Annotated in this window: 49 protein-coding genes and 1 riboswitch (2 of these 50 running past the window's edge); of the genes, 41 read left to right on the top strand and 8 right to left on the bottom strand. The window is 41.1% G+C overall.

Features of this window, described 5'->3' with window-relative positions; translation table 11 throughout:
* The 10 genes from ACQV1I_RS15415 to ACQV1I_RS15370 form a co-directional block, all read left to right on the top strand.
* Positions 1-981: the 3' portion of an ABC-F family ATP-binding cassette domain-containing protein gene (locus ACQV1I_RS15415; protein ID WP_094699678.1), read on the top strand. 639 nt of this gene lie to the left of the window's left edge; 981 of the gene's 1,620 nt are visible here — the last part of the coding sequence; its start codon lies off the left edge, out of view; the stop codon is at positions 979-981.
* Between the two features lie 63 nt (positions 982-1,044).
* A complete protein-coding gene (locus ACQV1I_RS15410) occupies positions 1,045-4,134 on the top strand; it encodes a DEAD/DEAH box helicase (protein ID WP_116334063.1) in 3,090 nt (1,029 codons plus the stop codon).
* Positions 4,131-5,006 carry an SWIM zinc finger family protein gene (locus ACQV1I_RS15405; protein WP_116334062.1) on the top strand — a complete coding sequence of 292 codons (876 nt, stop codon included), beginning with the start codon at positions 4,131-4,133 and terminating at the stop codon, positions 5,004-5,006. The genes ACQV1I_RS15410 and ACQV1I_RS15405 overlap by 4 nt, the downstream gene beginning before the upstream one ends.
* A complete protein-coding gene (locus tag ACQV1I_RS15400) occupies positions 5,003-5,695 on the top strand; it encodes a 4'-phosphopantetheinyl transferase family protein (RefSeq protein WP_116334061.1) in 693 nt (230 codons plus the stop codon). The genes ACQV1I_RS15405 and ACQV1I_RS15400 overlap by 4 nt, the downstream gene beginning before the upstream one ends.
* Before the next feature lie 179 nt (positions 5,696-5,874).
* Positions 5,875-7,395, top strand: coding sequence for an aldehyde dehydrogenase (adh, locus tag ACQV1I_RS15395; RefSeq protein WP_094699682.1), 1,521 nt, complete (start codon positions 5,875-5,877; stop codon positions 7,393-7,395).
* Between the two features lie 38 nt (positions 7,396-7,433).
* Positions 7,434-7,775 carry a DUF779 domain-containing protein gene (locus tag ACQV1I_RS15390; protein ID WP_094699683.1) on the top strand — a complete coding sequence of 114 codons (342 nt, stop codon included), beginning with the start codon at positions 7,434-7,436 and terminating at the stop codon, positions 7,773-7,775.
* A 328-nt stretch (positions 7,776-8,103) separates the two neighbouring features.
* On the top strand, positions 8,104-9,162 hold the full coding sequence (locus ACQV1I_RS15385) for a FecCD family ABC transporter permease (protein ID WP_116334060.1): 1,059 nt from the start codon (positions 8,104-8,106) through the stop codon (positions 9,160-9,162).
* Positions 9,163-9,165: 3 nt separating this feature from the next.
* On the top strand, positions 9,166-10,200 hold the full coding sequence (locus tag ACQV1I_RS15380) for a FecCD family ABC transporter permease (protein WP_094699684.1): 1,035 nt from the start codon (positions 9,166-9,168) through the stop codon (positions 10,198-10,200).
* Between the two features lie 57 nt (positions 10,201-10,257).
* Complete coding sequence (locus tag ACQV1I_RS15375; protein WP_116334144.1) at positions 10,258-11,973, top strand: ABC transporter ATP-binding protein; 1,716 nt, start codon at positions 10,258-10,260, stop codon at positions 11,971-11,973.
* A 78-nt stretch (positions 11,974-12,051) separates the two neighbouring features.
* Positions 12,052-13,101: an NAD(P)/FAD-dependent oxidoreductase gene (locus ACQV1I_RS15370; protein WP_116334059.1), complete on the top strand. Its 1,050-nt coding sequence runs from the start codon at positions 12,052-12,054 to the stop codon at positions 13,099-13,101.
* Between the two features lie 196 nt (positions 13,102-13,297).
* Here ACQV1I_RS15370 and ACQV1I_RS15365 read toward each other — a convergent pair whose 3' ends face one another.
* Both ACQV1I_RS15365 and ACQV1I_RS15360 read right to left on the bottom strand, forming a co-directional pair.
* Complete coding sequence (locus ACQV1I_RS15365) at positions 13,298-14,950, bottom strand: ABC transporter substrate-binding protein (protein ID WP_116334058.1); 1,653 nt, start codon at positions 14,948-14,950, stop codon at positions 13,298-13,300.
* 131 nt (positions 14,951-15,081) lie between these two features.
* Positions 15,082-16,104: an ABC transporter substrate-binding protein gene (locus tag ACQV1I_RS15360; protein WP_116334057.1), complete on the bottom strand. Its 1,023-nt coding sequence runs from the start codon at positions 16,102-16,104 to the stop codon at positions 15,082-15,084.
* A 302-nt stretch (positions 16,105-16,406) separates the two neighbouring features.
* Between ACQV1I_RS15360 and ACQV1I_RS15355 the strand changes: the two genes are divergently transcribed.
* Together ACQV1I_RS15355 and ACQV1I_RS15350 are read left to right on the top strand one after the other, a co-directional pair.
* Positions 16,407-17,096, top strand: a complete 690-nt coding sequence (locus ACQV1I_RS15355) for a helix-turn-helix transcriptional regulator (RefSeq protein ID WP_116334056.1) — start codon at positions 16,407-16,409, stop codon at positions 17,094-17,096.
* A 17-nt stretch (positions 17,097-17,113) separates the two neighbouring features.
* Positions 17,114-18,409 carry an L-cysteine desulfidase family protein gene (locus ACQV1I_RS15350; protein WP_116334055.1) on the top strand — a complete coding sequence of 432 codons (1,296 nt, stop codon included), beginning with the start codon at positions 17,114-17,116 and terminating at the stop codon, positions 18,407-18,409.
* A 99-nt stretch (positions 18,410-18,508) separates the two neighbouring features.
* On the opposite strand, the gene ACQV1I_RS15345 is transcribed toward ACQV1I_RS15350, so the two are convergent.
* Positions 18,509-19,213, bottom strand: a complete 705-nt coding sequence (locus ACQV1I_RS15345) for a YjjG family noncanonical pyrimidine nucleotidase (RefSeq protein ID WP_116334054.1) — start codon at positions 19,211-19,213, stop codon at positions 18,509-18,511.
* Positions 19,214-19,477: 264 nt separating this feature from the next.
* Between ACQV1I_RS15345 and ACQV1I_RS15340 the strand changes: the two genes are divergently transcribed.
* From ACQV1I_RS15340 to ACQV1I_RS15330, 3 genes are all read left to right on the top strand, one after another.
* Positions 19,478-20,812 carry a CoA-disulfide reductase gene (locus ACQV1I_RS15340; protein WP_116334053.1) on the top strand — a complete coding sequence of 445 codons (1,335 nt, stop codon included), beginning with the start codon at positions 19,478-19,480 and terminating at the stop codon, positions 20,810-20,812.
* 33 nt (positions 20,813-20,845) lie between these two features.
* Positions 20,846-21,226: a RidA family protein gene (locus ACQV1I_RS15335; RefSeq protein ID WP_094699692.1), complete on the top strand. Its 381-nt coding sequence runs from the start codon at positions 20,846-20,848 to the stop codon at positions 21,224-21,226.
* A 164-nt stretch (positions 21,227-21,390) separates the two neighbouring features.
* Positions 21,391-21,963 (top strand): DNA-3-methyladenine glycosylase I, encoded by a 573-nt coding sequence (locus tag ACQV1I_RS15330; protein WP_438769486.1) that lies wholly within the window; start codon positions 21,391-21,393, stop codon positions 21,961-21,963.
* A 113-nt stretch (positions 21,964-22,076) separates the two neighbouring features.
* Here the strand turns inward: ACQV1I_RS15330 and ACQV1I_RS15325 are convergent, their stop codons facing one another.
* Positions 22,077-23,240: an MFS transporter gene (locus tag ACQV1I_RS15325; RefSeq protein ID WP_116334051.1), complete on the bottom strand. Its 1,164-nt coding sequence runs from the start codon at positions 23,238-23,240 to the stop codon at positions 22,077-22,079.
* Between the two features lie 163 nt (positions 23,241-23,403).
* Between ACQV1I_RS15325 and ACQV1I_RS15320 the strand changes: the two genes are divergently transcribed.
* The 5 genes from ACQV1I_RS15320 to ACQV1I_RS15300 all read left to right on the top strand — a co-directional run bounded on the left by ACQV1I_RS15320 (position 23,404) and on the right by ACQV1I_RS15300 (position 27,162).
* Positions 23,404-23,538 carry a 3-hydroxyacyl-CoA dehydrogenase NAD-binding domain-containing protein gene (locus ACQV1I_RS15320; RefSeq protein ID WP_018670571.1) on the top strand — a complete coding sequence of 45 codons (135 nt, stop codon included), beginning with the start codon at positions 23,404-23,406 and terminating at the stop codon, positions 23,536-23,538.
* 210 nt (positions 23,539-23,748) lie between these two features.
* The gene (locus ACQV1I_RS15315) at positions 23,749-24,939 is read left to right on the top strand and encodes a hypothetical protein (protein ID WP_236645786.1); all 1,191 of its coding nucleotides are present in this window, start codon (positions 23,749-23,751) and stop codon (positions 24,937-24,939) included.
* 328 nt (positions 24,940-25,267) lie between these two features.
* Positions 25,268-25,480, top strand: a complete 213-nt coding sequence (gene tlp, locus ACQV1I_RS15310) for a small acid-soluble spore protein Tlp (RefSeq protein WP_094699697.1) — start codon at positions 25,268-25,270, stop codon at positions 25,478-25,480.
* Positions 25,481-25,678: 198 nt separating this feature from the next.
* Entirely contained in the window at positions 25,679-26,809 is a 1,131-nt protein-coding gene (gene mnmA / locus ACQV1I_RS15305) for a tRNA 2-thiouridine(34) synthase MnmA (protein ID WP_116334050.1), read from the top strand.
* A 17-nt stretch (positions 26,810-26,826) separates the two neighbouring features.
* Positions 26,827-27,162 carry a hypothetical protein gene (locus ACQV1I_RS15300; RefSeq protein ID WP_018670575.1) on the top strand — a complete coding sequence of 112 codons (336 nt, stop codon included), beginning with the start codon at positions 26,827-26,829 and terminating at the stop codon, positions 27,160-27,162.
* 128 nt (positions 27,163-27,290) lie between these two features.
* Here ACQV1I_RS15300 and ACQV1I_RS15295 read toward each other — a convergent pair whose 3' ends face one another.
* The gene (locus ACQV1I_RS15295; protein WP_116334049.1) at positions 27,291-28,688 is read right to left on the bottom strand and encodes an amino acid permease; all 1,398 of its coding nucleotides are present in this window, start codon (positions 28,686-28,688) and stop codon (positions 27,291-27,293) included.
* 164 nt (positions 28,689-28,852) lie between these two features.
* Here ACQV1I_RS15295 and ACQV1I_RS15290 point away from each other — a divergent pair, with 164 nt between their 5' ends.
* Complete coding sequence (locus ACQV1I_RS15290; protein WP_094699700.1) at positions 28,853-30,463, top strand: acyl-CoA synthetase; 1,611 nt, start codon at positions 28,853-28,855, stop codon at positions 30,461-30,463.
* A 195-nt stretch (positions 30,464-30,658) separates the two neighbouring features.
* On the opposite strand, the gene ACQV1I_RS15285 is transcribed toward ACQV1I_RS15290, so the two are convergent.
* Positions 30,659-30,772, bottom strand: coding sequence for a YjcZ family sporulation protein (locus tag ACQV1I_RS15285; protein WP_099327300.1), 114 nt, complete (start codon positions 30,770-30,772; stop codon positions 30,659-30,661).
* A 156-nt stretch (positions 30,773-30,928) separates the two neighbouring features.
* On the opposite strand from ACQV1I_RS15285, the gene ACQV1I_RS15280 reads away from it, so the two are divergent.
* From ACQV1I_RS15280 to ACQV1I_RS15230, 11 genes are all read left to right on the top strand, one after another.
* A complete protein-coding gene (locus ACQV1I_RS15280; RefSeq protein WP_116334048.1) occupies positions 30,929-31,162 on the top strand; it encodes a group-specific protein in 234 nt (77 codons plus the stop codon).
* A gap of 358 nt (positions 31,163-31,520) precedes the next feature.
* Positions 31,521-31,844 carry a thioredoxin family protein gene (locus ACQV1I_RS15275; protein WP_116334047.1) on the top strand — a complete coding sequence of 108 codons (324 nt, stop codon included), beginning with the start codon at positions 31,521-31,523 and terminating at the stop codon, positions 31,842-31,844.
* A 111-nt stretch (positions 31,845-31,955) separates the two neighbouring features.
* Positions 31,956-33,008 carry an ABC transporter substrate-binding protein gene (locus tag ACQV1I_RS15270; protein WP_094699703.1) on the top strand — a complete coding sequence of 351 codons (1,053 nt, stop codon included), beginning with the start codon at positions 31,956-31,958 and terminating at the stop codon, positions 33,006-33,008.
* Between the two features lie 33 nt (positions 33,009-33,041).
* On the top strand, positions 33,042-33,965 hold the full coding sequence (locus ACQV1I_RS15265; protein WP_018670582.1) for an ABC transporter permease: 924 nt from the start codon (positions 33,042-33,044) through the stop codon (positions 33,963-33,965).
* Positions 33,959-34,756 (top strand): ABC transporter ATP-binding protein, encoded by a 798-nt coding sequence (locus ACQV1I_RS15260; protein ID WP_094699705.1) that lies wholly within the window; start codon positions 33,959-33,961, stop codon positions 34,754-34,756. The genes ACQV1I_RS15265 and ACQV1I_RS15260 overlap by 7 nt, the downstream gene beginning before the upstream one ends.
* A gap of 65 nt (positions 34,757-34,821) precedes the next feature.
* Positions 34,822-36,042: a branched-chain amino acid ABC transporter substrate-binding protein gene (locus ACQV1I_RS15255; RefSeq protein ID WP_116334046.1), complete on the top strand. Its 1,221-nt coding sequence runs from the start codon at positions 34,822-34,824 to the stop codon at positions 36,040-36,042.
* Between the two features lie 70 nt (positions 36,043-36,112).
* Positions 36,113-36,222: riboswitch (SAM riboswitch) on the top strand.
* 147 nt (positions 36,223-36,369) lie between these two features.
* Positions 36,370-37,455, top strand: a complete 1,086-nt coding sequence (locus ACQV1I_RS15250; RefSeq protein WP_236645785.1) for a sugar ABC transporter substrate-binding protein — start codon at positions 36,370-36,372, stop codon at positions 37,453-37,455.
* Between the two features lie 80 nt (positions 37,456-37,535).
* Positions 37,536-39,029, top strand: a complete 1,494-nt coding sequence (locus tag ACQV1I_RS15245) for a sugar ABC transporter ATP-binding protein (RefSeq protein WP_116334045.1) — start codon at positions 37,536-37,538, stop codon at positions 39,027-39,029.
* Position 39,030: 1 nt separating this feature from the next.
* Positions 39,031-40,032, top strand: a complete 1,002-nt coding sequence (locus tag ACQV1I_RS15240) for an ABC transporter permease (RefSeq protein WP_094699708.1) — start codon at positions 39,031-39,033, stop codon at positions 40,030-40,032.
* A gap of 102 nt (positions 40,033-40,134) precedes the next feature.
* Entirely contained in the window at positions 40,135-41,226 is a 1,092-nt protein-coding gene (locus ACQV1I_RS15235; RefSeq protein WP_116334044.1) for a mandelate racemase/muconate lactonizing enzyme family protein, read from the top strand.
* Entirely contained in the window at positions 41,223-42,224 is a 1,002-nt protein-coding gene (locus tag ACQV1I_RS15230) for a C40 family peptidase (protein WP_116334043.1), read from the top strand. Before ACQV1I_RS15235 ends, ACQV1I_RS15230 begins: the two co-directional genes overlap by 4 nt.
* Before the next feature lie 753 nt (positions 42,225-42,977).
* Here the strand turns inward: ACQV1I_RS15230 and ACQV1I_RS15225 are convergent.
* On the bottom strand, positions 42,978-44,483 hold the full coding sequence (locus ACQV1I_RS15225) for a class I adenylate-forming enzyme family protein (protein ID WP_116334042.1): 1,506 nt from the start codon (positions 44,481-44,483) through the stop codon (positions 42,978-42,980).
* Between the two features lie 320 nt (positions 44,484-44,803).
* Between ACQV1I_RS15225 and ACQV1I_RS15220 the strand changes: the two genes are divergently transcribed.
* From ACQV1I_RS15220 to dacB, 9 genes are all read left to right on the top strand, one after another.
* Complete coding sequence (locus ACQV1I_RS15220) at positions 44,804-46,027, top strand: alanyl-tRNA editing protein (protein ID WP_116334041.1); 1,224 nt, start codon at positions 44,804-44,806, stop codon at positions 46,025-46,027.
* A 67-nt stretch (positions 46,028-46,094) separates the two neighbouring features.
* Positions 46,095-46,277 (top strand): hypothetical protein, encoded by a 183-nt coding sequence (locus ACQV1I_RS15215; protein ID WP_094699713.1) that lies wholly within the window; start codon positions 46,095-46,097, stop codon positions 46,275-46,277.
* 275 nt (positions 46,278-46,552) lie between these two features.
* A complete protein-coding gene (locus tag ACQV1I_RS15210; protein ID WP_094699714.1) occupies positions 46,553-47,527 on the top strand; it encodes a PfkB family carbohydrate kinase in 975 nt (324 codons plus the stop codon).
* Between the two features lie 219 nt (positions 47,528-47,746).
* The gene (locus tag ACQV1I_RS15205; RefSeq protein ID WP_094699715.1) at positions 47,747-47,950 is read left to right on the top strand and encodes a hypothetical protein; all 204 of its coding nucleotides are present in this window, start codon (positions 47,747-47,749) and stop codon (positions 47,948-47,950) included.
* 382 nt (positions 47,951-48,332) lie between these two features.
* Complete coding sequence (locus ACQV1I_RS15200; protein WP_116334040.1) at positions 48,333-50,150, top strand: SpoIID/LytB domain-containing protein; 1,818 nt, start codon at positions 48,333-48,335, stop codon at positions 50,148-50,150.
* A 249-nt stretch (positions 50,151-50,399) separates the two neighbouring features.
* The gene (locus tag ACQV1I_RS15195) at positions 50,400-52,244 is read left to right on the top strand and encodes an LTA synthase family protein (RefSeq protein WP_094699717.1); all 1,845 of its coding nucleotides are present in this window, start codon (positions 50,400-50,402) and stop codon (positions 52,242-52,244) included.
* Positions 52,245-52,376: 132 nt separating this feature from the next.
* A complete protein-coding gene (locus ACQV1I_RS15190; RefSeq protein ID WP_018670600.1) occupies positions 52,377-53,066 on the top strand; it encodes a metal-dependent hydrolase in 690 nt (229 codons plus the stop codon).
* Entirely contained in the window at positions 53,066-53,710 is a 645-nt protein-coding gene (locus tag ACQV1I_RS15185; RefSeq protein WP_116334039.1) for an NUDIX hydrolase, read from the top strand. The genes ACQV1I_RS15190 and ACQV1I_RS15185 overlap by 1 nt, the downstream gene beginning before the upstream one ends.
* A gap of 291 nt (positions 53,711-54,001) precedes the next feature.
* Positions 54,002-56,887: a D-alanyl-D-alanine carboxypeptidase/D-alanyl-D-alanine endopeptidase gene (dacB, locus tag ACQV1I_RS15180; protein ID WP_116334038.1), complete on the top strand. Its 2,886-nt coding sequence runs from the start codon at positions 54,002-54,004 to the stop codon at positions 56,885-56,887.
* Between the two features lie 85 nt (positions 56,888-56,972).
* Here dacB and ACQV1I_RS15175 read toward each other — a convergent pair whose 3' ends face one another.
* Positions 56,973-57,671: the 3' portion of a phosphotransferase gene (locus tag ACQV1I_RS15175; protein WP_094699720.1), read on the bottom strand. 291 nt of this gene lie beyond the right edge of the window; the window shows 699 of its 990 coding nt (coding positions 292-990); the start codon falls outside the window, past its right edge; it ends in the stop codon at positions 56,973-56,975.

Genomic DNA, 57,671 nt, shown 5'->3' with positions numbered 1-57,671 from the left:
TTCCTGAACCAAGTATGTACGCACATTGCTGACATCGACTTTGGTAAGATTCAAATGTATGTGGGGAACTACGATTTCTGGTATGAATCAAGTCAGCTGGCTCTTAAATTAATGAGAGAGCAAAACAAGAAAAAAGAAGAGAAAATTAAAGAATTGGAAAGCTTTATTGCACGTTTTAGCGCCAATGCTTCTAAATCAAAACAAGCAACTTCTCGTAAGAAGATGTTGGATAAAATTTCGTTGGATGATATTAAGCCTTCCAGCCGTCGTTATCCATTTATTAACTTCAAGCCTGAGCGAGAAGCGGGTAAAAACATTTTGGAAATTGAAGGCTTATCCAAGACCCTTGAAGGTGAAAAACTTTTCGACAATCTTCACCTCATTATTAATAAGGGTGATAAGATTGCGCTTGTTGGGCCAAATGGCCACGTCAAAACAGCCCTGTTCCAAATTTTAATGGGCGAAATGGAAGCGGACAGTGGCACATTTTCTTGGGGTGTTACAACTTCTCAAGCATACTTCCCTAAAGATAACTCTGAGTACTTTGATGGATGCGATTTATCGTTGGTTGACTGGTTGCGTCAATACTCAAAAAATCAAGACGAAACATTCTTGCGCGGCTTCTTAGGCAGAATGCTGTTCTCTGGCGAGGAAGCATTAAAAAAAGCCAATGTTTTGTCTGGTGGTGAGAAAGTACGTTGTATGTTGTCCAAAATGATGATGGTGGGTGCAAATGTTATCATGTTAGATGAGCCTACTAACCACTTGGATCTGGAATCTATTACAGCATTAAATAATGGTTTAATTGAATATGATGGTACAATGGTATTTGTTTCACATGACCATCAGTTTGTTCAAACCATTGCCAACCGGATAATTGAGATTACACCAAATGGTATCATTGATAAAATGATGACATACGATGAATATCTGGAAAGCGAAGAGATCAAACAACTTCGCGAAAAATTGTACAGCGAGTAATGAAAAAGAAAAGAGGGTTAACCGGTTAAGGTTAACCCTTTTACTAAAAGCTGGAGGGCATCAATGACGACGTTGCACGGTATCTGGTTACCAGATGCTTTTTTTCTTTTCTGTTTGCGCGGCGGCGAGATTGTACCCGTCAGTAATTGGATGGAACAATTGTCGACCGAACAACAGATGAAATTGATGAAGTCTGGAAAAGTGGGCATCCGTACTTTTCAAGTTCCATATTGGTTTGATCAAGGTGAGTATTACCCGTCCAATAAACCAAAATTGATGGTACAACAGATTAATGGACTAAGTATTACCATGAAGGAAGCTTTACCATTCCTGTGGCAGACGGATGAAGCAATGTTACAGCATAGCGGTTTTATGCTAGGTGATAGCCTGCGCTACTACCAAAAAGTAGCTCAATTTGCCCTACATATGCTATGGCATGCAAATATTCGACCAGGTGTACAGGTACGTAAAGGAAAACGGTACGGCTATGCAGTGGCAGACGCCAGTTGGGATATAGACCTGACCAAGGAAGAAGTGCGCACATTTTCGCATACTTTGGCGCTTACTATGCCTGCCATCTGTCGAGCGTATGACCCACAAAAGACAGGTGGAAGCGACATCATGACAGATCCGCACCACATACAATCGGATTTTTTACAAAATGCAATACAAACTACCGTACTTGACTGGCTGGATTTGGAAAGCGAAGAGTTACGTCAACAGCTCAGCAAAGGTAAGGGAGATTTCTCCTTACAGTGGCTACGAGGATTACTCACTCGGGCTATGGAACCCATTGAGGGAACAACGAAAGAGCTGCAAACCTTCAAGCAGCAAGTAGATATGTGGACAAAAGGAGAAGGACGGAATAAACGGGATTGTGTGGGGCAGTATGCAATGCGTCTGTACTTACGTCTGGAACCTCCTCAACAGTTCGAATTAGAAGTAGGAGAGTCTATTTTTACATTGCATGTGTATCTACAACCTGTGACAGAACCTTCTCGTCTTATTTCAGTTAAGGATATCTGGCTGGGATCTGGTGAGGCTGTAGCCTTTTTTGGAAAGTGGTTAGGTAGAGCCCAAGAATTTTTGTTGGAACAATTGGGATGTGCGTCTTTACACATGCCAGCGTTAGCAACAGTGCTGCGCCAAGGATTGGTGGAACAAATACAGTTGCCTGTACACGAGGCTTTTCATTTTCTACAAGAGATAGCTCCACGCCTGCAAGCAGAAGGAGTTGGTGTTCAATTACCTTCTTGGTGGTTAAAGCGTGGACGCAAACGGTTAGGCTTAAAGCTTAGAGTCATGCAGGATCACTCCCTCTACGCAGCGGATTCATCAGCTGTAATTCATCGTTTAGGTTTACATGAAATCATCCGTTTTGATGCCAAAGCAGCTTTGGGGGACCAAGAAATAAGCTTGGCCGAGTTAGAAAAAATTGCAGATTCTAAACTCCCTTTTATCCAATTAAGAGGGGAATGGACAGAAGTAAATCAAGAATCAGTTAAGCGGATGTTGCAATATTTAAAACGAGCAGAGCAAGATGAAATCACGCTTCACGATATGCTCTACTTGATGGCCGAGATGGAAGCAAGTGATGAATGGCAAGATATTCCCGTTGTTGATTTCGAACTTCCTATAGCGCTTGATGATTTATTACATGGACGACTAGAACAGAATTTAGACCATATTGACACCCCACAGGGTCTGCAAGGAGTGTTGCGCCCCTATCAAAAACGTGGGTATGCATGGCTACAGCTCATGTCAAAATTAGGCTTTGGAGTCTGTTTGGCAGATGATATGGGGCTGGGAAAAACGATACAGATGATTACAGTTTTAATGGCAGAGAAGCTATCAGCACCGGCTATAATCGTGTGCCCGACCTCATTGATGAATAATTGGAGTAAAGAAATTGAAAGATTTGCCCCAACACTACGGGTGTATACGCACCATGGACCAGAACGCTTGCATCAAAAAGACCTGCAAGCAAAAGCAGCTGAACATGATGTTGTGATTACTTCTTATTCCTTAGTCAATCGTGATTTAGATGATTTAATGGAAATCAAATGGTCCTATTTGGTGTTAGATGAGGCTCAGAATATCAAAAACAGTAAAAGTAAACAGGCGAGAAGCGCCATGAAAATACATGCTCAACATCGAATTGCGATGACAGGTACACCAATTGAAAATCGGCTAAGTGAACTTTGGTCGATCTTCCATTTTTTAAACCCGGGTTACTTAGGAACTTTAACGCAATTTCGCACTCAATTCACGTTACCTATTGAAAGATATCGTGAGCAGGAACGTATGGAATCTCTACGGAAATTGGTAAAACCATTTATCTTGCGGCGTTTAAAAACAGATCCTAGCATTATTGTGGATTTACCAGAAAAAATCGAAAGCAAAACATATTGCACACTGTCAGAGGAACAGGCTACCTTATATCAAGCAGCCGTTAATCATATGATGCAAAAAATCAATTCGGTAGAAGGAATGCAACGTCGTGGGTATGTCCTTGCTACTTTAACTCATCTTAAACAAATTTGTGACCATCCAGCCCTTTATTTACACCAGTCTGCCGATCATTTAGATCGTCGTTCTGGTAAAGTACGGCGTGTGACTGAACTTGTTCACGATATAATGGAGCAACAAGAGGCTGTGTTACTATTTACGCAATATGTAGACATGGGAAACATGCTTGCCAAGCATTTTCGTGAGGTTTTACAAGAGGAAGTTCTCTTCTTGCATGGAGGGGTCAGTAAACAAGAGCGTGATGATATGATAGATCGCTTCCAGTCTGGTATGGGACCGCGTATCTTTATTTTGTCACTAAAAGCTGGTGGTGTCGGTCTGAACTTAACCAGAGCAAATCACGTTATTCATTTTGATCGTTGGTGGAACCCTGCCGTCGAAAATCAGGCGACCGATCGGGCATATCGCATCGGTCAAAAGAAAAATGTGCATGTGCACAGGTTAATTTGTCAGGGAACGCTAGAGGAGCGCATTGATCAACTGATGGAATCGAAACGGGAATTGGCAGAACAGGTCATTCATTCTGGGGAACAGTGGATTACCGAGTTATCTGCAAATGAACTACACTCCTTATTTGAGCTACGTGAGGATTTGATCTGCCAAGAGGAGGATGATTTGTTGTGAAACCGCAAAAATCGAGCGTACAGATTGAGTGGGTCGCCCGCTTAAAAGAATTGATTCGAAAGGCGGGTGGGGCACAGCGGAATCAGCGTGGACGTACAAAAGCAAAAGAAGGCGGAGTACTAGAATGGGAAGCCTTTGATGCTGGCATAAAAGCAAAGGTAACAGGGGCGAATCAGGCACATTACACGGTCTCACTTAGCCCCAAAAAATCGATGCATGTAAGCCGCGATAAAGCATTATATATGATTAAACAATCTCCTCTTTTTACAGCTCAGTTATTAGGCGGGACATTTTCCGAAGAACTCGCTACTACTCTAGTTGATCAAGGATTAGAAGTTCTTCCAGATTCGCTAGAGGAATGGAATGCTCATTGTAGTTGCCCCGATATGGCTGGTTATTGCAAACATGTATACGCGTTGTATTATCAACTGCTAGCGGAAGCGGAAGATGACCCATTTGTATTTTTAGCATTTCTTGGGCTACAGCGTTCTGATATTATAGGTGGTTTTCGGGAGCAGTGGTTGCCAGAAAGCGTACCCTTTGCGGGAGAAGGCGTGATACACCAAGAAAAATCGAGCCTACTAGAGCAATCCCCTTTACCTGAACTATTGGATACAGGTATCGATGAGGAAGTGGGCGCAGTGTTCTTGCGTAGAGCGGTTGACCACGGCTCCTTTTTTCAGACAGCCCCTCATTTTTCAGCGATGACTATTTCTTTTGCGCAAGAGAATATTCTACCTGAGCAATTGCTTTTAATCTGGGGACCACCTGCATTTGCTGTCCGAAAAGAAGCTGCGATGATTGGAGTCCTACAAGAAGTGTATCGGATTGTAAGTAAGAAAGCTGGAGAGGAGATAGCTACATTGCCATGAAAGTGTTTGCGATAAAAGTACCCGATACGTATACAGAAGAGTTGTATTGGGAGTTGCTTTCTCTGCTTCCGTTTGACCGTCAAGAAAAAGTGAATCGCTACCTTAAAACGGAGGATAAATGGCGTTCCTTGCTTGGAGAGGTACTGGTGCGCGTGCAATTGGCTCAACGGATGCGTCTTTTGCCGAAAGAGATTCGATATGAGACAAATGCATATGGCAAGCCATTTGTTACGGGGGAGGGTGCGTGCGAATTTAATGTATCGCATTCTGCTAGCTGGGTAGTGGCTGCTTTAAGTGCTTACCCAATTGGTATTGATGTCCAACAAATCAAACCAATTAACTTACAAATTGCTGACCGATTTTTTTCTGAACAAGAGCGCCAAGACTTATTCTTGTTACCTGAAGCTGATCAACTAGAATGTTTTTTTAGATATTGGGCGTATAAAGAGAGCTATATTAAAGCAGTGGGGAAGGGACTTTCTTTACCGCTTGATTCTTTTACGATTCAGTATGAGTCCCCAAATAGAGCTACGGTATACGCTGATCAAATGCCTACTGGTTATCATTGTCGGGCTTTTCATGTGGACGAGATGTATAAAATAGCCGTGTGTACAAAAAAGGATCAGTTTTGTGAGCAGATTACGATTGTAGAAATGGAAGAGTTGGCAAGCAAGCTCTTACAAACATAGGTGGAAAGACGAAACGAAAGGGTTATCACATGTTTATGGGATAGCCCTTTTTTGTCGGATAAAGTCTCAAACTCTCTGTTTTTGTTTACAAAGTTCTGAAAATTACGATACTATTTATAGATAACGAGCATAAGGTAAAACTATCAACCCTATTTGTAGGATGTGAAGGAGGTTTTCCCATGATTTATGCAAATCCGAATCAATCAGGAGCCAAGGTAACGTTTAAAACTAGATACGACAATTATATTGGTGGTAAATGGGTAGCACCTATTCATGGAGAATATTTTGATAATGTTACTCCGATTACTGGAAAAACATTTTGTGAAATAGCCAGATCAAGTGCCGAGGATGTTGAACTGGCACTTGATGCAGCTCATGAAGCCAAAGAAGCGTGGGGCAGGACTTCCCCTGCGGAACGCGCAACGATCCTAAATAGAATTGCCGATCGAATTGAAGCTAACCTAGAGATGCTTGCGGTGGCTGAGACATGGGAAAATGGAAAACCTGTGAGAGAAACCCTAGCAGCGGATATTCCACTTGCGGTTGATCACTTCCGTTATTTCGCAGGTTGTTTACGCTCGCAGGAAAGTTCAATTAGTCAAATTGATCAGGATACAGTTGCCTATCATTTTCATGAGCCACTTGGCGTCGTTGGGCAAATTATACCGTGGAACTTCCCGTTGTTAATGGCTACGTGGAAGCTAGCACCAGCGCTTGCAGCCGGTAATTGCGTGGTGCTGAAGCCAGCAGAACAAACACCGGTTTCAATCCTAGTGCTCATGGAATTAATCGGTGATTTAGTACCTCCAGGGGTAGTTAATGTGGTCAATGGTTTTGGGTTAGAAGCAGGTAAACCGCTTGCATCGAGTAATCGTATTGCTAAAATTGCTTTTACAGGTGAAACGACTACAGGAAGACTTATCATGCAATATGCATCGCAAAATATTATTCCTGTGACATTGGAGCTAGGTGGTAAATCGCCAAATATATTCTTTGAAAATGTATGTGCGAAAGATGATGCCTTTTTAAACAAGGCGATTGAAGGATTTGTCTTGTTTGCACTCAACCAAGGAGAGGTATGCACATGCCCATCCCGTGCGCTTATTCAGGAATCCATCTATGATCAATTTATGGAGAAGGCACTGGCACGGGTTGCCTCCATCAAACAAGGGAATCCTCTGGACACAGAAACCATGATTGGTGCTCAGGCTTCATCCGAACAAATTGAAAAAATCCTGTCCTATTTAGAAATTGGAAAAGCTGAAGGGGCAGAGTGCTTGATTGGTGGAGAACGAAATCAGCTGGGAGGTGAATTGGAAGGAGGATATTACGTCAAGCCGACTGTGTTTAAAGGACACAATCGAATGAGAATTTTCCAAGAAGAAATATTTGGCCCAGTAGTGAGCGTAACGACGTTCTCTGATCCAGAAGAAGCCTTGTCTATCGCAAACGACACGCTATATGGACTAGGGGCAGGTGTATGGACAAGGGATATCAATCAAGCCTACCGCTTTGGACGTTCTATTGAAGCAGGACGTGTATGGACTAACTGCTATCATGCTTATCCAGCACATGCCGCCTTTGGTGGTTATAAAGTATCTGGAATTGGGCGAGAAAACCATAAAATGATGCTGTCACATTATCAGCAAACAAAAAACCTTCTGGTAAGCTATAGTGATCAAGCATTAGGATTCTTTTAAACAGGCAGTAGCCAAACAACATGGGATGAGGGGATAACATGGGGGTACAGCCAAAGGTGTTGGCAACAGATGCAGCGCTCGCTTTAATTGAAAAGCTTACAGCCAAATATGGTCCCCTCCTGTTTCATCAATCTGGGGGCTGTTGTGATGGTAGTTCTCCGATGTGTTATCCTGCGGGAGAATTGTTAATTGGCGATCATGATGTACTGCTTGGAGAGATCGGCAATACTCCTTTTTATATGAGTGAAGCACAGTATGAATATTGGAAGCATACTCAACTGATTATTGATGTGGTTTCAGGACGCGGAGGAATGTTTTCGCTGGAGGGACCAGAGGGTGTTCGATTCTTAACACGCTCGAGATTGTTTACAGAAGAGTAAACTTGTGAGTGAATTAATAGATGTTAGGTGATTGATAATCAGAATATAGGTAGTAAAAGGCTTGGTCGTTTTGAACGATCGAGTCTTTTTTTTGCCGAGACATAATATCAATTATTCATTTTGTACAAAAAAATCCTTCAGTTTGTCCATTGTCATGCATGATGGCAGTGATCTATAATCATTAAAGTGAAAATGAGAATCACTTTCATTAAATAGTGAGATCAGGAGGGATTTTTTTCACATGATCACGTGGAAGAGACCATTTGATCATGTAGTTGTCTAAACATCAGAACAACTTACATATTACATTGATGAAAAGGTGGCACGAATGAGTCAAAAGGCCAATGTAAGTAAAGTAGCAGTTACAGACATCCATAACATCAATGTGAGTTCTCGTCCGTGGGCAGTGACATTGATAGTAATCGGTGGTCTTAGCTTGCTAGTACTAGCTATTATTTTATCTGTTTCCTTTGGGGCAGCCGATATTCATTTCCTTGTTGTCTGGGAAGCTATTTTCTCATTTAATCCAGATAGTACTCAACACCAAATTATACAAGAGCTTCGCTTACCACGTGTTCTTGGAGGAGCTATGGTTGGGGCTTGTTTTGCTGTTGCAGGAGCAATTATGCAAGGAATGACCCGAAATCCGTTAGCAGATTCCGGCTTGCTAGGAATAAATGCCGGAGCTGGTTTTGCTCTGGCACTTTGTTTTGCCTTTTTTCCAGGCCTGCCATTTATGTATTTGATCTTGTGGTCGTTTCTTGGTGCAGGTGTAGGAGCAGGGATGGTATACGGAATTGGCTCGCTGGCTAAAGGCGGATTAACACCAGTTCGTCTCGTGTTAGCCGGTGCAGCACTGAGTGCTTTATTATCAGCATTAAGCGAAGGAATTGCCCTTTATTTTCGCATCGGTCAGGACTTAGCATTTTGGTATGCTGGGGGCGTGGCAGGAACGAAGTGGATTCAGCTTCAGATCATGTTTCCTTGGATTGTTGTTTCGATCATAGGAGCGATTGCTTTATCTCGTTCGATTACCATGCTTAGTCTTGGTGAGGACATCGCAAGAGGACTTGGTCAGAAAACCTTATTGGTAAAGCTGGTTGGGACTCTTCTTGTGTTAATTTTAGCAGGTGCAGCGGTTTCGGTAGTTGGTGCAGTAGGTTTTGTGGGGCTTATTATCCCCCATTTAACCCGTTATGTAGTGGGGGTCGATTATCGGTACATCATTCCCTGCTCAGCTATACTTGGAAGTTTACTGGTGGTTTTCGCTGATTTAGCTGCCAGAATGATTAACCCTCCCTTTGAGACACCGATTGGGGCATTAATAGCACTCATAGGTGTTCCGTTCTTTCTATATCTGGCACGTAAGGAAAGGAGGGAGCTGTAGGTTATGGAAAGTGTAACGACTACGAAAACAGAACGGCTTCGATTAAAACGTGGCTTCACGGTGATATTTATATTTAGCATTCTGATTATCATTGCTTTTATTTTAAGTATGAATACGGGATTTATTCGATTGTCTCCACTGGAATTGTTACAAACGCTGTTTGGAGCAGGTACAGACAAGCAGAATTTAATCTTGTTCGAATTTCGCCTTCCACGCATCGTGATCTCAATCTTGATTGGTGCTGGCTTAGCCGTATCAGGTTGCGTGATGCAGGGAATTTCCCGGAACGCATTAGCTGATCCTGGTATTCTCGGTATAAATGCAGGTGCTGGTTTAATGGTAATGATATTCATTTCTTTTTATCCAACAACAGCAGCTGCACCGATCTTTTTATTGCCTGTTTTAGCTTTGATTGGTGCAGGCTTGACTGCAGCTCTTATCTACTCACTTGCCTACAAACGATACGAGGGACTTTCACCAACGAGACTTTTACTTAGCGGGATTGCCGTTGCAGCAGGGATAAGTGCTGCCATGATCGTTTTGACACTTAAAATCAGCCCGGAGAAATACCAATTTGTAGCAACATGGTTAGCTGGGAGTATATGGGGAACCAATTGGAAATTTGTTTTGTCATTACTTCCATGGATCTTGATCTTACTACCATACGTGTACTATAAGGCACGAATCATGAACGTACTAAATCTTGGAGAGCAGGCTGCCATCGGACTGGGCGTGTCTGTATCAAGAGAACAACTGGCTTTGATAGCAGCAGCAGTTGGACTTGCTGGCGCTTGTGTCGCAGTTAGTGGGGGAATTGGCTTTGTAGGACTAATTGGACCGCATCTAGCACGGCGATTGGTTGGACCACGACATCAAATATTGATTCCAACGGCAGCTCTAGCTGGGGCATTGCTTGTCATCACGGCAGATACAATTGGTCGATGGATGTTACAGCCATCAGAAATTCCGACTGGAATAGTGGTAGCTGTTATCGGTGCTCCCTATTTCCTCTATCTGTTGGCGCGATCGAAAGCATAGCATGACTGTCTATATACATTGGTTGGAAATACAAAAAAGGGGGCTTTATTGAAAAACATGATAAAACGTTTCTTTGCCTATTATGTTCCTTACAAGAGATTGTTTATGCTGGATTTTGGCTGCGCAGTCTTTGCAGGTCTATTGGAGCTTTGTTTCCCACTTGCTGTTAATTATTTTGTTGACGATCTGTTGCCAGACGGGAAATGGGATATCATTTTATGGGCATCGCTTGGCTTGCTATTTATTTATGCCTTGAATACATTTTTACTTTATATTGTCAACTATTGGGGACATATGCTGGGAATAAACATTGAGACTGATATGCGCAAGAAACTATTCGATCATATACAGAAGCTGTCATTCCGCTTTTTTGATAACAACAAAACAGGTCATCTGATGTCGAGATTAACAAACGACATGAATCAAATTGGTGAGATGGCTCATCATGGACCAGAAGATTTATTCATAGCGCTGATGACTTTGACAGGTTCCTTTACACTGATGTTGTTCATCCATTGGAAACTTGCGGTATTTACCTTTGTGGTCATTCCTGTGATTATTTGGTTTGTTGTCTACTTTAATAAAAAAATGACCGAAGCCATTCACCAATTATTTACTGATATTGGAGATTTCAATGCGCGAGTGGAGGATAATGTTGGTGGCATTCGTGTTGTGAAGGCTTTTTCAAATGAGGAGCATGAAAAAACGAAGTTCGCAGTAAATAATAGTAGATTTCGTTTAACGAAGCTGGTTTCCTATAAGCTTATTGCCAAAAATGGGTCAATTAGTTATATGATGATGCGTTTTGTAACGGTTTTTGTGATGGTGTGCGGCACGTGGTACGTCATTAATAATGAGCTTACATACGGTGAGTTTATCGGCTTCTTGCTATTAACAAATGTCTTTTTCCGACCTATTGAGAAAATTAACTCTATCATAGAGAGCTACCCGCAAGGATTTGCCGGGTTCAAACGGTATGTGGAACTACTAGATACAGAACCAGACATTGCGGATGCACCTCATGCAGTTGAAATGGGGATATTTACAAAGGCAATTCGTTTTGAAAATGTTTCATTTGGATATGAGAATGAAACGAAGGTACTAAATAACGTTCAGTTAACGATTAACAAGGGAGAAACAGTGGCCTTTGTGGGTCCATCTGGGGCGGGTAAAACGACTTTGTGCAGCTTGCTTCCGCGTTTTTATGAAGTACAAGCCGGAAAAATTATGATTGATAATGTGGACATTCGTGAGTTGAAACAGGAATCCTTGCGAAGACAGATCGGGATTGTACAGCAGGACGTTTTCCTGTTTTCGGGGACAATCCGCGAAAATATTCTTTACGGGAAGCTACATGCTACAGAGAATGAGATATGGGAGGCAGTCAAAAGATCAAGACTGGATGAATTTATTCTTGCTCAACCAGATGGATTGGATACGGTTATTGGTGAGAGGGGTGTTAAGCTGTCAGGAGGACAGAAGCAAAGGCTCTCCATTGCCCGAATTTTTATAAAAAATCCACCAATTCTTATTCTTGACGAAGCCACTTCAGCACTGGATACGGAGACAGAGGTCGCTATTCAGCAGGCGTTGACCGAGCTGTCAGAAGGAAGAACTACGCTTGTGATTGCCCATCGCTTAGCAACCATTAAAAATGCGGATCGAATCGTTGTAGTAGCAGACCAGGGAATTATAGAACAGGGAAGTCATCAACAGCTACTATCTGTAGGAGGCATATACAGTAGATTGCATGAAGCACAATTTGGTACCTAATTCTATTAATTGATGCTACATGCTTGTTTCTCTACTTGTGTGTATTACGAAAATGATTAGAAAGTTGGAGATAGGAATATGACTGAACAGCTAGAGCTATTTGATATGACGATTATAGGGGGTGGCCCGGCTGGCATGTATACCGCTTTTTACAGTGGTATGCGTGATCTAAAAACGAAATTGATCGAGGCAAAGCCGGAGCTTGGGGGACGGATGCTCATTTATCCGGAGAAAATGATCTGGGATGTTGGTGGTGTGACCCCGATTCTATGTGAAAAATTAATCGGACAATTGGAACAGCAGGCTAGAACATTCGATCCAACAATCGTATTAGGCCAACAAATCACAGGACTTTCTCGACAAGAAGATGGAACATTTATTCTTACTGCGGCAACTGGTGAGAAGCACCATACGCGAACCATTATTTTAGCAATTGGGTACGGAATATTGACGATGCAAAAGCTAGAGATTGAGGGTGCTGATCGTTACGAAGTCACAAACCTACATTATACCGTTCAAGAGCTGGAGGTGTTCCGAGGCAAACGAGTGCTTATTTCAGGTGGTGGTAACTCTGCGGTTGACTGGGCTAATGAATTAGAACCAATTGCTGAAAAAGTAACGATTGTCCACAGACGAGATCAATTTGGCGGACATGAGAAAAACGTCTCAATGATGAAAGAATCTTCTGTAGATATACGGACACCTTATGCTGTAACACAGCTCCATAGTAATGGACAGAGTATAGAACAGGTAACGATCACCCATATGGAAACAGACGAAACTGAGCGCATCGAGGTGGATGCTGTGATTGTTAATCATGGACTAAAATGTGATTATGGTCCACTTGTCGAATGGGGGCTAGAAATGAAAGATGAGCTAGCCGTTATGAATGGAAAGCTGGAAACGAATATACCTGGTATTTTTGCTGCGGGTGATTTTGTCGATTATGATAGTAAGGTTCGATTAATCGCTGGAGCGTTTACGGACGGGGCACTTGCTTTGAACAGTGCGAAGCTATATCTAGACCCAGAGGCGCCAAAAGTAGCATACGTTTCTTCGCACAATATTCGCTTTAAAGAAAAGAACAAGCAACTGGGATTGGATGATGATGATTACCGCAACGTATGATAAGAGGATTTTCAGCCATGCCCGTATGGTAATTATGCAGTAAACATCGTGATCATCTTTCAAAAAAGAAAGCAGATAGACACAAGTCCAAATAGGGAGTGTCTGTCTGCTTTTTCATGTCTTGATAGAAAAATATTGCTTAGCTAGCAGGACCAATTCGTTTTTTTGTAATACGGCTGAAAGGGCGCTAGGCTAACTAGACGATGAGCAGGGGGAGAGATTCAAGTAACCACTCTCTGGTTATTGCATCCGCATAATTCCATATCTCTGCTTCTATCAGATATACGTATCCATCGCGAACAGCTGGAAGGTTTCTCCACGAAGGGGTGTCCATTAGTTTATCGGTCGCTTGTTTAGATTCAACATTAGTTGATAAAAGCATGAAAATCCGATCACCAGCATATAGTGGCAAAGCTTCCTCCGAGATTTCAATAAAACCTGAACCTGAATCCAGGATTTCTTGTATTTTGGGTACAGGTTGAAAACCCAGAGGATGATAAAGTGCCGATGATAGACCTGTAGTCCCCATGACATACAAATGCTTGCCATGTTCATAGATAAAGACGGAGGCGGTTTCTCCGGGTTTTATTTTGGAACGTAGCTGCTGCCACATGCTAGTAGCTTTTGTATCATACCCGTCTAACCATTTTTTTGCCTCTTTTCTCTTATCTAGTATTCTGCCGAGTGTTTGAATACGTTCAGCAAGAGGTGCAAATGAATTAAATGTAACCGTAGGGGCAATCCTTGAAATCTTTTTATATTCATTTTCGTCAGCATTAGCGAAAATAATCAAATCTGGTTTGAGAGCCATCGTTTTTTCAGGATTAATAGGTAAGCCGATATCTTGTACTTCAATTCCCCGATCTTTATAGATGGGGTGATCCATCAAAGCATATCCGCCACCGACGGCCTTCACACCTAAAGCCAGCAAATCCCCATATGTTTCTCCATGATAAATGATGCGTTTGGGATGCGAGGGAATTTTAACCTCATGACCTGTCCAGTCCTTAACTGCCTTTCCACGCCGCATCAAAAGTGCATACTGCTTAGGAGCAATCCCTGTCATTTGACGAAAGCGGCGGTTGAAATAATATTCATCTGAAAATCCGACTTGGCAAGCAATATCGCGCAGGGGACTGTTCGAATGGATTAATAATTCCTTCGAATGGTTAATGCGTAGCTCGGTCAAAAAGTCCAGCGGTTTTTTCCCAGTTAATTCTTGAAAGATCGTTGTGTATTTCCAGGGAGCTACATTAGCTAGGTGTGCAAGCTGTTTAACTGTAATGTTGTACATATAGTTTTTTTTCATATAATGAATCGTGTTTTCTACTGAGAGAGTTGAATGAAACGACTGGTTGTAATGAAGATTATGTTCAAACAGAAAGCCTAGTAAGTCCTGAAAGTGAAGATGCTGTTTAAACCATTCAAGCTCTGAATCATGGTTGTTTCCCGCATATAATGCTTCGGTAAGACGATTTAACCGTGAGAACGGGTATACCGCTATTTCCTGCTTGTCAGGCAAGATGTTTCCAGAATATGAGGTATGCTGGGATTCACCTATTTGGATTACGGTAAACGTAATCTGATAGAATTGAATTTCACTATCGTATCCATTTTCAATCTGAAGCGTACTCCCGGGGGGAAGTGAATAGCATTTTTCAGGCAATAATTGAAAGACGTCCGTGTCGATATGTATAGTGCCCTTTCCCTTATTAAAAATGAACAGGGTATGGTATTGAGAAGTTTCAATTTCGGACTTCCATCCTACTGGCTTAATGATCATCTCAATAGTTGATAGATGAAAAAGCAAGGAACGGAGTGGAACACAGGTAGATTTCAGCTGAGTCAATCTGTTCTCCTCCTCTTTGATGAGAATTATTATCAGTTCTGTTCATTGTATAAAAAGAAAAGAAGCTTTTCAATAATCTTTGAAAAGCTTCTTATGTATTCTATTCACATATTTTATAAGGGAGGACCAGCTTATTTTTTAAGTAGCTTAGGTAATTCCTCTATCAACCATTCTCTTGTTAAAGCATCACTACCAGATTTAACGATATCAATGGAATAGACATGTCCCTGTTTTACGCCAGGTAGCTCCTTCCAAATTGCGGTTTTTAGTAAATCATCTGTAGATCTCTTTGCTTCATCAGGGACAGGAACGAGAATAAAAATTCGATCACCGGCATATTTCGGCAGAAGCTCCATGGATATTTCTTTAAATCCTGTCTTATTGTCCAATATTTCTTGAATAGGTTCGGTTGGTTTAAAACCGTTTGGCTGATACAGAACTTGTGAAAGTCCAGTGCTTGCCATTACAAATAATCGATTTCCAGGGTAATAGGTGAACACTGACGCAGTCTCTTCATTCCCTACACCGGCTGCATGTAGCTCATCCCACATCTTGCTTGCTTTGACATGGTAATCAGCGAGCCACTCTTTAGCTTCGTGTTCTTTCCCAACAATGTTGCCTAATAAAGTGATACGTTCGTCGATTGGTGCAAAGGTATCAAACATAATCGTAGGAGCAATTTTAGAAAGCTGTTCGTATTCCTTCTCGTCTGTACTCCCAATAATAATTAAGTCTGGTTCAAGACCCAACGCTTTTTCAAGGTTGATTGGAAAGCCGACATCTACAGTGTGTTGTTTGACTTTATCTTCATAAACTGTGTCTGTAATCCAATTAGAGGACGTACCGACAGCATTTATTTGTAGGGCTACTAAATCACTAAATGTTTCGCCAGCAAAAATGATGCGCTGTGGTGAAACAGGAATCACCACAGGATGCCCTTTATAATCTGTATATTTTCGTGTAGAAACAGTTGTATCCTTCTTATCTGGTTTTGCGTTCTCAGAAGTGGTAGGTGTATTTTTGGGAGTGGTTTGTACCGAATTTATTTCTGTGCGGCTTTTCTGCTCTTCTGAAGGGCTACCACAGCCCACTGACACTGCTCCAATCATTGCAATCATACAAAAATTAACGATATATTTTCGGATTTGAATCATTGTACACGTTCCTCCAGCATGCTCATGTTATTTTAAAGTAATGATTATCATTATCAGCAACTATCTGAATAATAAAGGAGGAATTTCAGTAACTCAATGGACAAACGCAATTCATCCATTTTATTTTGTACAAAAGGGAGAAGGAAAGTAGGGAGGGGAATGTAGGGAAGAAGAGATAGGCTGGATTGACATCATCTTCAAACAGTTTTAGGGATCAAAACATGTAGAAAAAATATTATTGTGATGATAAAATCTTATTATCTTTTTATCGCTAACAATGATGGAAAACGGAGAAATACAGCATGCAGAATAAAGCAGTATTACAGATGTATGTTCCACTCGTCTCCTTTATCGCCTCCATTCTCGGCAAGCACTCAGAGGTTGTATTACACGACTTATCACAGCAGGAAACCTCTATTATCGCGATTGAGAATGGACATATTAGTGGGAGAAAAATAGGGGACGCACCGACGAATCTGGTCTTACAGGTGCTACAGGATAAGACCTATTTAAAAAAGGAATTTATTGCAAACTATAAGGCATACGGTAAAAATGGGAAGGTTTTTCGTTCATGGAGCTATTTCATTAAAAATCAAACAAATGAACTAATCGGTGTGCTTTGTGTCAATTCGGATGTGGAACATTTTGAAAAAGCAAAAGAGTGGATCGATAGCTTTTTACACATCGGGGAGCAACAGCAAGAGGTAGATCAATCAGGACGCAGAGATACAGAACACCTACCGGAGCACCTGCATGGTCAGGCGGAGGATGTACTTGCTAGCATGATCCATCAAACGATGATGGATATACCAACCCCACCGGAACGGATGACGGTGCAAGAGAAAATGGAGATTGTGAAAAAATTGTACCATCAGGGTGCTTTTCAGTTAAAAGGCGGGGTACATGCGATCTCTAAGCAATTAAAATCCTCAGAACCTACTATTTATCGGTATTTACACAAAATCAAAGAAGAAGAGAAGGACTTATTTTAACGAAAAGGAAGACGGCTATGAGAGATATGAGCAAAAAGATTGTACAGCTATTAGAAAAAGAATTGGTTGTTGCTCTTGGGTGCACGGAGCCTGTAGCGATTGCTTGGGCAGCCTCTGTCGCCAAAAGTTATCTGGAAGCCGCCATTACCTCTATTGATGTAACAATTAGTGCTAATGTGATGAAAAATGCTATGGCAGTTGGAATACCCGGTATGCAACAAACCGGCATAGATTTTGTGTCTGCATTAGGTGCTTTGGCAGGTGATCATGAGCGAAAGCTGGAAGTATTGAAGAATGTCGTACCTGAAGCTGAACAACAGGCGCTCGAATTCGTTGAGGCTGGTAATGTCACGATCCAATTAGCGGACACTCCCAAAAAACTGTACATTGAAGTAACTGTCCACACAGCCTCTGATTACGCCAAAGTGATCATAGAAGATATGCATACAGAGATCAGACGGATTGAAGTGAGTGGAGCCACTGTATTTGAAAAGGAATGCGATTACTATCATGAGCAGGGGGGAAAAGAAAAAGACATATGTGAAACCCTGACACTAGATAGTATCCATCAATTTGTTATGGAAATACCTCTTGATGATCTGACTCTGGTCAAACAAAGTATTGAGCTAAATAGAGCAATTTGCATCGAGGGCCTGAAAAACAACTACGGTTTACAAGTCGGTAAAATCCTCAAGGATAATGTTGCCAAGGGATTATTGTCTGATGACTTAATTACTCATGCCATGTCATTAACTGCCGCAGGTTCAGATGCACGGATGGCAGGAATTATGCTACCGGTTATGTCAAATTCGGGTAGCGGGAATCAGGGAATCTCTGTAACCATGCCGGTGGTAGCTGTTGCAGACAAATTGGGATCATCCGATGAACAGATGATTCGAGCCGTTACCTTTAGTCATTTAGTAGCCATTTGGATTAAATCAAAATTCGGTAGATTATCTGCATTGTGTGGGGTGACTGTTGCGGGAGCTAGCGCGGCTGCGGCGATTACGTATCTACTCGGCGGTAATCTCAATCAAATCTCTTTTGCCATTCAAAATACGATTGGAAATGTAACAGGTATGCTTTGTGATGGGGCAAAAGCAGGCTGTGCTATGAAGGTGTCTACCTGTACAGGAGCAGCCGTACAATCAGCTCTGCTGGCGTCACAGGGGATGGGGGTACCGGGAACAAATGGGATTATTGATGAAGGATTAGAAAAAACCATTGATAACTTTTGCCGACTAGGTAATGAAGGCTCTGGCAAAATGGATGAGCTGATGCTTGAGATGATGGTTAAGAAGCAAAAGAAATAAACAAGGACTATCATGTAATCTATAAGTGGGTCAATTGTGGCAATTTATGGATTACATGATAGGTAAGATCATGTAAAAGATTTTCGGTATAAATGAAATTTAAAGGATTGTTGAGTTGATTCTTAAAATTCGATATAGCTCATCAAGCTTTTGTATTTGATAGGTTGGCACAAAATCAGTGTCATAAGGTTTTAATTCGGGATTGAACCAGCAGGTGTCTAGACCGGCTAGCTGTCCGCCCTTTATATCCGCGCTTAGGGAATCTCCGATCAGTAAGCCTTTTTCTACGGAGAAATTAGGAATTCGGGCAAAGACATAATCAAAATATTCCTTCATTGGCTTCTGAAACCCAGTGTCCTCCGAAACAAAAATATCCTTACATAGCGGATATAATCCTGAATCACGTAAGCGTTTATACTGAGTCTTGGAAACACCATTTGTAACAATATATATATCATAATGACTGTAAAGGCTTGTTATCAATTCAAAGGCCCCAGTAACCAGCTGATGTCCCTCTTCTAGGTAGCTACGATAGTTTTTCTCCAATAAGGCTCCATCAACCTCTTGATCATATTCCTTAAATAGAATGGAAAAGCGTGTATTTATTACCTCATCTCGATCTATTTTTCCTTCCTCAAAGTCTCTCCATAGTCCTTGGTTTATGCTTTTATAATGTGCTTCAATTTCAGGGGTTAAGAGAATGTTTTGATCCTTGAAAAGTAAGTGTAACGCTAAGCTTTCTGCTGCGCCAAAATCTAAAAGTGTATCATCTACATCAAATAATAAGGTTTGATAATTTTTCAAAGCTCTCCCTCATTTTCTTATTTGTTGTTTTGTTTTTTAGTATAGCATGTGCTTTATCAAGTAGGTAAAGATACATCCTATCACGTAAAAAAATCTTGTTCACCCTGCTTTTTCCACTAGGACTTCCCAATTATTCAAGGTAAAACCGCTATATTTCAATAGAAATAACATGGATGCACTCGTCCTGCGGTGGCAATGCTAGCTGTTAGAATCCCTTTGATCTTGGGTAAATAACCTATATAACACACAAAAGGAGAGCAGCGGATGAAAATTATTATTATTGGTGGCGTTGCAGCCGGTATGAGTGCGGCAGCTAAAGCAAAGCGAATGCATAAAGACGCAGAGATTATTGTCTATGAAATGACGGAAGAGGTATCGTTTGGTGCATGTGGGTTGCCTTATTTCGTGGGAAATTTCTTTGAGAACCCTAACCAAATGATAGCCCGTACAAAAGAGCAATTTGCAGATTCGGGTATTTTGGTCCATACGAAGCATCAAGTCACTGCGCTTCATCCACAGACGAAAACCATTCGAGTAAAATCTTTAAAAACCGATCAAGAGTTTGATGATCAATATGATAAGGTTATGATTGCTACGGGAGCGTCTGCGGTTGTACCTCCGTTTGATAACAAAGACCTTGTGAACATTTTCACGCTAAAGAGTATGCAGGATGGTGTAGCCTTAAAAGAAATAGCAATGAAGCCTGATTACAAGCGAGTAGTGGTCATCGGTGGGGGTTATATCGGGATGGAAGTCGTGGAAGCTATGCAAAATCTAGGGAAAGAGGTACGATTGATCCAAGCAGATAGCCGTGTGCTTCCTGAAACATTCGATGAAGAAATCACCGAGATTATGACCGAAGAAATTCTTCGTAAAGGTGTACTTTTACATACGGAAGAGCGTGTGCAGGGTTTTGTCGGAGAAATGAGAGTAGAGCGTGTAATAACGGATCAAGGTCAATATCCAGCTGATATCGTAGTGATAGCTACCGGTGTGCGTCCGAACACGCAATTTCTTAAAGAGACAGGGATTACTATGCTGGAAAATGGAGCGCTTGTTATTAATGGACATGGAGAGACCTCTCTTCCAGATGTCTATGCCGCTGGGGATTGTGCCACGGTCTATCATTTGGTCAAAAAACAATCAGTCTACATTCCGTTAGCCACCACAGCCAATAAGCTAGGGCGCATTGTAGGAGAAAATCTAGTGGATCATAACAGTCATTTTCCCGGAACATTAGGCTCTGCCTGCATAAAGGTACTAGATTTGGAAGCAGGTCGTACAGGACTTTCAGAAAAGGAAGCAAAGGAGCTGGAGCTTTCCTATAACACAATCATGATCCGTGACAAAAATCAGACCAATTATTATCCGGGTCAGGTAGACATTCATGTGAAACTGATTTATGATGCAAAGACAAAGGTCATTCTTGGTGGACAAATCATTGGGAAACAAGGGGCTGTCTTGCGGGTTGATGTGCTCGCAGCTGCCATTCACAACAAGATGACAACTGAAGATTTAGGAATGCTTGATCTATGCTACTCCCCACCATTTTCCCGAACATGGGATGTGCTTAATATAGCGGGGAATGTAGCAAAATGATCGAAGAGTAGAGAATCTAGGGGAGGATCAACAATGAACAGACAGGTTATTCATACCGAAAAAGCACCTCAAGCTATTGGACCATACTCACAAGCTATTGTAGTAAATGGCATGGCTTATACTTCAGGTCAATTAGGGTTTAAGCCAGGTACCACAGACCTATTTGAAACAGTAGAAGAACAGACTCATCAAGCGATGAAAAATTTGCAGGCTATCTTAGAAGAAGCGGGTACAAGCTTGAAGAATGTAGTGAAAACGACTGTATTTGTTCAGGATTTGAACGACTTTGCCAAAGTAAATGAAGCGTATGATACATATTTTCAACAAGCTGCTCCTGCACGTAGTTGCGTACAAGTTGCTGCCTTGCCTAAAGGTGCGCTAGTAGAGATTGAAGCGATTGCAGTCGTTGAGTAAGAGCTGAGTAGTAGGTTAGGTTTTTAGGAAAAGCACCTTTGCTTATCATGAAGCATGGGTGCTTTTTTAGTATTAATTCTTGCTTACCGGTTTGACATTCGATATGATAGACTAATAATAAAAAGGAACATTTGTTCGGTGATAGTATTAAGGAGGAAAAGTAAATGAATAGATGTGGTTGGGTAAATCAAGACCCCTTGTACATCGATTATCATGACAAGGAATGGGGCGTACCAGTCTACGGTGATCGGTTACTCTTTGAATATATAAATTTGGAAGGGGCTCAAGCAGGACTTAGCTGGTACACCATCTTAAAAAAAAGAGAGAACTATCGTCTAGCCTTCGATCAATTCGAGCCCTCCAAAATTATTGCCTACGATGACAAGAAAATAGCAGAGCTGTTGAATAATGAAGGAATTGTCAGAAACAAGCTTAAAATACAAGCCGTTATTACCAACGCGAAGGCGTATTTTGCTATTGTAGATGAATTTGGATCGTTTAGCACATACATATGGTCATTTGTAGATGGAAATCCCATCCAAAATCATCCGTCTAGTTTACAAGACGTTCCGGTAACCACAGAAATTAGTGATAGGTTAAGTAAAGATTTAAAGAAGCGTGGTTTCAAGTTTGTTGGTTCTACGATTTGTTATGCCTTTATGCAGGCTGTTGGAATGGCAAATGATCATGTTCAAGACTGCCATTGCTATCAAAAGCAAGTAGCAGAGAAAAAATAAAGACCCTCTTCTAATTCATCTGCAAGAAATTTACAGGCATGTTATTTGCTATAACCGTTATTACATACTCTTAGCTACCAGTGTTACAACTCGAAAATCAGTTTGGATAGTACTTACATGTTTGGCGTTTGGTGACTTATTCGATCATGGGGTAACGTGAAACATAGGAACGCTCCAATTGCAGGCATTGCAAGAATCACACATAAAATAGGAAAAAGACCAATTCGATCAGCTAGCATTCCCAACACTAGTAAGCAAATGCCTGATAAACCACCTGTAAATCCAATAACAAGGCTAGAAGCCATCCCAGCACGTTTTGGCATTAAATCCTGGGCGAAAACAACAGCAACTGAGAAGGTAGACATGAGTACTAGTCCGAGTGTAAACAGCAGAAGCATCGCTGTAAAGCCATTCATCCACGGGAGAAGCAAGGCAAGGGGTGCACTAAGGATGAGGGACAATTGGATGACTCGGCGCATGCCAAAACGGTCACCTAATGATCCTCCAGCTAGCGTGCCGATTGCTCCACCTAGTAAGAAAAGAAAGCTGTAGACCCATACATCCGATTCTTTCGTGCCATAGGTGGCTATTAGGAAAAGGGGAAAGAACATGACAATTCCTGCATTGGCTAAGGTTCTACAGGCGATCACTGTAACTAAAGCCTTAAGACCAGGCTTAATGGGTGGTTTTTCTGTAGCTTCAAGGAGGTTGTTTTTGACTTGCAAGGCTCCATTTCTCTTTGCAAAAAAGAAAAAGACACAAGCAAACACCATTGCGATGCTATACAACCAGATCGTTCCACCAAGACCGGTCAGGGAGAGGAACCACAAACTTAGCGGGGCCAAAGCCATTCCTGCATTCCCACCAATTTGAAAGATGGATTGAATGGTACCACGTTGCAAGCCTGGTAGTTGATGAACGCATTTGTTAGCGTCAGGATGATACGCCGCTGATCCGAGAGAAGCGATCATGACTGCGAATAATAACCAATAAAAATTGCCACTCCATGAAATCGCGTAAATGCCAGTACCTAGCATAAGAAATCCTAGAGGAATGAACCACGGTTTTTCACGTTGGTCTGAAAATAATGCGAGAAATGGTTGGAAAAAACCACCGAATAGATTGTTTACTAGTACAAGTAAACTCATTTGGGTGTAGGTAAGTCCGTAATACAGATGAAGTAAAGGTAAAATGGCTACAAGAACGCCGTTAAAAAAATCATTAGCCAGATGAGAGACACTTAATAGACCTAATCTGACTTTCATTTGTGCATACAAAAGGAATCCCCCTAATCGTCATCCATTTTCTATAGATACTTGTTGATATGGATAATCATATATCCATCTATTTAGAGACACAATCATTTTGTGAAAATTCAAGTAAATCTTTCCCTGATTAGAGATTCTCTTTTACAAGGAAAGAAAATAGGGGGACTTGCATATGGTGAAAAGAGTAGCGGTCATTGGAGCAGACGTAATGGGGCACGGTATCGCTTTGGCATATGCCAGTGCTGGAATACAAGTCAACTTATTTGATCCAGATGAACGTATGCGTCAAAAACGATTAACTTGCTAGAAACGAGCATGAATCTGTTATGTTGAAGCTGGAAAACTTGGAGTTAAGACAGCAAAAAGGATTATTCACCTATACAGATGAAAAAATATCATGAGAAACGTACAGGCGTGATGTGCATTTTCTGCGTTTGTTAGCCTTACAACAAGAGCATGATCCTGTATGAATACTCATGAGTAAATGTAAAAACATCAGTGAAATGGAGGTTGTAGTATGACTGCTACTTCAATCAATAAAGGGATGTTTATGTATGCATGGACGGTTTATGAGGTCGGGACAGAGCATATTTTAACTGATATGCAAAGAATGGGGTGCGATACGGTGGTGCTAAATAGCAGCTACCATCAGGGACGGTTTTTTCAATCCCAAGCCGAGCAGTTTCTACAAGTACCACACGCAGGAATATTTTTTAGGCCCGATCCGACACGCTATGGTCGAATACAGCCAGTTGTACATCGTTCGATAGCAAAAGAGGAATTATTCCCACGGATGAGGGAAGCATGTCAAAAGCAAAATATGCATTTTCATACTTGGTGGGTAGGTGTGCATAATTCTGCAATAGGTAGCCAATTTCCTGAATTATGTGTTCAAAATGTATGGAAAGATACGTTTACATACAATTTATGCCCAGCTCAGCCAGACGTAAAGGAATATATAACAGCTTTATTCGAAGATACATTAATTCATGTTCAACCAGAACGGATTACGGTAGAAGCAGCTGCTTTTATGACGATGAAGCATGGCGGCCATCATGAGATAAATCTGTTGCATGTAGGTGAAGCGGCGCAATGGTTACTTTCACTTTGCTTCTGTCCAGCATGTAAGCACACTGCGACGGAGAGAGGCATTGATGGAGATGCTGTACAAGAATTGTCGAAACGCTTGCTCCAACCGATGCTAGCTCAAGATTACGGCCCACTACCAGAAGAAGGTAGCCAAATCGCATACCTGATGCTCTCTTATCCTGAACTGTATGCATACCAGCAATCTCGTGAACAAACTATTACAGACCTAGTTGCTAGCTTGCATGAGATTGCAGGACGTTATCAGGTAAAAATAGATTATATTCCATCCTCTACACCGTTTTCTGTAAACCAATCATTCTATGAGGGCGTGTCGTTACGAAACATTGCGTCCTATGTCGATCGTTTTGTTCCATTAATGTATACAGACCAGTCTGACTCTCTTCGGTACGGAGTTCAAAATATGCGATTACATGATCCGCGACAAGAGGTTGGTGTTGCGCTTTCTCTACATCATCAACGAATGAAATCAAAGGGGGCTTTGATAGAGAAGGTGAAAACCGCGGTAGAAGAGGGAGCGAGTTGTCTATATTATTATAATTATAGTTTAGCAAATGACAGACGGTTATCCTGGGTTCGAGCAGCCAACGAATCTGTTTAGCCAAGTTACATAAGATAAGTCGACTTTTTGTCACGTCTGATGTTTCAGGCTTCTTCTGAAGAAATGGAGAAGCTTGCGGATTGTTTGCACGAAAAGAAGAGGAAGATGTAATAAGCAAAGGTAACATGTTCATGAGGATAATAATAGATATAATAGGACGTCCGAATTTCAAACATTCGGGCGTTTTTTGCTGATACGGGATGAATCAATCTTAGCCAAAAAACCTGATGTGGAGATAGAAAGTTATTACCTGTCAATGTGCATAAAATCTCCTTTTCGGGAAAAAAATATATGATATTCTAGCAATTCATTTAGGAGGAAAATACACATGGCAAAACCAGACGATCGTTCCGACAATGTCGCAAAGCTAAAACAAATGATTGAAAACACACAACAAAATATTAGCGAGACAAAAGATTACCTGCAAGAGCATGGGAACGAAATCTCCAACAAGGAACGTTCAGACTTAGAAAATAAAAACTCTCGTCGTGAAAACAGCTTAGATTCTTTCAGTTCCGAGGTTGAAGACGAACTGCAATAAGAATGCATATATCGATGTAATCGAGTGACCGTTAGTGCCAAGTGTACTGCGGTCTTTTTATATAGAGCAGCAATTTTGCATATCATTTCCCTTTCCTTTTTATTTTTAGTATAATAAACTTATTTTCAATCGTTCTTATTGTGAATATCAACTTTGAATGGAAATAGGAAGTTTGTAGGTGCAGAGAGGGGATTTAACATGAAAAAACCTGAAGATACACGTGTCGTTGTCGGGATGTCCGGTGGGGTCGATTCTTCCGTGACCGCTTTGCTTCTTAAGGAACAAGGCTACGACGTAATCGGCATCTTCATGAAGAACTGGGACGATACGGACCAATTTGGTCATTGTACAGCAGAAGAGGATTATCATGATGTGCGCCGTGTATGTGACCAAATCGGTATACCTTACTATACAGTTAATTTTGAGAAAGAATATATGGATAAGGTATTCTCTTATTTTTTAGATGAATATAAAAGTGGACGAACACCTAATCCAGATGTAATGTGTAACCGAGAGATTAAGTTCGGTGAATTCTTGAACAAAGTCATGGACTTGGGTGCTGATTATGTAGCAACGGGTCACTATGCGCGTGTGGAACTACGTGATGGTGAATATAAATTGCTAAGAGGCGTTGACGAAAATAAAGATCAAACCTACTTTTTGAATCAATTGGGTCAGAAACAATTAGCTAAAACCCTGTTTCCGATTGGACATTTACCAAAAAAGCAAGTTCGTGAAATTGCTGATCGAGCAGGTCTTGCTACAGCTAAGAAAAAAGATAGCACAGGCATCTGCTTTATCGGAGAACGTAATTTCCGTGAGTTCCTCCAAAACTATCTGCCTGCGAAACCAGGCAAGATTGAAACAACAGATGGAGAGGTTATCGGAAGCCACGATGGCTTGATGTACTACACATTAGGACAACGACAAGGTCTTGGCATTGGTGGAGGAGCAGGAGAAGGACTGCCATGGTTTGTAGTTGACAAGGATTTAGAGAGAAACGTTCTCATTGTCGGACAAGGCTCTAACCATCCTTGGCTTTACTCATCTTATCTGATCGCTGAACAAGTGAAGTGGGTAAGTGATGAGCCAAAAGAAGATGTATTTACCTGCATGGCTAAATTCCGTTATCGTCAACCGGATCAACAGGTTACGGTTCGTCGCATTGAAAATGGTACCTACAAGGTCGAATTTGCAGAACCACAAAAAGCGGTAACTCCTGGACAAGCAGTTGTCTTTTACCAAGGTGAAGAGTGCCTGGGTGGGGGTACCATTGATAAGGTATATATAGATGCGAAGGAAGCGGCAAAAGCTAACGCACAAGCTTAGTCGCAAGGAGGAACCGGATGGACAGTACAAAGAAATCAAAATTGCTGATCATCGGATTTTTGGTCGTAAGCGTACTAGCAGTTATTGCGGCATTCTTTGGATTTAGACAAGCAAAAGATGCGAATGTAGATACAATCAAGCAGGCTATTGCTCAGCGAGGCGGACAAGTTACTTCTGCTACTGTAATACCACTAGAAAAAAGCCCTTTTGACAAAAGTAATAAGGGTAACACGATTTATCAGGTAGAATATCAAAAAGCGAATAAAAGCTATGTTGCTTATTATCGAGCTTTTAATGAGCTGTCTATTATTCGTGAACCGGAAAAGTGGATTTATCCAGACGAGAAAAAATAAGGGGACGTCTATTAGAAGGAAGCGAATCAATAATTTCGATGATAATCAGAAAAAGCAGGTAAGGAGCGAAAACTCCTTCCTGCTTTTTTTGTATACTTTTAAGGCTTGAGCTGTTGCTTTGTACTGTATCAAGCTGACTTCTTAAAAGCGAATGGATAGATCAAAATAGCACTAAAGAAAAGTCCCATCCCTAGTAAAAGTGTTTCTAAATCTGCTATTCCTGTTTTAATCACCCACAATGAGTATAGCGTTGCTAAAATTCCAACGCAACCATCCAGCACCCTTGTCCGTGCTTCACCTATACGATAAGTTTCACCCGTATAAACCAACTTCAGTTGATAGAGGGCAGATACAATATACGGAATCAGATAAGCTAGGGTTGCTACCGTGATGACAAAGGTAAACGCACCTGCGATCGTGTTAGAAATGGTGGAGAAGACAAAGATCTGTGTGCATAAATTGGTAATTAATAGGGCTTGAGCCGGACTACCATGTTGATTCGTTTTTTCAAAGATTTTAGGGAACATCCCTGCTTGAGCCGCTTGATAAGATACCTCAGAACCTACTAAAATCCAGCCAATAGTTGTCCCCATTAGGGAGAAAATCGCTAGTAGAGCTAACACAATGCCTCCAGTAGGTCCCATAATAGCAACGAGTGCATCTGCTAGTGGTTTATCTGAATGACGAAGTGCTTCTACAGGTAACACACCCATGGTCAGTAATGTGATTAATACATAAATACAAACAACAATTACTAATCCAAGGATGGTAGCTATTTTTACATCTCGCTGAGAGCGAGCTCGTGCTGATAGAATCGAAGCAGACTCTATTCCCACAAATGCCCATAGCGTTGAAATAGCGGCTAGATTGATTTGTTCAAGTAATCCATGCTCTACTGTAGAACCAACTTCAGACATTGGATAATAGAACGAACCCATCATAGACCATTGGAAAATGGAAAGAGCAGCAACCATGAAAAAGACAAATCCGATCACTTTTGTGGCTGTTGCCATAAAATTAAGTCTGCCGGCTACTAGGGTGTTACGGCATAAAATGAAATGTGTCCCCCATAAGTAGATCGTACAGACTAAAAAGGTGATTAGTTTTCCCGTTTCAACTGGAAAAGAGCCAATTTGAAATAAAACGCTCGTTTGTTTCATGATAGGGAAAAAGGTGGAAAGATATCCGGCAAATGTTGTGATAATCGCTACATTTCCAGACCAATTCGCTACCCAATAACCCCAAGCAATTGTAAAACCAAATACTTTACCCCGTCTTGGATTGCGAAACAAGGCAGAGGCATAACTTTGTGGACCTGCAGTAAGATCAGGTCGACGAATTGCTAAATTCCCAAAGACGAGCCCAATTAATAAGACTCCAAATCCGGTAAGTAACCATGCTAAGGTGACTGCTAAGGGACTAGCTAGTCTTGCTAAGGAAGCCGGTAGCATAAAGATTCCTGAACCCACCATATTACCTACCACAATGGCGGTTAGCATCCAAGCTCCCCATTTTTTTGTTGTCATTGATGTTCCCTCCATGTTGCAAAAAACACGAACAAATCATAGCAGATGATTAATATTTATGCAATCAAACAGGATATTTACATATTTGTCTTAGAAAAAGGAATTTTCAGAAAATAAATAGAATTCCTTATTAAATAACAGTTACATCTAGGGAGGGATTTATCATGTCAACAGATAAGCTAAGAGAAAATGAAATAATTGAGATTCCGTCGCTGTATAACTTTGCATCTGAAGTAGAGAGATATGCTCTCCTTCATCCCGAAAAGGCTGCACTTGTGATTGTCTCAGAAGATGGGAAGGAAGAAATGCTTTCCTACGAGCAATTACGCATTTATATGAACAAACTTGTGAACGCTTTCTTGAACTGTGGAATTGCTCGCTATGATAAAGTGCTTGTATTAGTACCACGTGGGATAGAAGCATATGGTATTTATTTAGCTTTACTTAAAATGGGTGTTGTCGTCATGCCTGGCTCTGAAATGCTCAGGGGGAAGGATATTGCGTACCGGGCTAATCATGCAGAGGCTAAAGCAATTATTGCTACAAAAGAACTGCTATCCGAAATAGATGGCATTCGAAGCGAGTGTGAGTCACTAGCGTATTTTATTTCAGTGGGGGAGCATAGAGAAGAATGGCAGGAGTTATCTGATATTCTAGAAGGAGCAGCAGAAGAAGCCCAGAGCGTAGTTACAGGCTCGGATGAGCTTGCCTTCTTATCTTACACGTCTGGTACGACTGGTGGTCCCAAAGGTGTCATGCATGTGCACGGTTGGCCGTTCGCCCATTTGGCTGTTGCAGCTACATACTGGCTTGACGTTCAAGAGAATGATCTGGTTTGGGCAACAGCAGGTCCTGGATGGGCAAAGTGGATATGGAGTCCTTTTGTATCCACATTAGGCAAAGGTGCAACCGCGTTTGTCTATAAAGGGAAATTTAGACCTGATACCTATTTATCTTTGTTACAAAAATATCCCATCTCAGTTTTGTGTGCCACTCCGACGGAATACCGATTGGTGGCGAAAATGCCAGATCTGGCAAGCTATAAGCTTACAGCTTTACGCTCTGCTTGTTCAGCAGGTGAACCTTTAAATCGTGAAGTAATCGAGACGTTCCGCCGTACATTTAACCTGACTGTACGAGACGGATACGGGCAAACAGAAAGTACTTTGCTGGTAGGAACATTTGTTGGAATGGAACCACGTCCGGGTTCGATGGGGCGCCCTTCTCCCGTGGTACGAATTGCGATTATCGACGAGGAAGGCAACGAAATGAAAAAAGGGGAGGTGGGAGATATTGCTGTAGATCGAGAAATGATAGCCTTATTTAAAGGTTATTTGAACGATCCAGAACGAACACAGCGAGCGTTTCGAGGTGATTGGTATGTAACGGGGGATCAGGGGTGTCAGGATGAGGATGGTTATATTTGGTTTGAGGGTCGTTCCGATGACATTATTATCTCGTCTGGTTATACCATTGGACCGTTTGAGGTAGAAGATGCTTTAGTAAAGCATGAGGCCGTAGCAGAATGCGCAGCAGTAGCTAGTCCAGATCCCGATCGCGGACAGATTGTAAAAGCCTTTATCGTATTAAAACAAGGAGTGGAAGCTTCTGATGAATTGATTATTCAATTACAGGAGCATGTAAAAAGCTTAACGGCCCCTTATAAATATCCACGCAAAATTGAGTTTGTCAGTGAGTTGCCCAAAACGACTTCTGGTAAAATCAGAAGGATAGAGCTACGCCAGTCTGAAAGGTCTTCAGAGAGAATGAAATAGGATTGCAGATCATGTAAAAAGACGCCTTCATTCTGGCGTCTTTTTACTCTGTTATAAATCAGATATAGAGATGGTGACTCATATAGGAGACGGCTATATTCTTAGCTACCTAATTTCTAGTGATGGATATAATTCTGCCATTATTCACCAGCTCCTATATGAAATAGGCCATTTCTTACTCGGGTGTCTCAGTGCCTAGCAGCGGGAGCCGCAGCCATCGAAGCAGCAACTGATAATCACCAGTAGAATGAACAACACTAGGATACAAGAGAAATCGCCACAACCATTACCACCAAAGATACTTGACATTTTATATCACCCTCCTTTGTCTCTGCCCTATATCAATATGTCATGAATGGGTGGATGGTTATTGACGGAGATAAAGTTTTTGCGCCCAAAAAGATGGAAGCTTGGGCGAAAACAGGTTATGGTAAGGATTAAGAAAAGGTAAAGGAGGGAATGAACATGGGGGAGTGCAAGCTAGATCACAGTCAGGCGGATGTCTTGCAAAAATGGGCGGATCAACAGGCTTACGTACCAAAAGCATTGGCAGAGCAGATACAGGTATTTTTGCAAAAGGATCTGTCTCAGTCGACTTTGAACGAACTGTTTCATGCGCTTAAAAAATACGACTTGGCAGGAGACAGCGAGCGTGAAGTTCGCAACCAGAAGCTACAGGACTTGATCTCTTTGCCGTAAATGCGAAAAAGCACTCTTCACGCAGAGAGTGCTTTTTTATCTGATACTATTTTATAGTGACGTAGGCGATTATAAATCAAAAATTTGCTTCCATTGGTATGTTACTATTGAGCATGCTATTGCAAAAAATTCTATCTAGAATTATTGTGGGGCGTATTTTCTTTTGTTTTTGGTGGAGTGCTACGTGATCCAGCAGAAGCAGTAGTCGGACGTTTCGTTGTATTGTTATGTTTGGACATTGTGACACCCCCTTTCTACACAAAACCAATCTGACCCATAGTATGGCTTGTCTTGTTACAATCATTCATTATCCCCAAGAATAGGAATTTATTTTTTGAAGGGAGGGAAGAGAAGCAACGTGCGAGAAATCATAGATTACCAAAAAATGATTCAGGTAGATTTATTACAGACAGAATACTCGATATTCTATTTGTATACGCCATTGTGTGGAACCTGTCAAATTGCTAGTCAGATGGTTACGATGCTAGAGCAGCTCTTTCCAGAGGTAGTGTTTTATCGAGTTAATATTAATGTTCATAAAAAGCTAGCACAAGACTGGCAAATTACCAGTGTCCCTTGTCTCATTATTTACCAGCGTGATAAAGAAGTAGCACGAAAATATGCTTTTGAATCCGTGCCGGATCTATATTCTTGGCTAAAATCCTTTTCTAAAGTTCACTAGTAATCGGGTATATGCCCGATAAAATAATTTTCTAACTCTTCAAAAAATAATTGATTAATGGTAACATAGTTAAGTGTATAGATACTTGTAGAAGATAAAGGGGGATTCTGTGTGAAAGGTAACATAAGACAAGCAAAGTTCGTTTTGGCCTTATTTTCAACGCTTATGCTTTTGATTGCAACCGCCTGTAGTCAGACTAGCACGGCTCCAGCTAACAACCAAAGCGGAGTAGCTTCTGAACCTCAATCGACTGCAAATGAAGCTAAAGTCATTAAAGTCGGAATTGTTCAAATAATCGAACATCCTGCATTAGATGCAGCGAGGGACGGATTTATAGCCAAAATGAAGGCAAACGGTTTTGAGGAAAATAAAACCGTGGTATATGATCTTCAATCTGCGCAGGGCAATATGGATACAGCGATTCAAATTGCCAAAAAATTCGCTGGCGACAAGGTTGATCTCATTCTTGCTATTGGCACCCCAGCTGTACAAGCAGCAGCACAAACAACCACAGATATCCCTATTCTGTTTACCGCAGTGACCGACCCAGTAACTGCCGGATTAGTTACATCAATGGATAAACCAGGTGGTAATGTATCGGGTACTACAGACATGAATCCCATAGAAGAGCAATTATCGTTGATTAAAAAATTAAAAGCAGATGCAAAAAATGTAGGTGTAATTTATAACTCTGGGGAAGTTAATTCAAAAGTACAGGTAGATAAAGCTAAAGAGGTAGCTGGAAAATTAGGTCTGGCAATTATAGAAGCTGCGATAACAAACCCAACAGAGGTAAAGCAAGCCGCAGAGTCTATGGTAGGTAAAGTAGATTCTTTTTATGTACCAACAGATAATATGGTAGTGTCCTCTATATCAGCAGTTGTAAGTGTAGCTGAAGCACAAAAAATCCCTGTGGTCGCTGGAGAAGAAAACTCTGTGAAGAGTGGGGCAATTACTACTTTTGGTATTGATTATAGTCTGCTTGGTGCCCAAACAGGAGATATGGCTGCTAACATTCTTAAAGGAGAAAGTAAGGTTGGCGATATGCCAGTGGAGTCCCAAAAAGAAATGAAGTTGGTCATCAATAAGAAGGCTGCTGAAAAAATGGGCATTACATTGCCAAAGGATCTAATAGACCAAGCTGTACAAACCTTTGACCAATAGGCAAATGATATAGGAACCAAAGAGGAGGAAGCAATGACCATTGCAATCGTTGGCGCATTCGAACAAGGTCTACTCTTCGCAGTCATGGTGCTAGGCGTTTTTTTAACCTTTCGAATTCTGAATTTTCCTGATTTGACGGTAGACGGAAGTTTTGCCATGGGAGGAGCCATCGCAGCTACAGTTATCATAGATGGAATGAATCCGTTTTTAGCAACCTTACTGGCAATGGTAGGTGGTGCGCTTGCAGGAATATTTACTGGGATTCTGACAACAAAGGGGAAAATAAATGGCCTCTTGGCAGGTATTTTAACCATGATTGCCTTGTATTCTATCAATTTACGTATCATGGGTAAAAAATCAAATTTACCACTTTTACGTGAGGAAACACTGTATACAAAAGCCCAGGCAGTCTCTATATTTGATTTTCACATTTATGGTGTCTCATTAGCGAGTACGATCGTTTTTCTCATTATGGTGTTGATCTTGAAAGTAGTCATGGACTGGTTTTTGCATACGGATTTGGGACTAGATATTCGAGCGACAGGTGATAATGATAGGATGATTCGTAGCTTCGGGGCTAATACTGATACGACAACGATTATAGGTCTGGCCTTATCAAATGCACTTGTAGCTGCTTCTGGAGCTCTAGTGGCGCAACATCAAGGTTTTGCGGATGTAGGAATGGGAATTGGAATGATTGTCATCGGACTTGCTTCCGTCATTATTGGAGAGGTACTGTTTGGGACAAAAAGTATGATGCGACTCACGCTTGCAGTCATTCTTGGTTCCATTGTGTATCGATTAGTGATTGCGTTTGCTCTGCGTGCGGGTTTCCTCGCATCTGATATGAAGCTGATCACGGCGATTATTGTAATCGTTGCCTTGGTTTTACCAAACCTGATGAAGGGTGTCTGGAAAATAGGTAAAACGGTGAAAGGAGGCAAACGATCGTGTTAGAGATAACCAATGTCACCAGAGTATTTAACCAAAATACTGTGAATCAAAAAATTGCACTTAACAATATTAATGTAAAGCTGGAACACGGTGATTTCGTGACGGTGATTGGTAGTAATGGTGCTGGAAAGTCTACTTTGATGAATACGATCTCCGGTGGAATCATCCCTGACACAGGAAATATTTTTATTGATCATCAGAATGTAACCAAACTGGGTGAGCATAAGCGAGCTGCGTTGATTGGTCGAGTTTTTCAAGATCCAATGGCAGGTACGGCTCCCCAAATGACGATTGAAGAAAACTTGGCTATTGCTTATTCCCGTGGTCGTCGCCGAACGCTTTCCCTTGGTGTAACCAATAAAAAAAGGATGTTTTTTCAAGAGAAGCTGGCAATGTTAGACCAGGGATTGGAAAATCGTTTGAAAACGAAGGTAGGCTTTCTATCTGGCGGACAACGTCAGGCACTGAGTTTGTTAATGGCTACGTTTATCAACCCCAAATTATTGTTGTTGGACGAACATACGGCCGCTTTGGACCCAAAACGTGCTCAATTAATCGTTGATTTGACTCGAAAAGTAGTGGAGGAAAACAACCTGACCACGCTCATGGTTACTCATAACATGGAGCAGGCCCTGCATATGGGGAATCGTTTATTAATGCTACATGAGGGGAAGATCATTTTGGACCTTCCTCAAGAGAAAAAAGAGCAGATGACAACAAGAGATTTGTTGCAGGCCTTTGAAGAGGCAAGAGGCGGAGAAGCTTTCTCAGAAGATCGTTATATTTTAGCGTAAGCTGTCTCGAAACTTTTAAAAATCCAGAACATTCAACTAAGTAAATGACGAAAGAGGGACAAGACATGAAAGTAAATAAAAAATCACTTGCGTTCGTATCTTCCATTTTATTGGCTGGGGCTGCTTTGTCAGGTTGTGCAGGGGGGAATAATGCGAGCTCAGGCACTACACAACAAGGGAGCAGTGATGGGGGAAGTGTCTCCACAGGCGGAGAAAAAATTGTGATTGCTCTAGTTGGTCCACTTTCCGGTTCTGCATCAGACTATGGTGACTCCGCAAAAGCAGGTGCTGAATATGCACTGAAATTAAAACAGAAAGAATTAAAAGACTTAGGCCTCAATGTTGAATTAAAGCCTTTAGACGACCAAGCGGAACCAAAGCAGGGAGTTGTGAACGCACAGATGGCGATAAACGACAACAATGTAGTAGCAGTTGTAGGCCATGTGACTACCGGTTCATCTTTGTCTGCTGTAACGGCCTATGAAAAAGCTGGTTTGGTAATGGTTTCGCCCTCTACAACAGGGCCGGATTTTACTGAGGGTGGTAAAAAGGTAGCACATCGTATTTGTGCTCGTGATGATGAACAAGGACGAAGAGCGGCTATTTATGCGAAGAATACCCTGAATGTGAAAAATACGATGATCATTCATGATAAACAAGCGTATGGCCAGGGCTTAGCGGATGAAGTGAAAAAGCAATTTGAGCAGGACGGTGTTTCTGTTCTGGGGTTTGAAGGCTTGACTGCTGGAGAGAAGGACTACAGCGCAGTGGTGAACCAAGTGTTAGCGAAGAAACCAGAAATGATCTACTTTGGTGGATATTATGCAGAAGCTGGAATTCTAATTAAACAGTTGCGCGAAAAAGGATTTACCGGTGTGTTTATGGGCGCAGATGGTCTCGATTCCGGAGAAATGTTTACTATTGCTGGATCAGCAGCAGAGGGTGTCGTGTTTACTTCCACTGTTGGCGATGTAACAGCAACAGAAGAGGGGAAAAAATGGATTCAGGAATTTGAAGGCTCAACAGGCAAAAAGTTGGGAATATTTACATCGTTTGGCTACGATGCGATGGCTGTAGCGATCAACGGGATTGAGGAAGCAGCTAAAGCGAATGGCAACAAAAAGCCAACCCGTGCCCAAGTATTAGAAGCCATTCACAAAACACAGGACTTTACAGGACAGTTTGTAAACGTTTCTTTCGATGATAAAGGTGACAATAAGAATGCTCAGGTGTTTATTTATAAATATGCGGGCGGTTCTAAGAAATTTGAAGGTGAAGCAAAATAAGCTATTGACATGGTCAAGGACCCAGGTGTAATATCTGTTGTAAGAAAAAACGTTAAAAATTTAAAATACTCTCTTATCAAGAGTTGGCTGAGGGACTGGCCCGATGACGCCCGGCAACCTAATGTCTGTTTACAAGACATCAAGGTGCTACCTCCTGCAGGGAAACCTGAGAGATAAGAGGCGTAGTGGGTTTTCATATACACAAGCCTCTTTTCTTAGGAAAAGGGGCTTTTTTATATCGAGTAGTACCCAGCTTTGAATGAATCAATGTACATTGTACATGTTTTCACAAACAGCAGATATATGACACCAAAGGGGAGAAGCATTATGAAGGGTCTAATCAACAAAACACCCGTCTATTTATTCGCAATATTCTTATTATTAGGGAGTGTACTAAGTGGTTGTAGTACAACTACAACCTCTACATCAAAAGCAACATCATCCGATAACGTGACAGCATCAAGTAGTGAAGCAAAAGGGGCTCATGCTACAGCAGATAAGAAAAAACGAATTGCGTTAGTGGTGCAATTTAATATTGGATCGTTTTCGTCTCAATATATTTCAGGTGTGAAGGAAGAGGTAGAGAAGCTAGGTGGAGAACTGACGGTTTTAAGTGGGGATAATGATCTTGCCAAAATGGCTTCACATTTAGACGCAGCTGTTACCCAACAATTTGATGGGATTCTGTTAGACCATGGGCGTGCAGATAGTTTGACACCAGGAGTTCAAAAGGCCGTGGCCCAAAAAACTCCGATTGTAGCGTTTGATACAGGATTAGATATTCCAGGGGTGACGGTAGTAGAGCAGGATGATATCAAATTGGCTGAACAAACATTAAACCAAATGTCACAAGACACAGGTGGCAAAGGAAATATTGTAAAGATATGGGTAGCTGGTTTTACTCCAATGGAACGTCGTCAAATCGCTTATAAGGCATTTATGGACAAAAATCCAGGCTTTAAAGAGATTGCTGCATTCGGCTCAGCGTCTGCAAATACAGCTTTGGATACACAAGCACAAATGGAAGCGATTTTGAAGCAGCATCCAAACAAGGGAGATATCACAGCGGTTTGGACTGCTTGGGATGAATTTGCAAAAGGCGCAACACGTGCTATACAGCAAGCTGGTCGCAATGAAATTAAGGTATATGGCATAGATATGAGCGATGAAGATTTACAGATGATTCAAGATCAGAATTCACCTTGGGTTGCAACGGCAGCTGTAGACCCTTCTGATATTGGGCGGGTACAAGCGCGATACTTGTTTAAGAAGCTGAAAGGTGAGCAGGTACCAGATAAGGTAAGCTTGAACCCTGTGCTAATTACACGTGAACAATTGCCTAAGGAGCCTGTGAAAATGACTGATTTGAACAAGTACGTGAAGGAATGGGGAACTAGCACGCAAGGTCAATAAGAAAGAGCAGGGGTGAAAGGGGTTTGGCAAAAAAGTTGCCAGACCCCTTGTAAAATCCGCGCATGGAAGGGGAGAGCACATTGACAGCATTAGAGATGAAAGGGATCAAAAAAGCATTTCGCTCTGTTCCAGCTTTATGCGACGTGGATTTTGATGTGAAGCCAGGTGAAATTCATGCTTTGCTGGGGGCAAATGGAGCTGGCAAGAGTACGTTGATGAAAATTATGACAGGTGCTTATACGCTAGACGATGGCCAGATTTTCATAGATGGAAAAGAAGTTAGCCTGACACAGCCACAAGACGCCAAGGCTCATGGTATCGAGTGTGTATATCAGGAAGTGGATACAGCACTCATCGGATATGGAAGTGTGGCAGAGAATATTTTGCTGGAAGAATTTATTGAAGGGGGACGCTCTCCTTTTATCAACTGGCGAAGCCTGGAAGAAAAAGCAACACAGGCACTCAAGCGATTAGGACTTGATTTGCCCGTACAAAAAAAGGTTGAGGAATTAACTTTATCGGAAAAGCAGTTGGTTCTTTTAGCCAAGGCAATTGTACAAAAAGCTAAAATTATTATTTTAGATGAGCCAACAGCACCTTTAAGTCAAGCAGAAACAGTGCAGTTATTCCAGATCATTAAACAATTACGTGAACAAGGGATTGGAATCGTATTTATCTCCCACAGAATGCCAGAAGTCTTTGAGATTAGTGATCGAGTTACGGTGTTACGAGATGGGAAGCTGGTTATGTGTAAGCAAGCAAGTGAGACCAATCCACAAGAAGTAATTACAAGTATGCTAGGAAAAGCACTGTCTCAGGAATATCCGAAAGAGCAGGTTAATATTGGAGAACGGTTGCTTGAATGTAGAAATTTACAGGCTGGACCACGTGTACGTAACCTTTCCTTTACAGTTCATGAGGGTGAAATTGTAGGGATTGCAGGCCTAGTTGGTGCAGGGAAGTCTGAATTAGCGCGAGTTTTATTTGGAGCTGACCCACTGACCTCAGGAGAAGTGTACAAAAGAGGGCAAAAGGTGAAATGTACATCGCCAAAAGCCGCTGTTGATGAGGGGATTGTCTTGGTTCCCGAAGAGCGTCGGAGGGAAGGCATTGTTACAGAAGAATCCGTAGCTGTTAATTTAACAATGTCTACACTTCATAAATATAGTCGATTCGGTTTCATACGTTCTCTGTTAGTTAATGAAGCTGTGAAAGGCTTGATTCAGACATTACAGATTAAGGTGGCTAGCCCACAGATGCCCATTGGTTCATTAAGTGGAGGAAATCAGCAAAAAGTAGTGATTGGCAAATGGCTGGCGACTGAAGCCGATATCTTTGTGCTTGATGAGCCGACGAAGGGTGTTGACGTAGGAGCCAAATCAGAAATTTATAGAATCATCGGTAATTTAGCTAAAAAGGGAAAGGGGATTGTGTACCTTTCATGTGAGTTCGAGGAGCTGGTAGGGATTGCAGATCGTATTTTGGTGATGTACGACGGAGCCTTCGTTAAAGAACTAAGCCGGTCACAAGCAACAGAGGAAACCATCATGTATTACGCGAGCGGAGGACAGTAGTATGGCACAAGGAACAGGTAAAGAAAAGCTTTTGCATCTTCTTTTTCGATATGGAACATTAGGTTTTATTGCGTTCATCATCGTTTTGTTTAGTATCATAAATGAGTATTTTTTCACGTTTAACAACATTACTGGCATCTTAAATTCAATCTCTATCGTTACGCTGGTGGCTATTGGAGTCACGTTTACTCTTATTGTCAATGGCTTTGATATGTCAGTTGGATCTATCGTATCACTAGCTTCTGTCGTGTCAGCCTCCATAATGGTCTGGTTTGAACAAAGCATGTGGCTAGCTGTTTTGGTACCGATAGTAGTAGGAGGTCTTATTGGGCTATGTAATGCTTTTCTTGTGGTGAAAGTCAGAATTCCTGATTTGTTAGCAACTTTAGCTGCTCTCTACATTGTGAAAGGAATTCATCTGGTATACACGAAAGGGTACTCGATTACTTCCAAAATGGTCATGCCAGATCAGACAACAGCACCAGGAGCTATATCTCCATCCTTTTTGAAAATTGGACAAGGGACGATAGCGAACGTTCCCATCTCTGTTATTATCATGATTGTAGCAGTAGTTCTGGTGTATGTCTTTCTTCATTATACGCGTTACGGACGTTTGCTCTATGCGGTTGGGGGTAATCGGGAGGCGGCTCGCCTATCAGGGGTTCCAGTTGATCGCTACCGTGTTCTAGCCTATTTGCTATCAGGACTCTTTTGTGGTTTGGCAGGAGTTTTGATGACGGCGCGTATCGGGACCGGACAGGTAGATGGAGGCGCTCCTTTGTTAATGGATGCGGTCGCGGCAGCATTTGTCGGCTATTCTGTGTTAGGGGCTGGTAAACCAAATGTCGGGGGTACTTTTGTAGGGGCTGTTCTGATTGGTGTACTTTTGAATGCTTTGACCATGCTCAATTTGCCTTACTATGCACATGATATTGTAAAGGGTACTGTGCTTATTTTGGCATTGTCAGCTACTTACTATCAGTTGAGACATCGTTCCAGGTAAGGATGGAATGGGCGAACCCAGATAATTTTGGTATACTACGGTTATTATTTTAACGTGTCATTTACTGAAGTATTCCATAATTCCAACAACTGGAGGTTCCTCATGAATATTACTGACATAGAGATCAGACGTCAATTTGTGCCGCTGATTAAACCTTTTAAAACAGCCTTGAGAACGGTAATTACTTCAGAATCGATCATTGTAAAAGTGACGACCGATACTGGATGGTATGGTTTTGGGGAAGCTCCTGCCACTGTGGTCATCACTGGTGATAGTCTTGATAGCATTGAGGGGGCTATTCTGCATGTCATTCGTCCACAATTAGTCGGAAAATCTCTGTCTAACTATGAAGATATTTTTCAAACACTCCATCGTTGCATTGTGGGCAATAATAGTGCAAAAGCAGCAGTTGATATGGCTATTTATGATCTAGTAGCGCAAAAAGCCAAAATGCCGTTGTATCAGTTTTTAGGAGGCTTCCGAAGCAGTATGGAAACCGATTATACGGTTAGTGTAAACTCTCCTCAGGAGATGGGAGAGGACGCCGTTTCCTATTTGCAGGCTGGCTTTGATACGCTAAAAATTAAAGTAGGCAAAGATAATATTGAATATGATATCCTGCGTATTCAGGAAATTCGTAACCGTGTAGGCAATCAGGTCAAAATTAGATTGGATGCTAATCAGGGCTGGGGAGTCAAGGAAGCGATCCGCTCCATTCGCAAGATGGAAGAGATGGGATTGGCTATTGAATTAGTGGAACAGCCGGTTAAAGCATATGATATTGAAGGTCTAAAGATGGTTACGGACCATGTGGATACGCCAATCATGGCTGATGAAAGTGTATTTGGTCCAGAGCAAGCCTATGAAGTAGTAACAAAACGTGCTGCAGATTTAATCAATATTAAATTAATGAAAGCTGGCGGTATTTATAAAGCTCAACAAATTAACCAATTGGCCGAGTTATGTGGCGTAGAGTGCATGGTAGGAAGCATGATTGAGACTCGTTTGGGAATCACTGCAGCTGCTCATTTTGCCGCAAGTAAAAAGAATATTACCCGCTTTGACTTTGATGCCCCATTAATGTTGCGGCATGATACAGTAAAAGGTGGCGTCGTGTATGAGGGGCGATTCATGAAGCTAACCGATGCGCCTGGATTAGGTATTACTGATGTGTTGGAGGTAGAACACACATGAGTACAAGTAAACAGCAGTATGTTGTTAGTGTAAATGTAGCAACCCTTTGGACATCTCCTGAATCACCACGTGAGTTAGACCAGCCTGCATTACAAAATCCTGCTCAGCTCCTTGAGTGGTTGAAGGTTCTTGGCTATCACGAGCGGCTGGAACTTTGTGAAGCAAACAAAACACAGACGCAGGTATTGTTTGGAACAATTGTTCAAGTAGAGGAAGAGGCTGGAGATTGGGTAAAAGTGCTCGTCAGTGACCAGCCTACTCTCAAAAATAAAAAAGGGTATCCTGGATGGATGCCTCGTACTCAATTGGCTCTTGTTAATTGGCCAATATCTACACCAGACGAGCTAATTGCGATCGTACAAGCGAGCAAGGCGTGCTTGCATGTTGAAAAGGAAGGTCCTAACAAAGACGTTAGTGGAGAAGGTATGCTCCAGCAGAAAGCAATAGAGCTAGAATTGAGCTATCTGACTGCACTGCCTGTAGTCGAACAAGAAGATATGTGGGTTCGAGTACAAACACCAATCGGAGAGCGGTGGCTGAAAAAGTCAGATGTGTCTATTCGTACACGTGATGAGAAGGGCGATGTGTCAGGAGAACTCATTGTGCAAGCAGGTAGGCAATTTCTAGGGTTGCCCTATCTGTGGGCTGGAGCCTCTTCATTTGGCTATGATTGTTCAGGATTTGCTTATTCCATGCATAAAGCATTTGGCAAAATAATTCCTCGTGATGCTTCCAATCAGGCAAAATTTGGTCTGGAGATACCGCTTGAAGAGGTACAACCTGGAGACCTGTTGTTTTTTGCCTATGAACAAGGAAAGGGTACTATTCATCATGTAGCCATCTCCCTGGGAGGTACACGTATGCTTCATGCTCCTAAGACAGGACGGTGTGTAGAAGAGCTAGAGATTATAGGACACTCTGATTATGAGCCAGAACTATGTATTGCCCGTCGCTACTGGCATGTAACAAAACCTGTTTCTATTCATGACGATAAGTAATCCTAAACAGCGCTAGTACATCATAAACAGATGAAACAGCCCATCATACCACTAGGAAGCGGTATGATGGGCTGTTTTCACTTATGTACGATCATTTGAGGATGCAGGTTTATAAATGTAGTGCATATGCTTTTAAAAGGAGAAGGGCAAAAAACTGCACTTCGAAGAGTAGCAGTTTCGGATCATAAGTCATAGGATTAAAAAAATGATTTCAGTGTACAGTCCTTACGAGTATACATAACGTTTTCGAAAGAAATCCTAACATCTTCAAAAAGGATGGGATTATGATTAAAGGTACGAGCTGAATTTCGGTAGCGAAGCGTAGGTGGTGTGTTTTACGAGCTTCTTTTTGGACCAAACAAAAAGAAACCGCCTCCAATGGCTACAATAAAGATGGTAATTAGGAGTGTGAACATATAGGAACCTCCCTCTATAAGTAAAAGTACTGAAAGAAAACAAGTGAAATTTTTGTGTCTTACTTATAATAACACAATTTTAACACATTTTTGTAACAATGTATTCATTAGTTTGCCCTAAAGCTTGAAAAGCTCTCCTTTGAGAAAATCCGTTTCTGTTAAAAAAGCCGCTCATAACAGCGTTTGTCGTCAAAAGAACTCTGGATTAGTAAATTTATGAAAGTAAAAAAGCATAGGAAGCTCGCTTAACCTGAAAAAAAGAAAAACTTGGAACCAGAAGAGTAGTCTCTCCATGTTTCCAAGTTTTTTACATACGTAAAGGCATCCACAGCGATTTTTATTCCATGACAAGTGCTTGTTCTCGTAAGCTTTGTTTAAGCACTTTTCCTAAGCTATTCTTAGGCAGTGCATCCGTGAATCTAATTTGAGGAATTTTATAAAGAGCGAGTCTTTGTTTGCAGTATTCGATAACGTTATCCTGCGATAGGCTACTTCCTGTTTCTTTCACTATATAGGCACACGGGATTTCACCCAAAATTTCATCTGGGACAGCAATTACTGCCGCTTCTAAAACCTGAGGTAATTGCATAATAACATCTTCTACCTGATCGGGATATACATTCCTTCCACCAGACACAATGACATCCTTATATCTTCCCATAATATATAGGAATCCTTCCTCATCTAATTTGCCGCTATCGCCAGTATGTAGCCAATCTTCTCTCAACACCTTATTTGTGGCGTCAGGATTATTCCAATAACCCTTAAATACATAGGGGCTTTTCACAACGATTTCTCCAATTTCTCCGATAGGAAGCTCCTCACCTGTTTCGGGATGGATAATTTTACATACAACTTTTGGCATGAGCTTTCCAGCAGATTCGGCTTTTTCCAGACCCATTTCAGGAGTATAAAAGCTAATTCCAATTGCTTCTGTGCATCCATATGTGATTGACATAGAAATTCCTAGTTCGTGATATTGTTTGATTAACGTAGAGGGGACTTTTGTGCCGCCTGTGCTGGCAGTTTTAAGTGATGTCGTTTTTCTCTGGCTTTTGTTAAATTCATGTAGCATATAGGTAAAAATATAAGGGAAAGCAATCATCATCGTAATGCTCTCTTGATCAATCATTTCCCAAATTTTTACTGGATCATAATCATGCAAAAAAACAAGCGTATTACCAGAGACGATACTGTATAACATGTTATTAATCGAACTTAGGTGATAGAGATGGTGGACGGCAAGGAATCGTTCATTTTGATGAGCAGTGGAATTGGAAAAAAATTCTCTAAAGGATTCGGAGAAACTACGATGGATGAGCTCACAAGCTTTTGGATTACCAGTGGTACCGGAAGTAAAGCAGTAAAATGCGGTATCGGTTTCGCTTACGGTAATAGAGGGTTCTGTAACAGGATAGTTGCCCATAAAGATTTCTTCAAATGTTGCAGAGGTATCCATTCCTATACCAACTAGTATGGAAATGGGGAGTAGATCCTTTTCAGGAAGTGTTTTTGCAAATTCTTGGTCATAGAAGAGGATTTTCGGCGCAGATGTTTTGATGATACCTTCTAACTCATAAGAGGAATAAGTAAGATTTAATGGAACAACAATTGCCCCAATTTTTAATGCGGCCATCATGATAGTAGGAAAAGGGTGATTATTTTTACACAAGATGGCCACCCGATCACCTTTTTGTATGCCTATTCCCAATAAATAATGTGCCAATTGATTGACTCTTTCATTATACGTTTGAAATGAATAGCGGGTGGACCCACCAACGAGAGCTTCCAAACTAGGTGTTTTCTCAGCACGAATTTTTAGCATTGTTTGTAAGGAATACATAAGATAACCTCATTTCCTATTATTTTCAGCCGGAATGTAAGAGCTGTTTTTGAAAAAGATTAATCTTGTTTATGTATAAAATTGTATTTTAAATATTTAGTTATTATGTATAATTTTACCTTACGTAAATGATTTTGTACATAAAAAGCAGCTTAGAAAAGGCTGCAAAAAAAGATAACATAACTAAATGATTTGTAACTGATTATAGCTAGCGTATCGATAGCTATAAGCTTTTTTCATAGATTTGCTATCTAGATATGGTGCTACTTTTGCCCTTTTCACTCTGTTCCCTCTATAATAGAGGCGGAGGTGTGAGTAGCATGTTAATTTCAGCGACAACCAAACTCTACTATCAAAATCCTTATTGGCGGGAATGTACAGCAACCGTCTTACACCAAGTCACCGATGAATTTCAGAAAAACTGGGTTGCATTTGACCAAACCATCTTTTATCCAACAGGTGGAGGCCAGCCACACGATACAGGATACATAGGGCAACAAAAGGTACTAGATGTTGAAGAGAGAGAGGGAGTAATCTGGCACCAAATAGATAGCCCACTCGTTTCAGATGTAAAGCAAATTCAGATGAGAATGGATTGGGAGCGACGCTTGGATCATATGCAACAGCATGCGGGGCAACATATTTTATCCGCAGCATTTGCTGAGGAATATAGGGCGACTACCATCAGCTTTCATTTAGGTCAAGAAACCTGTACCATTGATTTGGATATGAAAGAATTAACCGATGAGATGGCAAAAGAAGTGGAAGCCTATGCGAATCAAATCGTGCTTGAGAATCGGGATATAACGGCACGTTTTGTAAATGAAGAAGAGCTAGAGAAATATCCGTTACGTAAAAAGCCGACTGTTGAGGAAGATATTCGTCTGGTTATTATTCCGGACTTTGACTACAATCCTTGTGGAGGAACACATCCAAATCGTACAGGTGAAGTAGGCCCGATCCTTATTTTGCAGTGGGAGAAGCATAAGGGGCATATTCGTTTAGAGTTTACAGTAGGTAAGAGAACAGTAGAGCGATTACATAGTAAGCATGCTTTGCTAAGACAGGTTAGCCGTCTTTTACAAACGAATGAAGCTGATTTGCAGGAGGCTGTATTACGATTACAAGCGGAACAGAGCTCAATAGCTAATGAGCTGTTACAAGTAAAAGAAGAGTTGCTCTCTTATGAGTCAGCCGAGCTACTTCGTAAAGCAGAACCACTTCCTGATAGGATGTTTATTACGCAATTGTATGAAGAGCGTCCCTTGTCTGAGCTTCAAAAATTAGCACAGCTCATAACGAATCAGGCAACGAATGCGATTGTTCTTTTACTTACAGGTGGAACGAAGCAACAATTTGTTTGTGCATGTGGGAAAGAGGCACATATTGAAATGAACACCTGGGTAAAACGTATTCTACCACGTGTCGATGGAAAGGGTGGAGGTAATATATTCATAGCACAAGGTGGTGCAGCTTCTACTTATAGTCTGGAGCAAATTCATACATATGCAAGAGAAGAATTGTATGCCTTGCTAGAAAAATAGGTTATTGAACGCTTTCAAAAAAAGCTATACAATAGAAAGTAGTTTTAGATGAAGAAGGTGTAAATTTATGTCAGAGGAACAAGCTCCAAAAAAAGTTAGCCTAGCTGAAGCGATGAAACAAAGACTGGCTCAGAAAAAACAACAGTCAAATGACAAGGAATTTCAAAAAGGGAATCAATCAACTAAAGTTCTAAAGACGCAAAACAACAAGAAGCCTAACAATCAACGTAGAAGAACAGGCGGCTCATAGGATTTTTGACAACCAAAGCTTGGCATGAGCGAATGGAGAAACGCGAAATGTTTCTTGTTCGCTCTTTTACTTTTGAAAGGGTAAGCATAGAGTACGTTCGTTTTATCTATATACAGAAGCACCATGTTTTTCTTCGATAAGCAGGTATTGCCGAACAGTTTTGCCATTTAACTATTGTTGAATGTTATCGAATAAGGTAATATTACAATAATGTAAATCGCATATGGATTGGTTATCATGACATAAAACAATACAAAGACAGGAGTCTAGTGATTATGAGTCTTTTTCTCTCTGTTCTAGGAACAGTTTTTATGGATGTGAAAGGATTTCCGTTTCAAGCATATGAGGCCAAAAACCGGAATCTAGGTAATGTCCAATTTGTTCATGGCGGAGTAGGACGTAACATTGCTGAAAATCTTGGGAGAGCGGGCTGTCCAACCGCTTTTGTATCGGTACTAGAAACAACCGGTATGGGTCCAGACGTTGAGAATCGTTTGAAAGCAGCAAATGTAAGTACGGATTATTCTCATTATACCAAACATGGTGGAATGGGAATGTGGATGGTTATTCTAGATGAGACTGGGGAATTACAAGGCTCTATTTCTCAAATGCCAGATTTAAAACAGATGGAACAATTGATTAAGGATAGAGGAGAAGAAATCGTTCAGGCTTCCTCCCACATTATTACTGAGTTGGACTTAAATCACGAAATCATATCTCTAATCACGAGCCTAGCCAAAAAGCATAACAAACCAATCTATGGTTTGCCAGCTAATATGGAAATCGTGCTTGAACACCCAGAGCTTCTACATGAATTTGATTGTTTTGTTTGTAATAATTATGAAGCGGACAAAATTCTCGGTATTGATTTTACCAATATGGAAACCGCGGATCAATTAGCGGTACTCACTGACTACATGAATCATTCCGGTTTACAACAAATGGTAATTACGTTAGGTGAGAAAGGCTCTGTATTCTATGACAAGAAGACGGGAGCTCGAGGACACCAGCCTGTATTCTCTGTGAATCTAGTAGATTGTAGCGGTGCAGGAGATGCTTACTTCTCTGGTATTGTTATGGGACTCTCTACAGGTTTAACTCTTCAAGAAGCGGTTATATGTGGCACTAGAGTCGCAGGATGGACGATTGAGTCTACAGAGAGCATCTGTCCTGATTTGATGGAGAAAATTGAACAAAACCAAGAGATGCGTGACTTGCTTTTTCGACATAAATTAGTAGGGCAGGCATAGAAAATAAGGAACTAACCCTTGTGGTTGGTTCTTTTTTTTGAAGCTTCTTTTTATACGATTCGTCACAAGATAAGAAAATTATTTTACATAATAATTAATTTTTAACAATGGGTCATGAAGATAAAGTTTATGCTTGTCGTATTTCCTTTATATCCATTAGGCATACTGATTAGCAAAAAAGGCGATGCCTTGTACAGCGTTAGGAGGCATGTAGAAGCAATGATTGGTTATCAAGTAACCTGGCAAGATGGAGGTCAAATTAAAAAAATACTCGATGATTTCTCTATTCCTTATCGTTTGAAAAACCAGGTAGGTCAACTAATTTTTTTGTTTCCCCAGTTACCTTTTGGTAAAGATGTGTTTATTCGCGAAGTATTTTCATTATATGCCAGTACACTTTCTTCCCAAAATGAGCATAGTTAGCTTTTCATCAGAGGGTTGGGTTTCAGCAGAGGTATTTGCTGGTACTACAACCCTTTTTAAATGGAGTAAAAAAAATTAAAAAAACAGTAGTATTGACATTTGATATGTAAAAAAATCCCAAAAAATAAATTGAATTTGGTTTTCAAAATTTTAGTAATACTAAACAAAATAAACTGATTTTTGATTATATACATGCATTACATATGGTTTTTAGCCTATTTCTGATATTTTTTTTCAAATTTAGTGAAACTATTTGCTAAGTCTTGAGTCTATAATAGAAGGGAAAGTTATCCAAAAAAAACACAAAAGGGTAGCAAATGCTTGCCTGATAAAGACCTTTTAAGGGGACAGGCCTTGTATAGGAACTGAAAGGAGTTACAACATGAAAAAAACAAGTTCGATCCTGTCATTGGTGGTGCTCATGTCAACGGCCATCACACCGAGTGCTTTAGCAAGCCAGTTAAAAGCCCCTGTGCTTGTGGCTAGTAACACAGATGCATACCGATCAATGGATCAAATTAATCAAGGAACGTATCTCACGGAGAAAATCATGACGAAGGATGCGGCGAAGAAAACGATTGAATTGGAACGATCGGGGTTACTTACATTAGCGAATGATGTACAAGTATATCAATTATCTGGCGATTCGCTCGTTCCAAAATCTTTGGCAGATGTGCGTGTTGGTGCTGAAAATGTCAGAGTATATGTAAATGGGCAAAATCAAGTCAACCAGTTGATCCTAGAGGGAGAAACACGCGCAGATCGGATGCGCATAGGATTATACAATACAGGCTTTGGTTCGCTTGATCACACTACATTTCAAGCAAAGTCAGCAGAGGGCTTGTACCTTATTGATAAAAAAACGAACCAGCAATATGAGGTTGCTCCCAATCAAGTTGTAAACATCACGAATCAGGGCAACACTCTAACTGTTAGCGTTAATAACCAAACGCTGGTTTCTATGTCGGAACGTCTTTATGTGGTGCCTGCTGATAATAAAGATGGGATGACAGAGGTGTTGAGTCTCAAGCGGGCGCAAGGAACACCTAAATATCGAGGTATGCTGGAAATTAAACCATCCACATCTCATGGTAAGCTATCTATCATTAACGAATTGTCTCTTGAGCAATATTTGTTTCAGGTAGTACCGAGTGAGATGCCAGCATCCTTTGGAGAGGAAGCATTAAAAGCACAGGCAATCGCGGCACGTACATATGCCTTAAGCGATTATTATAGCAATCGCTATGCTGCAAAAGGCTTTCATGTAGATGATAGTACGATGAGTCAGGTTTACAACAATACCCCAGAAAATGCGACCGTGACAAATGCAGTAGAGGCAACAACAGGTCTCATCATGAAGTATCAGGATGAGCTAGTTGATGCACGTTATTTCTCATCTTCTGCTGGAGTGGGGGCAGGACGTCACGAAATTTGGCCTGATACGATTACACAACAGTTTCCAGGAAGCAGTGTTCCTTATTTGATTCCACAGAGCTTTGTCATGGAATCTCAAAAGAAAGAAGGATTTTTACCAGTAACAATTGCAAGTGAGGAAGATATGCTTTCTTTTGTCAAAGATTTATCAATCGTGAGTGTGGATTCCCAATCTCCATTTTTCCGCTGGAAAGTTGAATTATCCAAAGGGGAGCTACAAAATACGATTAACAAGAATCTAGCTGCTCGTGCTGCCGCTGATCCAAATGGGGTATTTATCAGCCATGGTGATGGGGAGTTTGTGAAGGGAACTATTCCTGCTAGCGGTGTAGGTGAACTATATAATCTTTATGTTAATAAACGTGGTCAGAATGGAAACATTCAGGAGTTAATTCTGGAAGGAAGTAATGGTACTTTTAAAGTGGTAAAGGATTACAATGTACGTTATTTGCTTCGTCCTACTAAGAGCTATACCGGTGGTGGAGATGTTATTCTTCATCGAGCTTCGGGTGATTCTTCTCAATATGACACAAAACAAGCAATGAAGAATTACAGCCTGTTGCCATCTGGCTTTGCTGCCTTTGAAGTAAGTCGAGATGAACAAGGTAATCTTCAAAACGTCATCATTTATGGTGGTGGAAATGGTCACGGCGTAGGGATGAGCCAGTATGGTGCCTCGACACTTGATAAGCTAGGGCTACCTGTAGAGCAAATTCTCCAAACCTTCTATCCTAACCACCAATTGGTAAATCTGTATCAATCTTAGAATGTAGAACTTTGTTGAATTCTTGTGTAAATTATGTCATTAAGAAAAGATGGCCGTTTGGTCATCTTTTCTTATAAGGTTTCATTCACAGAAAAAATAGTTTACAATTATTGGATTGTTCACAATCAGACATATTTCTTGATAGTATAGGTGCTACTTTGAAAGGTTTATGGTAAGATATTTTGGTCGGAAACACCTCATACTAGGTAGGACCGGCCGACAATTGATTAAAAGAGAGGCTTACAAAAAATGAATTGGAAAAAATATTCTCTGATAACGTCTCTGTTACTCCTATCTAAATTCTTTTGGTTTAGAATTTTTATCTACGATGACCGCAACCCTTTTCGTTTGCTATGGGCCGAAACAAGCTCTGTTCTGTTGATCGTCGTAATCTTTACCTTACTTTTTTATAAGCGTAAAACATTGATGTATACGATTGCTAACTTTTTATTGTCTAGCTTTATGCTGGCTATCGTTGTGTATTTTTCCTACTATGGAAAAATCATGACCTACCAAGCCTTCATGCAAATCGGACAGGTTAAGGACGTTTCTTCTAGTGTATTTTCGTTAATTAAACCACAGTACTTTGTGCTCTATCTGGATTTAGTTATTTTCTTACTCTGGTATCGATCTGTGAAAAAGAAAAAACAAGAGGTAGCCCAGGCACAGTTGGACATGACTTTGGTAAAACGTCTACTATTAGCAGCTTGTTGTGTGGTGGTTCTGTTCTCTTTAGAGGGGGTAAAAGCAGAACGAACTGCCGGAATTCAAAACGAAACAAAAAAAGCGCAACAACAAGGTTTAATTACTTTTCAGGTCAATAGTTTCTTGAAAGATCAGAAGGTTCCTGTATGGAATGAGGAGTATACAGCACGTATAAAGCAATTAAAAGCTGAACGTGAAAAACAGCAGCCGAAGCAATTATTTGGGGCTGCAAAAGGCAAAAATGTGATGGTTATTCAAATGGAGGCTTTCCAAAACTTTGTGCTTAATAAAAAAATAAACGGTGTTGAGATCACTCCAAATCTAAACGCTTTGATTAAGGAAAGCTATTATTTCCCACACTTTTTCCAACAGGTGGGGCAAGGAAACACCTCAGATGCTGAATTTATTAGCAACACGTCGATTTATCCAGTAGGGACGTCACCGATGTCTGTTTCTTTTGGGGAAAGAGAAATTCCGAGCTTGCCTCGCATGTTAAAGGAACTAGGCTATACTAGTATGACTTTCCACGTAAATAAGGCAGATTTTTGGAATCGAGACGTAATGTATCCGGGGCTAGGTTTTGATAAATATTATGATACTGAATTCTTTGGATATGAGGATATTGTTGGGCTTGGCCCATCTGACGAGATTTTATTTGATAAAACCTTAGGGGTTTTGGAGGAACAACAAAAGCAAAACCGACCGTTCTACTCTCAGATCATTACCTTGTCGGGACACCACCCTTTTGTTATTCCGCAAGAGAAGATCACACTTTCATTACCACCAGCTTGGGAAGGGACAAATGTAGGGAACTATATACAGGCCCAGCATTATGTAGATAAGCAGCTAGGAGCTTTATTTGCGAAAATGAAGCAAAATGGACTCTGGGATAATACGGTTATTGCTCTCTATGGAGATCACTATGGCATCACACAAGACGAACAGGATAAAGATGGGAAACCGATTATCGAGAGCTTGACGGGACATGTTTACGATAAAGTGGATGCGTTCACGGTACCACTGATTGTTAAGGTTCCAGGCAATATAACGGGCAAGACGATGGATAATATGGGTGGTCAGATTGATATTATGCCAACTATCGCTAATTTAGTTGGACTTGATCTTTCAAACACCACTTATTTTGGTCAGGACTTACTCAATACAACGCACAACGTATTGGGAGAACGTTTTTATATGCCAAGTGGTTCCTTTATTAATGATGACATTCTGTTTATTCCTGGTCAGAGCCTTGAAGACGGTTCTGCTACCAATATCAAAACACATGAAGCTGTTGTTGACTTGGAACCTTACAGAAAAATGTATGATGAGATTCTAGAGCTTTTGTCTATATCTGATGCTTACGTGAATCAATTACCAATGCGAGATTAAGCAGGATCATAATTTTTGAAGAGCCGTTGTTTAAAGACGGCTCTTTTTGTTGTATAAACCTAACAAAAGAGGACAGCCTAGCTTTTTTTCGTGTATAATAATGGATATTACACAGACGAAAAGAGGGTTATAATGCGCATTCAATTTCATGGACACTCTTGTGTACAATTGACTCATGATCATCATTCCATCATTATTGATCCATTCTTGACAGGAAATCCTATTGCCACAAGTAAGCCAGAGGATATAAAAGTAGACTATATTTTATTAACGCATGGACATGGTGATCATATTGGTGATGCGGTACAGATTGCCAAACAAAACGATGCTACGATTATTTGTATGGTAGAGCTAGCCCATTATCTAGGCTGGAAAGGTGCCAAAACCATGGGATTTAACATTGGGGGAAAAGTTCAGCTCCCATTTGGCTCAGTAAAAATGACGCAAGCTTTTCATAGTACAGGCATTGTTTTTAACGACGAACAACAGATTATTTATACAGGAATGCCGGCTGGACTCGTCATAAATATGGGGGGTAAAACCCTTTATCATGCTGGAGATACGGGGCTTTTTGGTGATATGAGACTAATTGGTGAGCTGCACCAACCCGATATTGCCTTCTTGCCAATAGGTGACCATTTTACAATGGGACCAGAAGATGCATTACTTGCTGCGGAGTGGACAAGGGCTAAAACAGTCGTACCCATTCACTTTGATACGTTCCCTCCAATCAAGCAGGATGGACATGCTTTTGTTAAGGAATTAGTGAAAAAGGGAGTACAAGGCAAAGTAATGCAACCGGGAGAAAGCTGGGAGGTATAATGGACGATCGACAGATAGAAAGTGTTATTAAACAAATATCAACCCGTCAGCGTGGCATCTTAGGCCAAGAAGAATCTCGCAGAACAGCGGTGCTTGTTCCATTGATCCGTAATGAACGTGGAGAATGGTCTATTTTGTTCGAAAAGCGTGCTTCCACGTTAAGAAGTCAGGCGGGCGAAATTTGTTTTCCAGGTGGACATATTGAACCAAGCGATCACAATGAATGGGAAGCAGCTAGACGCGAAACTTCAGAGGAGCTAGCTCTTGATCCTGGTAAGATCATGTATGCAGGAGATTTAGATATTTTAGTTTTGTCTTCGAGCTTACTAATTTATCCTTATGTTGGGTTTGTGCATACGAAAATCTCTGAGCTTACTCCTAACCCAGACGAGGTGGAGGAAGTTTTTGCTGTCTCGTTACAAACCCTTTTGGGCACCATACCTGATCGTTTTGATATTGACCTACGTTTTGAACCAGGTGAGGATTTCCCATATCATCTAATTGCGAATGGGCGAAATTATAAGTGGAGACATGGAAAGCTACCTGAATATTTTTATGAAGCAGAGGGTCACATTATCTGGGGATTAACTGCACGCATTCTTATGCATTTTTTACAATTTTTTCGCAAGCAATCAAAGAAATAAGTATCAACGAAACTTATCGGAAAAATAAGGGAGACATGGTATATAAGGGACTGAAGTCCTAACTGTATCATGTCTTCTTTGAGTTTTTATTTTTTGAAAAATACAAATAATGAATATAAAATGAATAATTGGGCTGGTAAATGAATTGTATTTTACGAATTTATAGTTCTAGGCTTACCTGTTTTTGCTTATTTAAGAGTAAGGGTACCTTTCGTGTGATTGTAGGTTCCTACTTAACATGCATGGCAATGCTTGGCTTTGTTTACTCTATATAGAAGAAGGAGGAAAGCAATGAAGGGAAAAAACAGTCTTACGCTGTGCTCGCTGCTTACAGTGGTGCTTCTTATGCAGCTGGTATTTACACCTGTTACCGCTTTGGCAGGCAAAATGGAAGCAAGCATGGTTGGCCGTCAGATAGATTCGTTGCTTGAAAAGCTTTCGCAAGAGGATGTAAGCAAAGGGATGTATGCAGGAATCTCTGTATACAATCTAAATAAAGAAGCCTTCTTATATCAGCATGAGGCAGATAAGAATTTTATTCCAGCATCTAATATGAAGCTGTTCATTGCAGCAGCTGCTTTGGAAGAATTAGGTGCTGATTATCAGTTTAAAACCGAAATATATACAGACGGAAAAGTGAGCCAGAATGGAACACTTCAAGGTAATCTCATAGTAAAAGGCTACGGTGATCCAACTTTAGAAACAAAGGATTTACAAAAAATGGCCACTGAATTGAAACAAAAAGGGATCACAGGCATTCAAGGTCAGGTGTATGTGGATGAGAGCTATTTCGATGATATACGTCTGGGGCCAGCATGGATGTGGGATGACGAGGTGTATGCTTATAGCGCACAAATCAGCGGATTGTCTTTACATAAAAATAGCATGGAGGCAGTAATCACACCTGCAAAAGAAGTAGGGAAGCCAGCTTCTGTTAGCATAACACCCATAAATGAGTACGTAAAGGTTATTTCGACTGTCACCACAACGGATAGTAAGGAGAGCGAGGTCACTGTTGAACGAACGATTGGGCATAACCAATTAATCATAAAAGGTACAATTGGAAGAGATGCCATTCCTTATAAAGAAGACGTTACCATGGAAGATCCTGTCCTGTACGTTGGGGATGTGTTTCAGTCTATCCTACAGTCAGAAGGGATTTCGATCATCGGGAAAAAAACGATTCAAAAAACTAGTTTAGTCAAAGGAACACCTATCGTGACTCATTATTCTCGTCCTTTATCAGAGATCGTTCTAGCATTGAATAAAGATAGTGATAATTTTTATGCAGAGATGCTAACCAAGACATTGGGGGCGGTAAAAAAAGGAAGCGGTAGTTGGCATGCTGGTACAGAGGCAATCACCGAGGTGTTACGTGAGGCTAAGTTTCCAGGAACATATTTACAGGTAGATGGATCAGGATTATCTCGTCTTGATTTGATCACACCAAATCAGATGATAGCTCTTCTCCGTTATGTGCAAAAGAAAGAGTATCAAAAAGCATTTGAAGCTAGTTTACCTATCGCTGGTATTGATGGTACATTAAAAAGCCGTATGAAAGAGACCAAAGCAGGTAGTAATCTGATAGCCAAAACCGGTTCAATGGGTGGTGTAAACAGCTTATCAGGGTATGTTACGGCTACTAATGGGGACAAACTTGCTTTCTCCATTATGATTAATGGAATCTATAAATCGAAGTACGCAACTCAGCTACAAGATTCGATTGGGAATGTGCTTGCCGAATACCCTGTTCTACCAGAAATACCCAATGAAGTATCAGCTAAATCGACTTATGAATTAAGTGCACTGCTTGACCCGTTGTGGGAAGATCCAGCTCTAGCCAATGTGCATGGTAGTATGATTGTTACTTCTTTAGATCGAGCAGGATCAAAAGTGACCTTGTATGAACATCAGGCGGATCGTTTGTTGATACCAGGTACGATTATCAAGGAGCTATCAAGCATTGGAGCGCTAGTAACATTGGGAGAGAATTATTCTTTTAAAACAGAAGTGCTCCTGTCGAAACCTGCCAACGCTAGTGGTGTGGTAGAGGGGGATATTATTATTAAGGGCTATGGGGACCCCACTTTACGTGCAGATCATCAAAATGATGAGGGGCAAGGACCCACATTGGAACAATTAGTTGGTTTTTTAACAGAAAAAGGGATTACACAGGTGAATGGTAATATTCTAATTGATCAGAGCTATTTTGACCGTCAGTTAGTAGGATTGGGCTGGCCGTGGGATGCTGAGAAGCAACTTGCGAAAATAAGCGCTCTCACAAGTGAAGCTGGAAAAGTAAAGCTTACTTATAAGCCTGGCTTGAAAAAAGGTGATCCGGTTATCTTTGATATGTGGCCAAAAACAAATTATGTAGTCATCTATCAAGATGCATCCACAGTCGGTAAGGGAGCAAATAATACGTTTATTATGAAAAAAGAACGAGCTAAAAACGTTTTTCGTTTGCTTGGAGAATTGCCAATGGGAACAAAAGAGCAGCAGGAGCTTGTCTCGGTAGAGGAACCAGCCATTTATTCGGGAGTACTATTTCTACAGAAAATGAAGGATGCAGGTATCAAGGTATCGCCTACTAGTAAAGTACTTTTAGGACAAGTGACAAAGGAAGCGATGAAGCTAGGAGAGGTACAATCCTTGGCACTGCAAGATATCCTGACCTTGCAGAATAAAAATGATGATCATTTGATTGCAGAAATGGTCAATAAAACGATAGGAATAAGGAAAGCGGGAAAGGGAACGACTGAAGCGGGGATAGCGGCTACCCAGGAGATTCTGAAGGCCTGGCGTGTAAATACGAATTATGACATGCTTGATGCTTCAGGTGTGACCCGTTATAATCTTCTTTCAGCAAGACAACTAAACGATGTCTTACTTAAATTAGCTGGGCAAAAGGAATATCCATTGTTTTACAACTCCTTACCCATCGCCGGTGTGGATGGGACACTGAAAAACAGGTTAAAACGCACAGATGCTCAGGGAAATCTGCGGGCATTGAGTAGCCAATTACAGGGTGTATCGAGTATTACCGGTTATGTTACTACAAAAAAGAATGAGCGTCTTGCTGTGACGATAATTCTAAACGGTTATACGAGCTCTCCAGAGCAAATGAGCAAATGGGAGGATAAAGTATTGAAATTATTAGCTTCTTATCATGAGTAAATGCCAAAGAGGGTCTGAAGGGGTTGTGATATAGAGGTGAATCTTTTTCGTAGCAAAAAAGGAAAGGTACAGAGAGTAGCCAAGCTCAGCAATAGAGCTTGGCTTTTCGGCACATGTAAAGTGTTTTTTTCCACTCATTCTTCACAAATGTAGCGACTTCTTTTGTGTTCATTTTTTTATACAAGCCTTTACGTAGAAAACGTTCGAACATGTGGGGGAATGAAAGGTCAATATAAAGAAGCCCTAGCTCGTGTGACTGTAGCGGATTTTCCTGTTGATATGCCTGTAAAAAAGACTTGAAGCGTGATGCGTTAAACGTTTTATGTTTACGCATGATCATAAAGTGCATTCGAGAAATGTCCTTGGAAACAAAATCGTGTCGGATGTCTTCCCAATCGATGAGATAAGGAGTGTTTTTGTGAAACATGGTGTTTCGAGGATGGTAATCCCCATGACATAAATAATGTTGATCATCTGGATACGATTTCCATTGGTGGTAAAATGGATAAGCAAGTAACTTTTTATAGGCCCATTCTGCACGCGATCCAAAACGTTTGCAGTAACGTACAATCCATTTGATTTTAGGAGATTCAGAGCGAAGATGCTTCTTATACCACTCATCAATACGTCTTTTATCCGCTTGATATTCATTTTCCCAGTCTAAGGCTCCCATGGCTCTACAGCCAGTTGGGGGAGAAAATCCTAAAGAGCGTTTATGAAACCGACCGATGAGTGAGCCCAGCCTTAAAATGTTTTCCATGGATGAAGCAGTGGGACTTTTTCC

The organism is Brevibacillus sp. JB24b, assembly GCF_051713385.1.
Classification (GTDB): Bacteria; Bacillota; Bacilli; order Brevibacillales; family Brevibacillaceae; genus Brevibacillus_B; species Brevibacillus_B laterosporus.
The sequence above is the reverse complement of the archived record's forward strand: the minus strand, read 5'-3'. Positions and strand labels throughout refer to the sequence as shown.

Excerpts from the sequence above, each read along its gene's own strand:
- ACQV1I_RS15195 (WP_094699717.1), top strand. The coding sequence starts at position 50,400 with ATGAATTGGAAAAAATATTCTCTGATAACGTCTCTGTTACTCCTATCT.
- ACQV1I_RS15225 (WP_116334042.1), bottom strand. The coding sequence starts at position 44,483 with ATGTATTCCTTACAAACAATGCTAAAAATTCGTGCTGAGAAAACACCT.
- ACQV1I_RS15220 (WP_116334041.1), top strand. The coding sequence starts at position 44,804 with ATGTTAATTTCAGCGACAACCAAACTCTACTATCAAAATCCTTATTGG.
- ACQV1I_RS15400 (WP_116334061.1), top strand. The coding sequence starts at position 5,003 with ATGAAAGTGTTTGCGATAAAAGTACCCGATACGTATACAGAAGAGTTG.
- ACQV1I_RS15355 (WP_116334056.1), top strand. The coding sequence starts at position 16,407 with ATGCAGAATAAAGCAGTATTACAGATGTATGTTCCACTCGTCTCCTTT.
- tlp (WP_094699697.1), top strand. The coding sequence starts at position 25,268 with ATGGCAAAACCAGACGATCGTTCCGACAATGTCGCAAAGCTAAAACAA.
- ACQV1I_RS15215 (WP_094699713.1), top strand. The coding sequence starts at position 46,095 with ATGTCAGAGGAACAAGCTCCAAAAAAAGTTAGCCTAGCTGAAGCGATG.
- ACQV1I_RS15350 (WP_116334055.1), top strand. The coding sequence starts at position 17,114 with ATGAGAGATATGAGCAAAAAGATTGTACAGCTATTAGAAAAAGAATTG.
- ACQV1I_RS15255 (WP_116334046.1), top strand. The coding sequence starts at position 34,822 with ATGAAAGTAAATAAAAAATCACTTGCGTTCGTATCTTCCATTTTATTG.
- ACQV1I_RS15210 (WP_094699714.1), top strand. The coding sequence starts at position 46,553 with ATGAGTCTTTTTCTCTCTGTTCTAGGAACAGTTTTTATGGATGTGAAA.
- ACQV1I_RS15265 (WP_018670582.1), top strand. The coding sequence starts at position 33,042 with ATGACCATTGCAATCGTTGGCGCATTCGAACAAGGTCTACTCTTCGCA.
- ACQV1I_RS15370 (WP_116334059.1), top strand. The coding sequence starts at position 12,052 with ATGACTGAACAGCTAGAGCTATTTGATATGACGATTATAGGGGGTGGC.
- ACQV1I_RS15205 (WP_094699715.1), top strand. The coding sequence starts at position 47,747 with ATGATTGGTTATCAAGTAACCTGGCAAGATGGAGGTCAAATTAAAAAA.
- ACQV1I_RS15410 (WP_116334063.1), top strand. The coding sequence starts at position 1,045 with ATGACGACGTTGCACGGTATCTGGTTACCAGATGCTTTTTTTCTTTTC.
- ACQV1I_RS15320 (WP_018670571.1), top strand. The coding sequence starts at position 23,404 with ATGGTGAAAAGAGTAGCGGTCATTGGAGCAGACGTAATGGGGCACGGT.
- ACQV1I_RS15380 (WP_094699684.1), top strand. The coding sequence starts at position 9,166 with ATGGAAAGTGTAACGACTACGAAAACAGAACGGCTTCGATTAAAACGT.
- ACQV1I_RS15360 (WP_116334057.1), bottom strand. The coding sequence starts at position 16,104 with ATGATTCAAATCCGAAAATATATCGTTAATTTTTGTATGATTGCAATG.
- ACQV1I_RS15330 (WP_438769486.1), top strand. The coding sequence starts at position 21,391 with ATGAATAGATGTGGTTGGGTAAATCAAGACCCCTTGTACATCGATTAT.
- ACQV1I_RS15375 (WP_116334144.1), top strand. The coding sequence starts at position 10,258 with ATGATAAAACGTTTCTTTGCCTATTATGTTCCTTACAAGAGATTGTTT.
- ACQV1I_RS15315 (WP_236645786.1), top strand. The coding sequence starts at position 23,749 with ATGACTGCTACTTCAATCAATAAAGGGATGTTTATGTATGCATGGACG.
- ACQV1I_RS15300 (WP_018670575.1), top strand. The coding sequence starts at position 26,827 with ATGGACAGTACAAAGAAATCAAAATTGCTGATCATCGGATTTTTGGTC.
- ACQV1I_RS15200 (WP_116334040.1), top strand. The coding sequence starts at position 48,333 with ATGAAAAAAACAAGTTCGATCCTGTCATTGGTGGTGCTCATGTCAACG.
- ACQV1I_RS15290 (WP_094699700.1), top strand. The coding sequence starts at position 28,853 with ATGTCAACAGATAAGCTAAGAGAAAATGAAATAATTGAGATTCCGTCG.
- ACQV1I_RS15285 (WP_099327300.1), bottom strand. The coding sequence starts at position 30,772 with ATGTCAAGTATCTTTGGTGGTAATGGTTGTGGCGATTTCTCTTGTATC.
- adh (WP_094699682.1), top strand. The coding sequence starts at position 5,875 with ATGATTTATGCAAATCCGAATCAATCAGGAGCCAAGGTAACGTTTAAA.
- ACQV1I_RS15280 (WP_116334048.1), top strand. The coding sequence starts at position 30,929 with ATGGGGGAGTGCAAGCTAGATCACAGTCAGGCGGATGTCTTGCAAAAA.
- ACQV1I_RS15185 (WP_116334039.1), top strand. The coding sequence starts at position 53,066 with ATGGACGATCGACAGATAGAAAGTGTTATTAAACAAATATCAACCCGT.
- dacB (WP_116334038.1), top strand. The coding sequence starts at position 54,002 with ATGAAGGGAAAAAACAGTCTTACGCTGTGCTCGCTGCTTACAGTGGTG.
- mnmA (WP_116334050.1), top strand. The coding sequence starts at position 25,679 with ATGAAAAAACCTGAAGATACACGTGTCGTTGTCGGGATGTCCGGTGGG.
- ACQV1I_RS15390 (WP_094699683.1), top strand. The coding sequence starts at position 7,434 with ATGGGGGTACAGCCAAAGGTGTTGGCAACAGATGCAGCGCTCGCTTTA.
- ACQV1I_RS15230 (WP_116334043.1), top strand. The coding sequence starts at position 41,223 with ATGAGTACAAGTAAACAGCAGTATGTTGTTAGTGTAAATGTAGCAACC.
- ACQV1I_RS15295 (WP_116334049.1), bottom strand. The coding sequence starts at position 28,688 with ATGACAACAAAAAAATGGGGAGCTTGGATGCTAACCGCCATTGTGGTA.
- ACQV1I_RS15340 (WP_116334053.1), top strand. The coding sequence starts at position 19,478 with ATGAAAATTATTATTATTGGTGGCGTTGCAGCCGGTATGAGTGCGGCA.
- ACQV1I_RS15190 (WP_018670600.1), top strand. The coding sequence starts at position 52,377 with ATGCGCATTCAATTTCATGGACACTCTTGTGTACAATTGACTCATGAT.
- ACQV1I_RS15235 (WP_116334044.1), top strand. The coding sequence starts at position 40,135 with ATGAATATTACTGACATAGAGATCAGACGTCAATTTGTGCCGCTGATT.
- ACQV1I_RS15240 (WP_094699708.1), top strand. The coding sequence starts at position 39,031 with ATGGCACAAGGAACAGGTAAAGAAAAGCTTTTGCATCTTCTTTTTCGA.
- ACQV1I_RS15335 (WP_094699692.1), top strand. The coding sequence starts at position 20,846 with ATGAACAGACAGGTTATTCATACCGAAAAAGCACCTCAAGCTATTGGA.
- ACQV1I_RS15250 (WP_236645785.1), top strand. The coding sequence starts at position 36,370 with ATGAAGGGTCTAATCAACAAAACACCCGTCTATTTATTCGCAATATTC.
- ACQV1I_RS15385 (WP_116334060.1), top strand. The coding sequence starts at position 8,104 with ATGAGTCAAAAGGCCAATGTAAGTAAAGTAGCAGTTACAGACATCCAT.